The 57,671-nt window shown below is 72.4% G+C and carries 36 protein-coding genes and 1 pseudogene (2 of these 37 cut by a window edge); 19 read left to right on the plus strand and 18 right to left on the minus strand.

Annotated elements, in window-relative coordinates:
* The 5 genes from ACFYP4_RS17055 to ACFYP4_RS17075 form a co-directional block, all read right to left on the minus strand.
* Window positions 1–14,660 carry the 5' portion of a non-ribosomal peptide synthase/polyketide synthase gene (locus tag ACFYP4_RS17055; protein ID WP_388786031.1) on the minus strand. 4,114 nt of this gene lie to the left of the window's left edge, so only the first 14,660 of its 18,774 coding nucleotides appear in the window; the start codon lies at window positions 14,658–14,660; its stop codon lies beyond the left edge, outside the window.
* Window positions 14,661–14,795: 135 nt separating this feature from the next.
* Complete coding sequence (locus ACFYP4_RS17060) at window positions 14,796–16,145, minus strand: serine hydrolase domain-containing protein (protein ID WP_388786033.1); 1,350 nt, start codon at window positions 16,143–16,145, stop codon at window positions 14,796–14,798.
* A 97-nt stretch (window positions 16,146–16,242) separates the two neighbouring features.
* Complete coding sequence (locus ACFYP4_RS17065; RefSeq protein WP_358851207.1) at window positions 16,243–17,406, minus strand: cytochrome P450; 1,164 nt, start codon at window positions 17,404–17,406, stop codon at window positions 16,243–16,245.
* Window positions 17,407–18,667: 1,261 nt separating this feature from the next.
* Window positions 18,668–19,417: an alpha/beta fold hydrolase gene (locus ACFYP4_RS17070; protein WP_358851206.1), complete on the minus strand. Its 750-nt coding sequence runs from the start codon at window positions 19,415–19,417 to the stop codon at window positions 18,668–18,670.
* A gap of 346 nt (window positions 19,418–19,763) precedes the next feature.
* A complete protein-coding gene (locus ACFYP4_RS17075) occupies window positions 19,764–20,753 on the minus strand; it encodes a LacI family DNA-binding transcriptional regulator (protein WP_388786035.1) in 990 nt (329 codons plus the stop codon).
* A 282-nt stretch (window positions 20,754–21,035) separates the two neighbouring features.
* Here ACFYP4_RS17075 and ACFYP4_RS17080 point away from each other — a divergent pair, with 282 nt between their 5' ends.
* The 8 genes and pseudogenes from ACFYP4_RS17080 to ACFYP4_RS17115 all read left to right on the plus strand — a co-directional run bounded on the left by ACFYP4_RS17080 (window position 21,036) and on the right by ACFYP4_RS17115 (window position 31,217).
* On the plus strand, window positions 21,036–21,962 hold the full coding sequence (locus ACFYP4_RS17080) for a carbohydrate ABC transporter permease (RefSeq protein WP_388786037.1): 927 nt from the start codon (window positions 21,036–21,038) through the stop codon (window positions 21,960–21,962).
* 5 nt (window positions 21,963–21,967) lie between these two features.
* Window positions 21,968–22,924, plus strand: a complete 957-nt coding sequence (locus ACFYP4_RS17085; protein ID WP_358851203.1) for a carbohydrate ABC transporter permease — start codon at window positions 21,968–21,970, stop codon at window positions 22,922–22,924.
* A gap of 83 nt (window positions 22,925–23,007) precedes the next feature.
* On the plus strand, window positions 23,008–24,345 hold the full coding sequence (locus tag ACFYP4_RS17090; protein ID WP_388786039.1) for an ABC transporter substrate-binding protein: 1,338 nt from the start codon (window positions 23,008–23,010) through the stop codon (window positions 24,343–24,345).
* A gap of 50 nt (window positions 24,346–24,395) precedes the next feature.
* Window positions 24,396–26,456: a beta-galactosidase gene (locus ACFYP4_RS17095; protein ID WP_358851201.1), complete on the plus strand. Its 2,061-nt coding sequence runs from the start codon at window positions 24,396–24,398 to the stop codon at window positions 26,454–26,456.
* A 100-nt stretch (window positions 26,457–26,556) separates the two neighbouring features.
* Window positions 26,557–28,632, plus strand: a complete 2,076-nt coding sequence (locus ACFYP4_RS17100; protein WP_388786041.1) for an RICIN domain-containing protein — start codon at window positions 26,557–26,559, stop codon at window positions 28,630–28,632.
* 138 nt (window positions 28,633–28,770) lie between these two features.
* Entirely contained in the window at window positions 28,771–29,508 is a 738-nt protein-coding gene (locus ACFYP4_RS17105) for a class I SAM-dependent DNA methyltransferase (protein WP_388786043.1), read from the plus strand.
* Between the two features lie 120 nt (window positions 29,509–29,628).
* Window positions 29,629–30,738 (plus strand): annotated as a pseudogene (locus ACFYP4_RS17110) (RHS repeat-associated core domain-containing protein); the annotation flags it as partial.
* A gap of 32 nt (window positions 30,739–30,770) precedes the next feature.
* Complete coding sequence (locus ACFYP4_RS17115) at window positions 30,771–31,217, plus strand: hypothetical protein (protein ID WP_388786045.1); 447 nt, start codon at window positions 30,771–30,773, stop codon at window positions 31,215–31,217.
* 65 nt (window positions 31,218–31,282) lie between these two features.
* Here ACFYP4_RS17115 and ACFYP4_RS17120 read toward each other — a convergent pair whose 3' ends face one another.
* Window positions 31,283–31,705 carry a secondary thiamine-phosphate synthase enzyme YjbQ gene (locus ACFYP4_RS17120; protein ID WP_358851196.1) on the minus strand — a complete coding sequence of 141 codons (423 nt, stop codon included), beginning with the start codon at window positions 31,703–31,705 and terminating at the stop codon, window positions 31,283–31,285.
* Window positions 31,706–31,814: 109 nt separating this feature from the next.
* Here ACFYP4_RS17120 and ACFYP4_RS17125 point away from each other — a divergent pair, with 109 nt between their 5' ends.
* Window positions 31,815–32,963 carry an NAD(P)-binding domain-containing protein gene (locus tag ACFYP4_RS17125; protein WP_388786047.1) on the plus strand — a complete coding sequence of 383 codons (1,149 nt, stop codon included), beginning with the start codon at window positions 31,815–31,817 and terminating at the stop codon, window positions 32,961–32,963.
* A gap of 45 nt (window positions 32,964–33,008) precedes the next feature.
* On the opposite strand, the gene mltG is transcribed toward ACFYP4_RS17125, so the two are convergent.
* Together mltG and ACFYP4_RS17135 are read right to left on the minus strand one after the other, a co-directional pair.
* A complete protein-coding gene (gene mltG, locus ACFYP4_RS17130) occupies window positions 33,009–33,845 on the minus strand; it encodes an endolytic transglycosylase MltG (RefSeq protein WP_388786049.1) in 837 nt (278 codons plus the stop codon).
* Between the two features lie 43 nt (window positions 33,846–33,888).
* Complete coding sequence (locus ACFYP4_RS17135) at window positions 33,889–35,688, minus strand: ABC transporter ATP-binding protein (protein ID WP_358851193.1); 1,800 nt, start codon at window positions 35,686–35,688, stop codon at window positions 33,889–33,891.
* A 94-nt stretch (window positions 35,689–35,782) separates the two neighbouring features.
* Here ACFYP4_RS17135 and ACFYP4_RS17140 point away from each other — a divergent pair, with 94 nt between their 5' ends.
* Window positions 35,783–36,238 (plus strand): MarR family winged helix-turn-helix transcriptional regulator, encoded by a 456-nt coding sequence (locus ACFYP4_RS17140; RefSeq protein WP_388786051.1) that lies wholly within the window; start codon window positions 35,783–35,785, stop codon window positions 36,236–36,238.
* A gap of 72 nt (window positions 36,239–36,310) precedes the next feature.
* Here ACFYP4_RS17140 and ACFYP4_RS17145 read toward each other — a convergent pair whose 3' ends face one another.
* A complete protein-coding gene (locus ACFYP4_RS17145; protein ID WP_388786053.1) occupies window positions 36,311–37,063 on the minus strand; it encodes a hypothetical protein in 753 nt (250 codons plus the stop codon).
* A gap of 314 nt (window positions 37,064–37,377) precedes the next feature.
* Here ACFYP4_RS17145 and ACFYP4_RS17150 point away from each other — a divergent pair, with 314 nt between their 5' ends.
* From ACFYP4_RS17150 to ACFYP4_RS17165, 4 genes are all read left to right on the plus strand, one after another.
* Window positions 37,378–39,264 carry an ABC transporter transmembrane domain-containing protein gene (locus tag ACFYP4_RS17150; protein WP_388786055.1) on the plus strand — a complete coding sequence of 629 codons (1,887 nt, stop codon included), beginning with the start codon at window positions 37,378–37,380 and terminating at the stop codon, window positions 39,262–39,264.
* The gene (locus ACFYP4_RS17155; RefSeq protein ID WP_358851189.1) at window positions 39,261–41,042 is read left to right on the plus strand and encodes an ABC transporter ATP-binding protein; all 1,782 of its coding nucleotides are present in this window, start codon (window positions 39,261–39,263) and stop codon (window positions 41,040–41,042) included. The genes ACFYP4_RS17150 and ACFYP4_RS17155 overlap by 4 nt, the downstream gene beginning before the upstream one ends.
* 331 nt (window positions 41,043–41,373) lie before the next feature.
* Complete coding sequence (locus ACFYP4_RS17160) at window positions 41,374–41,844, plus strand: DUF5709 domain-containing protein (protein WP_358851188.1); 471 nt, start codon at window positions 41,374–41,376, stop codon at window positions 41,842–41,844.
* Between the two features lie 42 nt (window positions 41,845–41,886).
* Window positions 41,887–42,156 carry a type B 50S ribosomal protein L31 gene (locus tag ACFYP4_RS17165; RefSeq protein ID WP_358851187.1) on the plus strand — a complete coding sequence of 90 codons (270 nt, stop codon included), beginning with the start codon at window positions 41,887–41,889 and terminating at the stop codon, window positions 42,154–42,156.
* Between the two features lie 109 nt (window positions 42,157–42,265).
* Here ACFYP4_RS17165 and ACFYP4_RS17170 read toward each other — a convergent pair whose 3' ends face one another.
* Complete coding sequence (locus tag ACFYP4_RS17170) at window positions 42,266–43,060, minus strand: metal-dependent hydrolase (protein WP_358851186.1); 795 nt, start codon at window positions 43,058–43,060, stop codon at window positions 42,266–42,268.
* 145 nt (window positions 43,061–43,205) lie between these two features.
* Here ACFYP4_RS17170 and ACFYP4_RS17175 point away from each other — a divergent pair, with 145 nt between their 5' ends.
* Window positions 43,206–45,719 carry a DUF3516 domain-containing protein gene (locus tag ACFYP4_RS17175; protein ID WP_358851185.1) on the plus strand — a complete coding sequence of 838 codons (2,514 nt, stop codon included), beginning with the start codon at window positions 43,206–43,208 and terminating at the stop codon, window positions 45,717–45,719.
* Between the two features lie 19 nt (window positions 45,720–45,738).
* Window positions 45,739–46,605 carry an acyl-CoA thioesterase II gene (locus ACFYP4_RS17180; protein ID WP_358851184.1) on the plus strand — a complete coding sequence of 289 codons (867 nt, stop codon included), beginning with the start codon at window positions 45,739–45,741 and terminating at the stop codon, window positions 46,603–46,605.
* Between the two features lie 106 nt (window positions 46,606–46,711).
* On the opposite strand, the gene ACFYP4_RS17185 is transcribed toward ACFYP4_RS17180, so the two are convergent.
* The 7 genes from ACFYP4_RS17185 to ACFYP4_RS17215 form a co-directional block, all read right to left on the minus strand.
* Window positions 46,712–47,659, minus strand: coding sequence for a DUF6397 family protein (locus ACFYP4_RS17185; protein WP_388786059.1), 948 nt, complete (start codon window positions 47,657–47,659; stop codon window positions 46,712–46,714).
* Between the two features lie 123 nt (window positions 47,660–47,782).
* The gene (locus ACFYP4_RS17190; protein WP_358851182.1) at window positions 47,783–48,196 is read right to left on the minus strand and encodes a roadblock/LC7 domain-containing protein; all 414 of its coding nucleotides are present in this window, start codon (window positions 48,194–48,196) and stop codon (window positions 47,783–47,785) included.
* A 172-nt stretch (window positions 48,197–48,368) separates the two neighbouring features.
* Window positions 48,369–48,974: an ATP/GTP-binding protein gene (locus tag ACFYP4_RS17195; protein WP_358851181.1), complete on the minus strand. Its 606-nt coding sequence runs from the start codon at window positions 48,972–48,974 to the stop codon at window positions 48,369–48,371.
* A gap of 213 nt (window positions 48,975–49,187) precedes the next feature.
* Window positions 49,188–49,598: a DUF742 domain-containing protein gene (locus ACFYP4_RS17200; RefSeq protein WP_358851180.1), complete on the minus strand. Its 411-nt coding sequence runs from the start codon at window positions 49,596–49,598 to the stop codon at window positions 49,188–49,190.
* 18 nt (window positions 49,599–49,616) lie between these two features.
* A complete protein-coding gene (locus tag ACFYP4_RS17205; protein WP_358851179.1) occupies window positions 49,617–50,051 on the minus strand; it encodes a roadblock/LC7 domain-containing protein in 435 nt (144 codons plus the stop codon).
* Window positions 50,048–52,579 carry a nitrate- and nitrite sensing domain-containing protein gene (locus ACFYP4_RS17210; RefSeq protein WP_388786062.1) on the minus strand — a complete coding sequence of 844 codons (2,532 nt, stop codon included), beginning with the start codon at window positions 52,577–52,579 and terminating at the stop codon, window positions 50,048–50,050. Before ACFYP4_RS17210 ends, ACFYP4_RS17205 begins: the two co-directional genes overlap by 4 nt.
* 74 nt (window positions 52,580–52,653) lie before the next feature.
* Complete coding sequence (locus ACFYP4_RS17215; RefSeq protein ID WP_388786064.1) at window positions 52,654–53,427, minus strand: MHYT domain-containing protein; 774 nt, start codon at window positions 53,425–53,427, stop codon at window positions 52,654–52,656.
* Between the two features lie 152 nt (window positions 53,428–53,579).
* Here ACFYP4_RS17215 and ACFYP4_RS17220 point away from each other — a divergent pair, with 152 nt between their 5' ends.
* Window positions 53,580–54,179 carry a class I SAM-dependent methyltransferase gene (locus tag ACFYP4_RS17220; protein WP_388786066.1) on the plus strand — a complete coding sequence of 200 codons (600 nt, stop codon included), beginning with the start codon at window positions 53,580–53,582 and terminating at the stop codon, window positions 54,177–54,179.
* A 69-nt stretch (window positions 54,180–54,248) separates the two neighbouring features.
* Here the strand turns inward: ACFYP4_RS17220 and ACFYP4_RS17225 are convergent, their stop codons facing one another.
* A complete protein-coding gene (locus ACFYP4_RS17225) occupies window positions 54,249–55,154 on the minus strand; it encodes an oxygenase MpaB family protein (protein WP_388786068.1) in 906 nt (301 codons plus the stop codon).
* A 278-nt stretch (window positions 55,155–55,432) separates the two neighbouring features.
* On the opposite strand from ACFYP4_RS17225, the gene ACFYP4_RS17230 reads away from it, so the two are divergent.
* Entirely contained in the window at window positions 55,433–56,284 is an 852-nt protein-coding gene (locus tag ACFYP4_RS17230; protein WP_388786070.1) for a hypothetical protein, read from the plus strand.
* Window positions 56,285–56,488: 204 nt separating this feature from the next.
* Window positions 56,489–57,671 carry the 5' portion of a tannase/feruloyl esterase family alpha/beta hydrolase gene (locus ACFYP4_RS17235; RefSeq protein ID WP_358851173.1) on the plus strand. It continues 203 nt past the right edge of the window, so only the first 1,183 of its 1,386 coding nucleotides appear in the window; the start codon lies at window positions 56,489–56,491; its stop codon lies off the right edge, out of view.

A 57,671-nucleotide genomic window follows, 5' to 3' on the forward strand; every position in this document is an offset into this window, starting at 1 on the left:
ACCGCGTCCACCACGAGGTGGTGCGCGGCGAGCAGCAGGACCGGCCGCCGGCCTGCGCCGGGCCGGCACAGGGCGCCCCGGAGCAGCGGTCCGGCGCCCAGGTCGAAGCCTGCTCCCAGCAGGGCGGCCCGCTCGCGCAGTGCCGCCTCGGTGTCGGCGCCCGCGCCCTCGGGGAGGTCGTGCACCTCCAGGTGCGCCGGGTCGCCGGGCGCGGCGCCGTACTGCCGCCACCGCCCGTCGCCGGCCCGCTCGAACCGCAGGCGCAGGGCGTCGTGGTGCTCGACGACCGCGGTCAGGGCGGCGCGCAGGAGGGTCTCGTCGGCGTCGTCGGCGAGGTGGAAGGAGACGGTCTGGGTGAAGTGCGCCGGGTCGCCGGTGAGTGTGTCGAGCAGCCAGTGCTGGACCGGGGTGAGCGGCGCCTCGCCCACCACGGGACCCTGCTCGGCCGTGGTCGCCGTGGCCGGCAGGTCCTCGGCGGCGGCGGCCAGTTCGGCGACGGTCTGGTGGAGGAACAGGTGCCGCGGGGTCAGCGCGAGGCCGGCCCGGCGGGCGGCGGAGACGATCTGGATGCCGAGGATGGAGTCGCCGCCGAGGGCGAAGTAGTTGTCCAGCGCGCCGACTTCCGGCACGCCCAGCACCTCGGACCAGATCGCGGCGAGGGTCCGCTCGGTGCCGGTGCCCGGCGGGCGGGCGTCGGCGGAGGCCGGCGCGGCCCACACGGGTTCGGGCAGCGCCCTGCGGTCCAGCTTGCCGGTGGCCCCGAGCGGCAGCCGCTCCAGCGGCAGCACGGTCGCCGGGACCAGGTGGCCCGGGAGCGTGCGGGCGAGGAAGTCCCGCAGCGCGGCGGCCTCGGGGACCTCGGCGCCGCCGGGGACGACGTACCCCACGAGCCGCCGGTGGCCGTCCTGTTCGACCACCCGGGCGGCGGCCGCGGACACCAGCGGGTGCCGGGCCAGCGCGGCCTCGACCTCGCCCAGTTCGATGCGGAAGCCGCGCACCTTCACCTGGTCGTCGCTCCGGCCGAGGTACACCAGGTCGCCGTGCGCGGTCCACCGCACCAGGTCCCCGGTGCGGTACATGCGGCTGCCGGGCGGCCCGTAGGGATCGGGGAGGAAGCGGGACGCGGTCAGGCCGGGGCGGCCCAGGTAGCCGCGGGCCACGCCGGTCCCGGCGAGGTACAGCTCGCCGGGCGCTCCGGCGGGCACCGGCCGCAGCCGGGCGTCCAGGACGTAGGCGCGGGCGCCGCCCACCGGCCGGCCGATCGCCGGAACCCGGTCGGGTTCCGCCGGGTCGCAGGTCCAGGCCGTGGCGTACACGGTGGCCTCGGTGGGCCCGTAGATGTTCATCACCCGGCAGCCGGGCACCGCCTCCCGGACCTGCTGGACGGTCCGGACGGGCAGCGCCTCGCCGGCCAGGACGACGGTGTCCGCCGTGACGTCGACGGTGTCCTCGGCGAGCAGCCGGCCCAGGGCGGAGGGGACCGCGCTGAGCAGTCCCGCGGTCCACGGCCGGTCCCGTTCGGCGAGGGCCAGCAAGTCGCGGACCACCTCGACGCAGCCCCCGGCGAGCAGCGGGGAGAGGATCTCGAACACCGACACGTCGAAGTTGAGCGAGGTGGAGGCCACGACGTGGGCGAGGCCCCGGCCGGTGAACTCGGCGGCGGCCCAGTCGGTCAGCGCCACCACGGACTCGTGGGCGACGACGACGCCCTTGGGGCGGCCGGTCGAACCGGAGGTGTGGATGACGTACGCGGGGTGCCCGGGCAGCAGGGTCCCGTGCCGCTCGTCGTCGCCGACGTCGGCGGCTGACCGGGCGGCCAGCCGTGCGGCGCACGCGGGATCGTCCAGTGCGATGCGCGCGAACGGTCCGTCGGGCAGCCGCCCGGACGTCTGCGCGCCGGTCACCACGGCGTCGGGGCGCACGTCCTCGAAGAGGAACGCGATCCGCTCGGCCGGGTAACCGGGGTCGACCGGCAGGTAGGCGGCGCCGCTCTTCAGCACCGCGAGGAGGGCCACGATCAGGTCGGCCGTGCGGGGCAGTGCCAGCGCGACGAACCGTTCGGGTCCGGCGCCCGCGTCGATCAGCAGCCGGGCCAGCCGGTTGGCGCGCTCGTTGAGCTGCCGGTAGCTGAGGCACTCGGCGCCGGCCAGGACGGCCGGGGCGTCGGGGGTGCGTGCGGCCTGCTCCTGGAAGGCCTCGGGCAGGGTCCGCCGCGGCGCCCGGGTCACCGGGCCGCCCAGCCGGTCGACGAGACGGCGCCCCTGTTCCGGTGCGACCAGCGGCAGATCGTCCAGGCAGCGCTCGGGGTTGGTGGCCATCTCGGTGAGAAGGGTGCGCAGGCTCGCGCCGAGCCCCTCGACCGTCGCGGGGTCGAAGGCCTCCGGGTCGTAGTCGAGGGCGACCGCGAGGGTGTCACCCGGTGCGACCACCACGCTGAGCGGGTAGTTGGTCGGCTCCAGGTCGCGTTCCTGCTCCATGGCCAGTCCGTGCCGGGCCAGGGCGTTGGCGTCGAACGGATAGTTTTCGAAGACGACGATGCTGTCGAACAGCGTGGTGCCGCCCGGCACGTCGCTCCATGTCTGGAGCTGGGCGAGGGAGACGAAGTCGTGGCGCCGGGACTCCGACTGGGCGGCCTGCAGCTCGCGCAGCCACTCCAGCAGCCGACGCCGTCCGTCGATCCGCGCCCGGGTGGGCAGCGTGTTGATGAACACGCCGACCATGGAGGTCACTCCCGGCAGTTCGGCGGGACGCCCGGACACGGTCGTGCCGAACACCACGTCGTCACCGCCGCCGTACCGGGACAGCAGCAGGGCCCAGGCGCCCTGGAGCACCGTGTTGACGGTGAGCCCGGCGCGCTGCGCGGTCTCCCGCAGCCGCGCCGACACGGCGGCGTCGAGCGTCACCCGGACCGACCCCGACGAGGACGTGCCGTGGGCCTCGGCGGGCCGCCGGTCGCGCGGCAGTTCGGTGGGGACGGAGAAACCTGCCAGCGCCTCGCGCCAGTACCGTTCCGCGCGCCCGGTGTCCTGCCGGGCCAGCCAGCCCAGGTAGTCGCTGAAGGGTGAGCGGTCCGGGACCTGCGGCCGGCGCCCGGAGGTCAGGGCCGCGTACCGCTCGCACACCTCGTCGAACACTTGGGCGGCGCTCCATCCGTCGAGCAGGACGTGGTGGAAGGTCCACACCATCCGCACCCGCTCGGGCGACAGCCGGATCAGGGTCAGCCGCATCAGCGGCGCGGCGGACAGGTCGACGCCCGCCCGGCGGTCCTCGTCGAGCATCCGGTCGAGTTCCCGTTCGCGGCGCTCGGCCGGCCACTGGGACCAGTCGTGGTGCGTGACGGGCACCTCGGCCCGGTGCTGCACGACCTGGAGGGGCTCGGCCGTCTCCTGCCACACCAGCCGGGTGCGCAGCATCGGGTTGGCGTCCGCGGTGCGCTGCCACGCCTCGGCGAGGGCGTGCGCGTCCCGGACCCCGGAGAGCACCAGCTGCACCTGGTTGAGGTAGGTGGCGGCGTCCGTGTCCATCAGGCTGTGGAACAGCATGCCGGCCTGCATCGGCGTCAGCGGGTACAGGTCCGCGACCGCCTGGCCGTCGCCCACGACCCGGTCCACGGCCGCCTGGTCGACGCGCGCCAGCGGGAAGTCCGAGGGCGTGCGGCCGCCGGCGCCCGGGCGCGAGCAGTGGGTGACCAGGTTCCCGAGCGCCGCCAGCATGCCCTCGGCGAGGTCGGCCACCGTCTCCCGGCGGTGCAGTCCTGCGCTGTAGTACCAGGTGACCTCGAGGCGGCCGCCCTCCACCCGGGCCACCACGTCGAGCACGTGCGGGCGCTCCTGCCCGGGAGCCTCGGCGCCGTCCAGGCCGTCGGGCACGGAACGGACGAGTACGCCGTCGGCGGCGGACCAGTCGAACCGGCCCAGGTAGTTGAAGCTGACGCCGGGCGCCGGCGCTTCGGCGAGTCCGCCGTCCCCGGCGAGGTACCGCAGCGCGCCGTGGCCGAGGCCGCGCTCCGGCACGGCCCGCAGCTGCTCCTTGACGGACTTCAGGGCGGTGCCCCAGTCCCCCTCCCCCGCGTCGAGGGCGACCGGGAACAGGGTGGTGAACCAGCCGACCGTACGGGACAGGTCGACGTCCTCGAAGAGCTGGTCCTCGCGGCCGTGCCCCTCCAGGTCCACGGCGACGGTACGCCGGCCGGTCCAGTCGGCGAGCGTCCGGGCGAGCGCGGTCAGCAGGACGTCGTCGACGCGGGTGCGGTAGACGCCGGGCACCTTGCGCAGCAGGTCGTCGGTGCGCTCCTCGTCGAGCCGGACGGTCACCGCGCGCACGTCGGCCATGGTGTTGCCGCCGTCGGAGTCCACCGGGAGCGGGGCCGCGCAGTGCCGGGCCACCGCGTCCCAGTGGGCGCGCTCAGCGGCGAAGCCGCCTTCGCCGGTGTGGGCGCGCAGTCGCCGCGCCCACTCCTGGACGGAGGTGGTGCGGGCCGGCAGGCGGACCGGTTCCCCGGCCAGGGCCTGCCGGTAGGCGGTCTCCAGGTCCTCCAGGAGGACGCGCCAGGAGACACCGTCGACGACCAGGTGGTGCACTGCCAGCAGCAGCCGGGCGGGGCGGGTGCCGGAGTCCGCGGGAGACCCGGGGGCGCCGGTGAGGAGCCGGGCGGTGAGCAGCGGGCCGGTGTCGAGCCGGAAGGCGGCGTGCGCCTCGGCCGTGACGCGGGCCTCGGTCTCCCGCGCCGCCGCCGCGGTGCCCGCGTCGCTCAGGTCGCAGACCCGCAGCAGATCCGGTGCCGGCGCGTCCGCTGGGACGCAGGTCTGGCTCCAGGACCCGTCGTCCCGGCGGGCGAAGCGGGAGCGCAGGGCGTCGTGGTGCGCCCACAGGGCGGCGAGCGCGCGGCGCAGGGCGGCCGGGTCGACGTCGGCCGTCTCCACGACGACGGACTGGTTGAAGAACTCCGGGCGGTGCGGGCCGGCGTCCAGGAACCAGTGCTGGATGGGCGTGAGGGCGACCTCGCCGCTCACCGGGCCGGTCCCGGCGACGGGCGCGGCGGTGCCGGTGGCGGCGGCCAGCGCGGCGACGGTGGGGTGCCGGAACAGGTCCCGGGGCGTCAGGGCGAGGCCTGCGGCGCGGGCGCGGGAGACGACCTGGATGCTGAGGATCGAGTCGCCGCCCAGCATGAAGAAGTTGTCGTCGGCGCCGACCCGTTCGACGCCGAGCAGCTCGGCCCAGATCTCGCCGAGGATCCGCTCGGTCTCCGTGCGCGGCGCGCGGTACGCGGTGTCGCCGGCCGCCGACCAGTCCGGGGCCGGGAGGCGCCGCCGGTCCACCTTGCCGTTGCCCGTCAGGGGCAGCTCCGCCACGGTGACGAAAGCGGCGGGCAGCATGTAGTCGGGCAGGTCGGCCGACAGGTGGGAGCGCAGTTCGGCGGCCGGTGGTACGGCGGCGGCGGGGGCCGGCACGAGGTGGGCGGCCAGCCGCTTGCGCCCGCCCTCCTCGTACACGGAGACGACCGCCTCCACGACGGCCGGGTGGGCGGTGAGCCGGGCCTCGATCTCGGCGGGTTCCACCCGGAAGCCGCGGATCTTGATCTGGTCGTCCGCGCGTCCCACGAAGTGCAGTTCGCCGTCACCGCTCCAGCGCACGATGTCGCCGGTGCGGTACATGCGGGTGCCCGGCGGGCCGAACGGGTCGGCGAGGTAGCGGGCGGCGGTCGCGCCGGGGCGTCCGGCGTAGCCGCGGGCCACTCCGGCACCGGCGACGAACAACTCGCCGGGGATGCCCGGCGGCTGGGGCTGGAGCGCGTCGTCCAGGACGTACACCCGCGTGTTGTCCAGCGGACGGCCGATGGGCAGCACCGGGGGCAGCGGGTCACCGGCGCGGAAGACGCGCCGGGTGGCGAAGGTGGTGGTCTCGGTCGGGCCGTAGCCGTCGACGAGGGTCAGGCCGGGGCAGGCGTCCAGGACGCGGCGGACCACCGCGCCGGGCACGGCCTCGCCTCCGGTCCACACCTCCAGGGCGCCGCGCAGGCACGTGGGGTCCTCCTGGGCGAGGAGGCGGAACAGTCCCGCGGTCAGCCACAGGCACCGTACGCCCTGCTCGGTGACCGCGCGCCGGACGACGCCGGCGTCCAGGTCCGCCGGCGGGGCCAGCACGGCCGTCCCGCCGCGCAGCAGCGGGACCCACAGCTCGTAGGTGGAGGCGTCGAAGGCGTGCGGGGAGTGCACGAGGACGCGGTCGTGGCCGGCGAAGGCACGGTCGAGCGCGAGCGCGGCGACGTCCCGCTGGCGCACGGCGACGCCCTTGGGGACACCGGTGGAGCCGGAGGTGAACATGAGGTACTGGACGTTGTCCGGATGCACGGCGACACCGGCAGGACGCCGGGAACCGGACGCGTCGCCGTCGGCGCCCGCGGCTCCGTCCGGCGGTGCGGCCCCGGCAGCGTCGGCATTTGCGTCCAGCGGCACGGGCCCACCGTCGGCGGCGTTTTCGTCCGGCGGCACGGGCCCACCGTCGGCGGCTCCGTCCAGCCGTACGACCTCCCCCTCGGGATGCACGGCGCGGGCCGTCTCCTCGCAGGCCGCGTCGGTGAGCAGCAGGTGCGCGCCGGCCTCGGTGAGCATGCGGCGCAGTCGCTCGCCGGGCGCCCGGCCGTCCAGCGGGACGTAGATCCCGCCGGTGCGGACAAGGGCGAGCTGGGCGACGACGAGGGTGACCGAGCGGTCCATCAGCACGCCGACCGGGACCTCGGCCCGTACACCGAGCGCGGTCAGCCGGGCGGCGAGCCCCGCCGCCCGGGTGTCCAGTTCCCGGTAGGTGAGGTGCTCGGCGCCGGCCTCCAGGGCGACGGCGTCCGGGGTGCGCCGCACCTGGGCGGCGAACAGGTCCGCGACCGTGGCGTCGGGCGTGTCGGTGGCCGTGTCGTTCCAGCCGCACAGGACCTGGTCCCGGCGGGCGGGGGTCAGCAACGGCAGCCGCGCGGCGGGGCGTTGCGGTGCCGCGGCCATGCCCTCCAGCAGGACGGTGAGGTACTCGGCCATCCGCGCGACGGTGCCGGTGTCGAACAGCTCGGGGTCGTAGCCGAGGCGCAGCCCGAGTTCGGGGCCCGGGTAGGCCACCAGGCTCAGGGGGTAGTTGGTGGTCTCGATGCCGTCCAGGTCGCTCAGGCGCAGCCCGTGCGCGGCGGCGAGTCCGTCGTCGACCGGGTAGTTCTCGAAGACCACGATGCTGTCGAACAGGGCGACCCCGTCCGGGAGTTCGGTGAACCCCTTCATGCGGGTGAGCGGCATGTGGTCGAACCGCCGGTCCTCGCTCTGGTCCTGCTGGAGCCGGTCCAGCCAGGCGAGGAGGGTCTCGTCGCGCGGTGCGGTGACGCGGGTCGGCAGTGTCGTGATGAACAGGCCGGTCATGGCCTCGGCACCGGGTAGCTCGGGGGGACGCCCGGAGACGGTGGTGCCGAACACCACGTCGTCGCGGCCCGCCTGACGGCTCAGCAGCAGCGCCCAGGCGCCCTGGACGAGGGTGTTGAGGGTCAGGCCCGCCGTTCTGGCCAGCTCCTCCAGCGCCCGGCTGGCGGCGGCGGGAACCGTGACCCGGACCGCCTGGGTGGACTCGGCACGGTGGGTCTCGCGCGGTTCGCGGTCGTAGGGCAGCGGGGTGGATTCGGTGAGGCCGGACAGGCGGTCCCGCCAGTGCCGTTCGGCCTGTTCGCCGTCGCGGTCGCGCAGCCAGGCCACGTAGTCGCGGAACGGCCGGCGGTCGGGCAGGGCGTCGTCGGCCGCCGTGCCCGGCTCCCCGGCGGGCAGCGCATGGCAGGTGAAGACGTCCGACAGCACCTGGAACAGGCTCCAGCCGTCCAGGATCAGGTGGTGGAAGGACCACACCACCCGCACGCTGTCGTCGGAGAGCCGGGCGATCACCAGGCGTTGCAGCGGGGCCTGTCCGAGGTCGATGCCGCGTTCCCGGTCACGGTCCAGCAACTCCCGCAGTCTCGACTCCCGTTCGGGTGCCGGCACCTCCCGCCAGTCCGCGTGCGTGACCGGCACGGACGCGTGACGCCGGACCACCAGCAGCGGCTCGGGCATGTCCTGCCACGCGACGTGGCCGCGCAGCACGGGGGTGCGGTCGGTGACCCGCTGCCAGGCGGCCGCCAGCGCCGCGGGGTCGGGTATCCCGTCCAGGACGAAGGTCAGCTGCTGGAAGTAGGCGCTGCGGTCGTCCTGCGACAGCCCGTGGAAGAGCATGCCGGCCTGGGTGGGCGTGAGGGCGTGGACGTCCTCGACCGCGGCGGGGTCGTCCCCGACGATCCGGTCCACGGCCCGCTGGTCCAGCCGCGCCAGCGGGAAGTCCGAGGGGGTGCGCCCCGCGGCGCCCGGCCGGGCGGCGTGCCGGGCGAGGCCCGCCAGCGCGTCGGCGTACCTTCCGGCGAGTTCGGCGACGGTCGCCTCCCGGTGCAGCTCCCCGGAGTAGAACCAGGTGAACTCCAGCGCGTCTCCATCCAGTTGACCCACGACCTCCAGGGCGTGCGGGCGCTCGGCCAGCGGGTCGGCGTCCAGCTCCAGGGGGCGGCCCGGGGCCTGGTAGAGGCTGTCCGGCCGTCCGTCCGCGAGCCCGAACCGGCCCAGGTAGTTGAAGCTGATGTGTGCGGTCGGCGCCGAGGGCAGCGAACCGGGCCGGGCCAGGTAGCGCAGGGCGTCGTGGCCCAGACCGTGCCGGGGCACCGCGCGGAGCTGTTCCTTGACGCCCTTGAGCACCGTGTCCCAGTCCGCGTCCTGAGGGACGGTCAGGGCGACGGGGTGGCGGGTGGTGAACCAGCCGACGGTACGGCTGGTGTCGACGTCGGGGAACAGTTCCTCCCGGCCGTGCCCCTCGACGTCCACCACGACGCGGTCGTGTCCGGTCCAGCCGCACAGGGTCCGGCCCAGCGCGCTGAGCAGTACGTCGTTGGCCTGGGTGCGGTAGGTCTCCGGCAGGGTGCGCAGCAGGACGGCGGTGTCCTCGGGAGACAGGCGTACGGTCACCGAGCGCGCCGTGGCGTAGGTGTTGGCGCCCGGCAGGTCCGTGGGAAGCGCGGTGTCGGTCTCCGTGACCGGCTGCGACCAGTACGGCGTCTCGTCGTCGAAGCCGCCGTCGGCGGCGAGGGCGGCCAGGCGCCCGGCCCAGTCCCGCAGCGCCGACGACTTCGCCGGCAGGGCCGCCGTCCCGTCGCGGCCCTCGCGGCGGGCGGCGTAGGCCCGGTCCAGGTCTTCCAGCAGGACGCGCCAGGAGATCCCGTCGACGACCAGGTGGTGGACGGCCAGGTGCAGGACGGGGCGGCGGCCGTGCTCCCGGTCGTGGAGCACGGCGCGCAGCAGCGGCCCGCGGGACAGGTCGAAGGGGCCCGTGTGCGGGGCGTCGGCGTCGGGGCCGGTGTGGCGTGCCAGGTGCAGCCGGGGTGCCGCGTCGTCGATGTGCCACTGGACGCCGGCGTCGCCGTGACCGGTGCGGAAGCGGGAGCGCAGGGCGTCGTGATGGGTGAGCAGGTCGTTCAGGGCGTCCTCGAGGGCCGCGGCGTCGACGGTGTCGGGCAGTTCCACGGACAGCGTCTGGGCGAAGTGGCCCGCGCGTTCGGCGGCGCTCTCGAAGAGCCAGTGCTGAATGGGTGTCAGCGGCGCGGTTCCGGTGGCCGCGACGGGGGCGGGCGCGGCGGTCCTGCGGCTCCCGGCGGCGTCCGCGCACCGGGCGAGGGCGGCGACCGTCTGGTGCCGGTAGACGTCGCGCGAGGTCACCGTGAGGCCGGCCCGCCGGGCCTGCGCCACCACCTGGATGCTGAGGATGGAGTCGCCGCCGAGCGCGAAGAAGTTGTCGTCCGCCCCGACCCGCTCCACGTGCAGGACGTCCGCCCAGACGGCGGCGAGGGTCCGCTCGGTGGGAGTGCGGGGCGCGACGTGGCGCGTGGTGTGCGTGGCGGGTCCCGGGTCCGGCAGCGCGGCGCGGTCCACTTTGCCGTTGGGGTTGAGCGGCAGGGCGCTGAGCACCACAACGGCCGCGGGCACCATGTAGTCGGGCAGCGACGCGCCGAGTGTCCGGCGCACCGATTCCGGTTCGACGCGCGCTCCCGCGGCGGGTACGACATACCCGACCAGGCGCCGGTGCCCGTCGCTCTCCCGGGCGGTGGCGGCCGCCTCGGCCACTCCCCCGCACGTGCGCAGGGCCTCCTCCACCTCGCCGAGCTCGATGCGGAATCCCCGTACCTTGACCTGCTGGTCGGTCCGCCCGAGGTACTCCAGCTCGCCGTCGGCGGTCCAGCGCACCAGGTCCCCGGTGCGGTACATCCGGTCGCCGGGCGCGCCGTAGGGGTCGGCGATGAACCGGGCGGCGGTCAGGCCTGGGCGCCGCAGGTAGCCGCGGGCCAGGCCGCCGCCCCCGAGGTGGAGTTCCCCCGTGACTCCCGGAGGCTGCGGGCGCAGCAGGCGGTCCAGGACGTAGGCCCGGGTGCGGGCCACCGGTCTGCCGATGGGCGGGGCCTGGTCGGGCACGGCGTCCCCGGCGAACCACGCGGTGGCGTAGACGGTCGCCTCGGTCGGCCCGTAGATGTTGGCCACCTCGCCGCCGGGAATCGCGCGCCGCAGGTCCCGTACGGTCTGCGCGGGCAGCGCCTCGCCGGCCAGGACGACGGTGTCGGCCTCGACCGCGGTGGCGTCGCCGGTGAGCATCCGGGAGACCACCGACGGCACACCGCTGACCAGCCCGGCCCGCCGTGTCCCCGGAGCGTCGGCGAGCGCGGGCAGGTCGTCGACCAGCTCGACGCCGCCGCCCGCCATGAGGGGGCACAGCATCTCGAAGACCGAGACGTCGAAGTTGAGCGACGTGGAGGCGACGACGTGCGCCAGCCGGTCGGTGCCGAACTCCTCCTCCGCCCAGGTGGCCAGGGCGGCCACGCTGCGCTGGGCGACCACGACCCCCTTGGGGCGGCCGGTCGAGCCCGAGGTGTAGATGACGTACGCGGGATGGGCGGGGTCCAGCGGCTGCGGGCGCTCGGCGTCGGTCACGTTCGCGTCGGACGGGTCAGGGGCCCCGGCGCCGTCGACGGCGCAGTCCTCCAGGATCAGCGGTTCGCACCCCTCGGGCAGCACGCCGGCCGTGTCGCGGGCGGCGACGACCAGCGCGGGAGCGGCGTCGTCCAGCATGAAGCGGATGCGCTCGGCCGGGTAGGCGGGATCCACCGGCAGGTACCCGGCGCCCGACTTCAGGACGGCCCACAGCACCGGCAGCAGGTCGGCGGTGCGCGGCAGGCAGAGGGCGACCAGCGTCTCGGGGCCCGCGCCGCGGCCGATCAGCAGCCGGGCGAGGCGGTTGGCGCGCCGGTTCACCTCTGCGTAGTCGAGCCGTACGGGGCCGCAGACCACGGCGGTCCGGTCGGGGGTCCTGGCCACCTGGGCCTCGAACAGCGCGGCCAGCGTGCTGTCCCCGGTGTCCTGCCCGTCGAGCGCCGGCGGGTTCCAGGCGTCGAGCAGGGTGCGCCGCTCGTCGTCCGACAGCAGCGGCAGTTCGGCGACGGTCCGGTGCGGGCCGTCCGCCATGCCCTCCAGCAGGCGGTGCAGGTGACGGCTCATCCGGGCCACGGTGCGTGCCTCGAAGAGGTCCGTGTTGTACTCGACCGTCAGCTCGGATCCGCCGTCGGGACGCGGCGCGAACTCCAGGACCAGGTCGAAGCGGGCCGCCGGCCGGGGCAGCGGATGGTCCTCGATCCGCAGGCCGCCGGCCCGCGGCGGGTACGCCGGGGCGGTCTGCTGCACCACGAGCGCCTGCACCAGCGGGGTGCGGCTGGGGTCCCGGGGCGGGGCCAGCTCCTCCACCACCCGGTCGAAGGGCACCCCGTCGTGTGCGAAGGCGTCCAGCACGGTCGCGCGCATGCTCTCCACGAACCGGTCGACGGTGACCTTGTCGTCCACCTCGCCGCGCAGCACCACGGTGTTGGCGAAGAACCCGGTGACGTCCTCCAGGTCGCCGCGGCCCCGCCCGTTGGTGACGGTGCCGAACGCCACGTCCCGCTGCCCGGAGTACCGGGAGAACAGCACGGCGGCGGCGCCCGCGAAGAGGGTGAACAGGGTCGTGCCCCGGCCGCTCGCCAAGTGCCGGAGCCGGGCGACGAGTTCGGCGGGCAGCTCGTGGCGGTGCGCCGCTCCGGCGGTGGTGCGCACGGCGGGCCGGGGCCGGTCCGTGGGCAGTTCCAGCTGCTGCATGCCGGTCAGGTGCCGCTTCCAGTACGCGAGGCTCTCGGCGTCGCCGTCCGTGGACCGCCGCTGCCGTTCCCACACGGCGAAGTCCGGGTACTGCACGCCCGGCTCGGACAGTCCGTCGGGGGTACCGGACACCTCCGCGTGGTAGAGCGCGGCCAGGTCGCGGGTCAGGACGCCGACGGACCAGCCGTCGGTGACTATGTGGTGCTGGGCCAGCAGGAGCAGGTGGTCGTCGTCGGTGCGGCGGACGAGCAGGGCGCGGGTGAGCGGTCCCGTCGCCAGGTCGTAGGGGCGGCCCAGTTCCTCGGTCAACAGGCGCTCGGTGGCCTCGGCGCGGTCCTCGGCGGGGAGACGGCCGAGATCCGCCGTCCGCAGCGGCACGGCGGCGACGTCGCTCACGTGCTGCGCGTCCTGCCCGTCCACGGTGGTGAAGGTGGTGCGCAGGGAGTCGTGGCGGGCGGCGAGCCGGTCCAGGGCGCGGCGCAGTGCGCCGTCGTCGAGTGGTCCGCGCAGGCGCAGCGCGACACCGGTGTTGTATTCGGTGCCGCCCGCGGTGAGGTCGTCGAGGAACCACAGCCGTCGCTGGGCGCTGGACAGCGGAAGGGGCCGGTCCCGCGGGGCGGGCGGGATCGGGTCCGGCGGCGCGGTGGCGGCCGGGTCGCCGAGCAGCGGGGCCAGGTCGGCGACGGTCCGCGCGGTGAACACGTCCCGGACCGACAGGCGTACGCCGAGTTCGTCGCGTATCCGGGACAGCATGCGGGCGGCGAGGATCGAGTCGCCGCCCAGGTCGAAGAAGTCGTCCTCCACGCCGATGCCGTCGGCGCCCAGCACGTCCGCCCAGACGGCGGCCAGTGACCGCTCCTCGGGGGTGCGCGGCGGGACGCGGCCGGCGGTGGACGCGGGGCCGGGCGCGGGCAGGGCACGCCGGTCGACCTTGTGCTGCGGGGTGAGCGGCAGTGCGTCCAGGACGACGATCGCCGACGGGACCAGGTGCGCCGGCAGGGAGGCGGTGAGCGCCGCGCGCAACGCGGCCGGCTGGGGGGCGTGCCCGGGGTCGGCGGGCGTGACGTAGCCGACGAGCCGCTGCCGGCCCGGCTCGTCCTCGCGTACCACGACGACGGCTTCACGGACCTCGTTCTCGCGCGCGAGGGCCGCCTCGATCTCGCCGGGTTCGATGCGGAAGCCGCGCACCTTCACCTGCCGGTCGAGTCTGCCGAGGAACTCCAGCTCGCCGTCCGCCGTCCAGCGCGTCCGGTCGCCGGTGCGGTACAGCCGGGCGCCGGGCGGGCCGAAGGGGCTCGCGACGAAGCGGGCGGCGGTCAGGCCGGGCCTGCCGAGGTAGCCGCGGGCCAGTCCGTCGCCCCCCACGAACAGTTCGCCGTCGGCGCCGGGTGGCACGGGCCGCATCGCCTCGTCCAGGACGTGGGCCCGCAGGCCGGGCAGCGGGGCGCCGATCGTCGGAGTGCCGCCGCCGGCCGCGAGGGCGCCGGTCCAGGAGGTGACGATCGTGGCCTCGGTCGGCCCGTACGAGTTGATCATGCGGCGTCCGGGCGCCCAGCGGTCGACGAGGGCCGCGGGACAGGCTTCGGCTCCCACGATCAGCGTGCGCAGATGGCGTGCGCCGCCGTTCGACGCCGGGTCGGGCAGTGTGGCGAGCGCGGCCGGCGGGATGAGGGCGTGGGTGATGCGGTGCTCGTCCAGCACGGTGGCGAGTTCGTCGCCCAGCCACGGCCCGTCGGGCGGCACCACCATCGTCGCGCCCGTCAGGAGCGAGATGAACAGCTCCAGGACGGAGGCGTCGAAGCTCGGCGAGGAGAACTGCAGCACGCGGTCGCCGGGGCCCACGTCGTACCGGTCCGCGGCGGCCGCCGCGAAGCCGCCGATGCCCCGGTGGGTGACCGTCACGCCCTTGGGGGTCCCGGTGGAGCCGGAGGTGAAGATGACGTAGGCCGCGTGGTGGGCGTCCGCCTCCGGGAGCCGGACCGGGGCACCCTGGGCGGTGTTCTCGGCCATGACGGCACGGACCAGGTCCAGGTCGTCGAGGACCGCGGCGGGCCGGGCGTCGGCCAGCATCAGGGCACGCCGTTCGGCCGGGTAGTCGGGGTCCACCGGCAGGAAGGCGGCGCCCGCGCGGGCCACGGCCAGCTCCGCGGCGACCAGTTCCATCGAGCGGGGCAGGACCAGCGCGACGGACCGGTCCGGGCCGGCCCCGTTCCGCACGAGGTGGCCGGCCAGCCGGTCGGCGCGTGCCGCCAGTTCGCGGTAGGACCAGGTCCGCCGTCCGTCGGTCAGCGCGGGCGCCGACGGGGTGCGGGCGGCCTGGGCGGCGAACAGCTCACCGAGCGGCGCGTACGTCGCCGTACCGGTGGTGACGCCGTCGGCGGGCACGGGCGCGGGGTCGGCCTGCGGGGAGCGGGGCGCAGGGGTGGCCATGTCGTGCGGGTCCGTCATGGGGAGTCCTTATGGGCGGAGAACGGAGCGGTGCGCGCGGACCCGGACCGCCGGGGAGGCAGCCCGAAGGCCGCCGGGGCGGTGGGGACGGTTGTCCGCGCGTGCGGGGCGAGGACGGGGACGGCGGCTCGGACGTCAGGGGGTGGCGGTGCGGCGGGCCGTGCGTCCGGATATCTGCACGCGGTCGATCACGCCGGTGGCGGGGTCGCGGTGGAACCGCCCGCCGGGCTCGCGCCGGCCTGTGTCCGGGTCGATCAGGTCGCAGGCGAGGTCCGGATAGCAGGCCAGCGGTATGGGGCAGTCGCCGTCCACGGAGAGCGTCGGCACGCCGTCCCCGTCGAGCTTGATCCGGTACTCGGTGGCGCCGTTGCGGTAGGTGCCCGCGGCCTCGGGCAGCGGGACGGGCCGGTCGTGGCGCACGCGGGCGGGGGCGGCCGGCACGCGCATCCCGGTGATCCGGGTCAGATCGGCGGCCAGGTCCTGCCACATCGCGGTGGCACCCTTGGCGTTGCCGGTGAAGGCGATCACCACGCCGCTCTCGGGTTCGGCGCGCAGATGGCACGAGGTGCCCTGGGCGTTTCCGTCGTGCCCGCACCACCAGCGTCCGTCCTGCCGGAACAGCGCGGGGCCGAGGCCCCAGCCGCTCGCCAGCACTCCCGGGTCGGCCGCGGCCTCCCGGCGGCGCATCTGTGCGGCGGCGGCCGGCGGCAGCACGGCGGACCGGCCGACGAGCGCCTTGCCGAGCGCCGCCAGGTCCAGTGCACTCGCCTGCACGGCGCCGGCGGGTGCCTCCAGCGGGGCCAGGTTCTGGTGCGCCGCGCGCAACCGGCCCGAGGCCGTGTTGAGTGCGTGTCCCGCGGCGGCCGGGCGGTCGGAGTAGGTGTCGCCGAGGAAGCAGGGCTCGATGCCCAGGGGGTCCAGGAGCAGCGTCCCGACGGCTTCCTGCCAGCTCATCCCCGTCACGGCTTCCACCAGCCGTCCGGCGGCGACGTATCCGGCGTTGGAGTACGAGAACGCGGTCCCCGGCGCGAACAGCGCGTCCTCGGCCGTGCACACCGCCGACAGATAGTGCGCGGCGGTGGTGCCGGCGGCGGTGTCCGAGTCGGGTCCGGTGGGCAGGCCTGCGGTGTGACTGAGCAGGTGACGTACGGTCACCTCCGGTAATGCGCGTAGCTCCGGGAGGAACGTGGCGACCTCGTCGTCCGGGGAGAGGTCGCCGTCGTCGGCCAGGAGCATCACGGCGACGGCGGTGCAGACCTTGGTGACCGAGCCGATCGGGACGGCGGTCTCGGCGGTGAACGGGGCGCCCGTGCCGGCGTCGGCCGTGCCGGTGTGCAGGCTCAGGACGTGGGTCCCGAAGTCGACGACGAGCTGGGCGCCCGGTACCCGGTGCGTGCGGGCGAGGTGTTCCAGGCGGTGCTGCAGTGCTTCGCGCACGGGGGACGGTCGGCGGTCGGTGACCAGAGCGGCGGTGGGATACGGCATGAGAAAGGGACTCCTGATGACTGCGGCTCAGGGGGGATGACGGACCGGTCCGCGGGGTGAGCGGTGCGGGCGGGTCCGGGGGACGCCGGCGTTTCGGCTACGGGCGGCTGACTTCGACCGGCAGGTGGCGTACGCCGACGATGACGGCCGGGTTCTGGAAGACGACGTCGTCGTACGACGGGACGTCCAGGGCGCGGAAACGTTCAAGCAGCATGCGCAGCGCGATCCGCGCTTCCAGCCGGGCCAGCGGGGCGCCGAAGCAGAAGTGGATGCCGTGACCGAAAGTCAGATGGGGATTGGGACTTCGGCCGAGGTCGAGGACGTCCGGCGAGGCGAACCGGGCGGGATCGCGGTTCGCCGCGCCGAGGTTCACCATCACCAGCGAGTCTGCGGGGATCTCGTGGCCGCCGAGCACCACGGGCCTGGTGACGCGGCGTCCGAGCTCGGGGAAGGGCGGAAGCCAGCGCAGCACCTCCTCGATGGCGTCCGGGAGCCGGCCGGGGTCGGCGCGCAGCGCGGCAAGCGAACCGGGATGCCGGTCGAACGTGCCGACGGCGTTGCCCAGCAGGGCCGTTGTGGTGATGTGTCCGGCGACCAGCAGCAGGGCGACGAACCCGACGATCTCCTGGTCCTCCATGCGGACACCGTCGACCTCGGCGGTGATGAGCTTGCTGGTGAGGTCCTCGCCGGGCTGGGCACGGCGGTTGCGAATGTGCTCCAGGATGTAGCCGTTCATCTCCCGCACGGTGGGGGCGATGGCTTCCAGCGCGCGTTCCAGGTCGGCCATGTCGAGGCTCTCGCCGAGCTGGTCCCCGCTGAACAGGGTGCTCGCCCAGTCCTGGAAGAGCGTGTGGTCCTCGGGGGGTACGCCGAGCAGTTCGGCGATCACGATGATGGGGAGGGGGTAGGCCAGCGTGTCGACCAGATCGAACCGGTCACGGCCGTCCACGGTGTCCAGTAATCGGGTGCAGACGGCCTCGATGCGCGGTTCGAGTCCCTGCACGACGCGCGGGGTGAAGGCCTGGCTCACCAGGGCGCGGAGCTTGCGGTGCTCCGGCGGGTCCATCCCGACGAAGTTGCCCTGCCGGAAGGTGTCGAAGTCCGCCTGGGTGGGGGCGATCGGGGACATGTCCGAGGAGTACGTGGCCTGGTCGGCCAGCACGGTGGCGACCCCCTGGTGGTCGACGACCTGCCACAGGCCCTGACCCTCGTCGTACCGGACGGGACCGGCCTCCCGTAAGGTCCGCCACCGGTCGGTCACGACGTCCCAGACTAAAGGGGCCTCCGTTACTATCTTGCTGGTCACCTTTTCTCCCTCGGGTGTGGGCGTGCAGGCGCGGCGGGGGTCACCGTGGAGCGATGGCCGGCCGGCGGCGCGCCCGACTCGTCGGTGCGCGGACCGGCACGCGGTCATGGCGGACACGCCGACCGCGCGGGGGTTGCGACGAAAGCGCTGTGGCATGCGCTCCGCTCATCGGCCGTACGGCCGAACTCCCCCCGGTGGTCGGGCCGTTGCCCTGTCCGTCACGGACGGCGCGGCCGAAACCCCCCTTGCCCGGCAGTCTGACTGCCGAGCCGTACGGATGTCCTCCGTACGGTCAAAAAAGCCCGTCGGGCAGAGTCAACACGCCCTCCGCACCAGACGTCGTCCCTGTGCCTGTGCGTGAACGGACGATGGCACCTGCCTTGCGGACCTTGCCGACATCACAGCTCCCCCAGTGCATCTTCCCGCGCAGCTACTGCGCGGGCCCTTCCCAGCTCACACGAACGCGTGGCAGGCCCGCAGACACCGGTCGCCCGGGGCGGGATGGGTGGATGCGCACACCGACGGATTCTGTCCGCGCCGGACACGGTGCGCACCCCGGAACATCCCTGTCCCGGTCGAACTCGGCCCACAGTCTTCATGGCGAGTCATGTGATAGCAACCCCCAGAAGTTCAACGGAGAGTGCTGGTGACGGCCCGCCCGATGTGACCGCCGAGTAGATTCACGGGGCCTCATCCACGTGCACGACGGTCCGGCCGGACCGCCGCTTCCGGCGGGTGCCCAGCCGTCCCGATGTCAAACGTCCGACGGCCCCCTGCGCCCCTGCCCTTTCGCGGGGCGTACGCGCGGCGACGCTCCCACCAGCGGCGTAACCCCCATGTAGGCGCTACGAGTTGGGAGTCAATGCGGCCCGACGCGACGGCGGCCGTCCGACCGGACCACCCCGGTGGACACGTCAATCACCGCCGCGGGGCCGTCAGGTGATCGCCCGGAAGCGGTCGAGGACAGCGGACGCGGCGATTCCACTGCCCGGCGCACGGGGGCGCACGGTCACACCGTGTGCGCGGGCTCGTGCATCCGCCCGTGGCACGTGCTTCGCGCGCCGGACACCGTGCGGCCAAGACCCCATGCCACCCGACTCGCCGTCGCGGCCTCCCTCAATGCCCCCGGGCACGAGACGAGTCCGGCAGGATCCGTCCGGTATCCGTCTGCAGCACCGGCCGGATCAGCCGTTGCTCCCCGGCCCGCCGTGTGTTGTCATACGCCGGTGTCCCGGCCGTGGGGCCGCCGCGCGGACCGCGCGCAGTCGGCGACCAGCCGGGCCACGGCCTGCCGGTGGTCCGACAGGAAGAAGTGGCCTCCGGGGAAGGACATCTGCGAAAAGTCCTGTGACGTGTGCCGCTTCCAGGCGGCGGCGTCCTCCTGCGGAACGAGCCGGTCCTGCTCGCCGGTGAGACACAGGAGCGGCAGGTCCACCACGGTGTGCGCGGCGGGCCGGTACAGGCCGACGGCGCGGTAGTCGTTGCGGATGACCGGAAGCAGCAGCTCCATGAGGTCCGGGCTGCCCGCGATGCCGGAGTCGGTTCCGCCGAGCGCGGCGAGGTGGTCCAGGATCTCCTGGTCCGTGCCGCGGTGCACGTCGTCCCTCAGGTGCACGGACGGGGCGGCGCGCCCGGAGACGACCAGCCGGAGCGGCGCGGCCGGATGCTCGGCGGCCAGCCGGACGGCGGCCTCGAAGGCCACGGTCGCGCCCATGCTGTGGCCGAAGAACACCAGGGGTACGGGGTCGGCGGCGTACCGCCGGAGAGAGGGCACCACCCGGTCCGCGAGTTCCTCGATGGTGCGGACGAAGGGCTCACCCATGCGTTCCTGCCGCCCGGGGTACTGGACGGACGAGAGGTCGAACTCGTCCGGGAAGTGCGGTGCGAACGGCACGAAGAAGGTGGCGGCACCTCCGGCGTGCGGGAAGAACACCACGTGCGCCGCGGGCCGTTCGCCCCTCCGCACCTCCCGGACCCAAGGATCCCTGCCCGTCCTCACCGCGGCCCACCCCTCACTCGACCGAGAACCACCACTTCGCCGACGGCGGCCCGGCAGCACCGTTCGACCACCCGTCACCATCAGCCTACGACGCCCCCGGGACACCACACCCGGCCCGGGACAGTGGAGCCCGCTGCCCGGCGAAGGGGTCTTCGGCCGGGGGGGTGCGGGCGCGGTCCCGGACCGGAACGCACCGAGGCAGCGACACCTCCGTGCGCGACACGACCACCCCCCGGGCGATCCTGGCCCAGCAGTGGAGGGACGGCCCAGTGGTCCTCCACCGGCGACGCGGCAGCTACGGCCCACCGCTCCCCTACCCCTGACGGTACGGCGCCGTGCTGGCCCGCACGACCAGCTCGGTGGGCACGAGCGTGGTGCCGTGCTCCGTCCCCTCGTGGCGCATCCGGCGCAGGACTCCCTCGACGCACAGGCGTCCCACTTCCGCGAAGTCCTGGTGCACGGTGGTCAGGGGAGGCAGGAAGGAGCTCGCCTCGGGGATGTCGTCGAAGCCGATGACGCTGACGTCGTCGGGGATCCTGCGGCCGCGCTCGTGCAGGGCGCGCAACAGCCCCAGTGCCATCTGGTCGTTGGCGGCGAACACCGCTGTGCAGGCGTCCTCGTCGGCGAGCGCGAGCCCCGCACGGTAGCCGGACTCCGCCGACCAGTCACCCCGTACGACGGGTGGCACGAAACGGCCGGCTTCGGTGAGTTCGGCACGCCAGGCGTCGGCACGGCGCTGGGCCGCGTAGGACTCCTCGGGCCCCGCGAGGTGCCAGACCGAGCGATGCCCGAGGTCCAGCAGGTGCCGGACGGCCGCCCGCGCTCCCCCGGCCTGGTCGGTGTCGACCACGGAGTAGCGGTCACCGGCGTCCGAGTCGGCGACGACGACCTGCACATGGGGCGGCAGGGAGAGGGTCGCCGTGTCGAGCAGGTGCACCTCCATGATGGCGATGACCGCGTCGACGGCCAGCTCACCGAGGCGGGAGAAGGCGCCGCGCACCTCGTCCTGGGTGGGGACGGCGACGGGCAGCAGCGTGACGGCGTACCCCTTCTGCGCCGCGGAGGTGGCGATCGCCTCCAGCGTGCGCATGTTGCCGGTGGTGGAGAGGTTGAAGGTGATGACACCGATGGTGCGGAACTCGCCGCGTTTGAGGGCGCGGGCCGCACTGTTGGGCCGGTAGCCCAGCTCCTTCATGGCCGACAGCACCTGCCGCCGCGTCTCCTCGTTGACGCCCGCGTAGCCGTTGGCCACCCGGGAGACGGTCTGGGAGGAGACGCCGGCCAGCCGGGCGACGTCCGCCATGGAGGCGCTCTGGGAACGGCGTGCGGCCCGTTTCCCCCCGCGCTCGCGAGCCCGTTCCACCGGTGCCGAGGCGCTGTCCGCCGTGTCCACTCGTCTCCCTTGCTGCCCGGGCCGCCCGTTCGTGAGGCGACCCTTGACCACCGACCTGGGGGCAGTGTAGACATTCCGCCATCAGATGTTTACGTAAACATAACAGCCCGGAACTCCTTGCGGCGCCTCATGTTTGCGCAAACATCGCGGCGGTCCACGACGCCGGTTCCAGATGGACGAGCGAGGAACGACATGACGACGCTGCAACCTCCCGCGACGGCGCGCCGGCACCCGGAGCGGCCCCCGGCGAAACAGGACCGGCGCTCCTGGGCGGGGTGGGGGTTCATCGGCCCCTTCGCGGTGGTCTTCGCCTTCGTCTTCCTGGCGCCGATCGGCTACTCCATCCACCTGAGCCTCTTCCGGGACCAGCTCATCGGCGGCACGACCTTCGTGGGCCTGGACAACTACCAACAGGCGCTCCAGGACGGCCAGTTCTGGTCCGCGCTGGCACGGGTGTCGCTGTTCCTGCTGGTCCAGGTGCCGATCATGCTCGGTATCGCCCTGTTCGTGGCGCTGGCCCTGGACAGCGGGCGGCTCTACGGCAAGGACTTCTTCCGCATCTCGATCTTCCTGCCGTACGCGGTGCCCGCCGTCGTCGCCACCCTCATGTGGGGCTTCATGTACGGCACCCAGTACGGACTGGTGGGTGACATCGACGAGGCGTTCGGCGTCACCCTGCCCGACCCGCTCTCCAGCGGCCTGGTCCTGGCGTCCATCGGCAACATCGTCACCTGGGAGTTCGTCGGCTACAACATGCTGATCTTCTACTCCGCGCTGCGGGTCATCCCCGACTCGCTCTACGAGGCGGCGGAGATCGACGGCGCCGGACAGATCCGCGTCATCACCGCCATCAAGCTCCCCGCGATCCGCGGCGCCCTCGTCATCGCCACGATCTTCTCGATCATCGGCAGCTTCCAGCTCTTCAACGAGCCGAACATCCTGCGGCCGCTGGCGCGCAACGCGATCACGACGGACTACACCCCGAACTTCTTCACGTACTCGCTGTCCTTCAACGGCCAGCAGCACAACTACTCCGCGGCGGTCGCCATCATCATGGGCCTGATCACGATGGTCATCGCCTATGTCGTGCAGCTTCGCGGCATGCGCAAGGGAGCGTGACCTCGATGAGCAGCACGAGCAGCCCGGCCACCACCGTCTCCCCCGCCGCGTCCGCCCCGCCGGCCGGCACGGCCAGGAGCGTGCCCCGGCTGCGCAGGCGCGCGGCCCACGTCCCCGGGCGCCCCAGGCGCAGCCTCCTGCTGACCGGCCTCACCAGCCTGGTCCTCCTCTACACCGTGGTGCCCCTGGTGTGGCTGCTGATCAGCGCCACCAAGACGCAGGAGGGCCTCGCCGACTCCTCAGGGCTGTGGTTCGCCGACGACTTCGCGCTCTGGGACAACATCAGCCAGACGTTCACGTACCACGACGGCATCTTCGGGCGCTGGCTCCTCAACACCCTGCTGTACGTCGTGCTCGGGGCCGGCGGTGCCACCTTCCTGGCGATCCTCGGCGGCTACGCGCTGGCCAAGTTCGACTTTCCCGGCAAGCGCGGCGTCTTCGCCGTGGTCATCGGCGCCGTCGCCGTCCCTGGCACCGCCCTGGCGGTGCCGACCTTCCTGATGTTCAGCAAGATCGGCCTGACCGACACCCCGTGGGCGGTGATCATCCCCTCTCTGATCTCGCCCTTCGGCCTGTACCTGATGTGGGTGTTCGCCACCGAGGCCATCCCCGTCGAACTGCTGGAAGCGGCCCGCATCGACGGGGCGGGCGAGGTGCGCACCTTCTTCGGGGTCGCCCTGCCGCTGCTCGCCCCCGGCATCGTGACCGTGCTGCTGTTCACCACGGTCGCGACCTGGAACAACTACTTCCTCCCGCTGATCATGCTCAAGGATCCCGAGTGGTATCCCCTCACCCTCGGTCTGAGCGCCTGGAACTCCCAGGCCGAGACGATCGGCGGCGACGTGATCCGCAATCTCGTGATCACCGGGTCGCTGCTCACCATCGTGCCGCTGATCGCGGCGTTCCTGCTGCTGCAGAAGTACTGGCAGTCCGGCCTCGCCGCCGGAAGCGTCAAGGAATGACCCCCTCCCGAACCGTCACCCCCCTCAGTCCCGCCTCCCCCTTGTCCCGCCCGTCCCGCCCACGAAGAAGTGGAAGCACCTCCATGCGCAGAACGACCGGCCGCCTGATGCGCGGCCTCGCCGTCCTCTCCGTCCTCACCCTCGGCGCGACCGCCTGCGGCGGATCCGACGACGACGGCGCCGGCCAGAAGCCGGTCTCCGCCGGCGACGTCCGGGCCGCCCTGAAGAAGGGCGGCCCGGTCACGGTCTGGGCCTGGGAGCCCACGCTGAAGACGGTCGCCGCCGACTTCCAGAAGAAGTACCCCAAGGTCAAGATCAACCTGGTCGGCGAACGGTCGGGCGACAAGCACTACACCGCCCTGTCGAACGTGATCTCGGCCGAGAAGGGCGTCCCGGACGTCGCCCAGGTCGAGTACTTCGCGCTGGGCCAGTACTCCCTCACCAAGGGCCTCACCGATCTCGCCCCCTTCGGCGCCGACAAGCTCGCCGACAAGTACACCCCCGGCCCGTGGAACGCCGTGAGCGACGGGGACAAGGTCTACGGGCTGCCCATGGACTCCGGGCCCATGGCGCTCTACTACAACAAGAAGATCTTCGACAAGTACCGGATCGAGGTGCCGACCACCTGGGACGAGTACCTCGAGGCGGCCCGCAAGCTGCACAAGGCCGACCCGAAGGTCTACATCGCCAACGACGCCGGTGACGCGGGCTTCACCACCAGCATGCTGTGGCAGGCCGGTTCGCGCCCCTACAAGGTCGACGGCACCAAGGTGAAGGTCGACTTCTCCGACGCGGGCGCCAAGAAGTACACCGACACCTGGCAGAAGCTGATCGACGAGAAGCTCCTCGCGCCGATCAACGGCTGGACCGACGACTGGTACAAGGGCCTGGGCAATGGCACCATCGCCACCCTCGCCAGCGGTGCCTGGATGCCCGCCAACTTCGTCACCGGCGTCCCGAAGGCCTCCGGTGACTGGCGTGCCGCGCCCCTGCCGGCCTGGACCAAGGGTGACAAGGCGAGCGCGGAGAACGGCGGCAGCTCCCTGACCCTGCCCGCGCTGGGCAAGAACAAGGAACTCGCGTACGCCTTCGTCGAGTACGCGAACTCCGGCGCCGGTGTGCAGAGCCGTGTCAAGGAGGGCGCCTTCCCGGCGACCGAGGCCGAGCTGCGGTCCGAGGAGTTCCGCAACACCGAGTTCGCGTACTTCGGCGGCCAGAAGGCCAACCAGGTCTTCGCGGACTCCGCCGCCAACGTCGCGGACGACTGGTCGTACCTGCCGTTCCAGCAGTACGCCAACTCCATCTTCAACGACACCGTCGGCAAGGCCTACCTCGGCGGCACCAAGCTCTCCGACGGCCTGAAGTCCTGGCAGGACGCCTCCGTCAAGTACGGCAAGGAGCAGGGCTTCACCGTCGAATAGCCGACGCGAGCCCCCCACGCCGCTCCCAGTGAGACACCGGAAGGACCACCATGATCTCCACCCTCCTGTCCCGGCTTCAGCACGGGCCGGACGGTGACCCCACCCCACGCCTCGCGTACGGCGCCGACTACAACCCCGAGCAGTGGCCGCGCGAGGTGTGGGAGGACGACATCCGGCTGATGCGCGAGGCCGGCGTCAACCTCGTCTCCGTGGGGATCTTCTCCTGGGCCCGCATCCAGCCGGCCCGGGACGAATGGGACTTCACCTGGCTCGACGAGATCATGGACCTGCTGCACGCGGGCGGCATCGGGGTCGACCTCGCCACCGCCACCGCCTCCCCGCCGCCCTGGCTCACTACGGCACACCCGGAGATCCTCCCGGTGACCGCCTCGGGTGAGACGGTGTGGCCGGGGGCGCGGCAGCACTGGCGTCCCACCTCGCCGGTCTTCCGCGAGCACGCGCTGCGTCTGGTGCGCACGATGGCCGGCCGGTACGCGGACCATCCGGCGCTGGTGGCCTGGCACGTCTCCAACGAGCTGGGCTGCCACAACGTCTACGACTACTCGGACGACGCCGCGCGCGCCTTCCGCGACTGGCTGCGCGCCCGCTACACCACGCTGGACGCGCTCAACCACGCCTGGGGCACCGCCTTCTGGTCGCAGCGGTACAGCGACTGGGAGCAGATCCTGCCGCCCCGGCTGGCCGCCTCCCACCCCAACCCGACCCAGCAGCTGGACTTCAAGCGCTTCTCCTCCGACGCGCTGAAGGAGTACCTGCGCGCGGAGCGGGACGTGCTGCGCGAGCTGACCCCAAACGTGCCGGTCACCACGAACTTCATGGTGATGGGCGGCACCAAGGGCATGAACTACGCGGACTGGGCCGGTGAGATCGACTTCGTCTCCAACGACCACTACGTGGTGCCCGGCCCGCAGGACCGCGACGAACTTTCCTTCTCCGCCAACCTGGTCAGCGGTATCGCCAAGGGCCGCCCCTGGTTCCTGATGGAGCACTCCACCAGCGCGGTCAACTGGCAGCCCGTCAACGTGGCGAAGCGGCCGGGCGAGCTGGCCCGCGACTCGCTGGTGCACGTCGCGCACGGCGCCGACGCCGTCTGCTTCTTCCAGTGGCGGCAGTCGGCGGCGGGCGCCGAGAAGTACCACTCGGCGATGGTGCCCCACGCCGGACCCGACAGCGAGCTGTTCCGCGCGGTGACCGAACTCGGCCGCACCCTGCGGACGCTGGCGCCGGTCGCCGGCACCGAGCGCGAGCCCGCCCGGGTCGGGATCGTCTTCGACTGGGAGTCGTGGTGGGCCAGTGAGCAGGACTCCCACCCGACCTCCCGCCTCGACTACCGCCAGGAGGCCCTCGACTGGTACTCCGCGCTGCTCGCGCTCGGCGTCCGCGCCGACGTCGTCACCGCACAGGCCGACCTGGACCGGTACGAGCTGCTGATCGCGCCCGTGCTGCACATGGTCCCCGCCGCGCTGGCCAAGGACCTCACCCGGTACGTCGAGCAGGGCGGCCACCTGGTCACCACGTACTTCTCCGGTGTCGTCGACGAGAACGACCACGTCTGGCTCGGCGGCTACCCGGGCGCCCTGCGCGAGCTGCTCGGCATCCGGGTGGAGGAGTTCGGTCCGCTGCTGGACGGCGACACCGTCGACCTGGACCTGGACGGTGCTGCGACCGGCACCCTGTGGACCGACCGGATCACCGTCACCGAACCCGGCGTGGACGTGCTGGGCCACTACCGCAGCGGCCCGTACGCGGGTCTGCCCGCCGTCACCCGCCGCACGGTGAACCGGGGTTCCGCCGCGTACGTGTCCACCCGGCTGGGCGTGGACGGCCTGACCGGACTGCTGCCGAGGCTGCTCGCCGCGGCCTCGGTCACCACCGAACTCCCCGAGGGAGCACGGGGAGACGTCGAACTGATCGTGCGCCGCGACGCCGACAGCCGCTATCTGTTCCTGGTCAACAGGACCGACGAGGCGGTCCCGCTGGCCGGACTCGCCGGGGACCTCCTGATCGGCCGGAAGGACGCCGACGGCGCACTCCTCCTGCCGCCCCGGGACGTCGCCGTCCTGCGCCGGCCCGCCCATCGACACCCCTGAGTCGCGCCTGGTCCACGCCTGATTCGAGGGTCACACCGTCGTGCCCGTCACGGGGCACGACGGCCCACCGCAGCGACCGCAGACGAGTTGGGAGCACACGTTGGCACGCCGTACCCGCACACGACGGCTTCTGGGACCCCTCGGGGTCACCGCTCTGACCCTCGGGGCGACCCTGGTCACCGCACCACCGACGCACGCGGAGCCGGTGGCCTCGGCCGTCACCGTCTCCCCCGACCCCTCGTACAAGGCGCCGGGCTTCGAGGGCTGGGGCACCAGCCTGGTCTGGTTCGCCAACGCCACCGGCGACTACCCGCCGGAGATCCGCGAGAAGCTCGCCGCCCTGCTCTTCGGGGACGACGGCCTCGCCCTCAACATCGCCCGGTACAACATAGGCGGCGGCAACGCCCCCGACGTCGAGGACTACCTCCGCGCGGGAGGGGCCGTCGAGGGCTGGTGGAAGGCCCCGGCGGGCACCACCCGCGAGGACACCGACTGGTGGAGCGCCGAGGACGCGGCCGACTGGAACCCGGAGGCCGACGCCACCCAGCGCTGGTGGGTGGACCGCATCAAGAAGGACATCGACCACTGGGAGACGTTCAGCAACTCGCCGCCCTGGTTCATGACGGAGAGCGGCTATGTCTCCGGCGGATTCGACGCGAACGCGGACCAGCTCAAGGCCGACTCCGTCGACGACTTCGCGGCCTATCTGGCGGGCGCCACCAAGCGCCTGGAGAAGGCGCACGGCATCAAGGTCGACACCCTGGACCCGTTCAACGAACCCAACACGGGTTACTGGAGCACCCGCCTGGGAGCCGACGGACAGCCGGTCGGCGGCCGTCAGGAAGGCGCCCACATCGGCCCGGAACTCCAGCAGAAGGTGATCAAGGCGCTGGCCCCCGCCCTGAGTAAGGCGAGGACCGGCACGCGGATCTCCGCGATGGACGAGACCAACCCGAGCCTGTTCACGCAGAACTGGAACACCTACCCCGAGGACGTGCGCGACCTGGTCGGGCAGATGAACGTCCACACCTACGGAACCGGTGGCCGTACCGGCGTCCGCGACCTGGCGAAGGCGGCGGACAAGCCGCTGTGGATGAGCGAGGTCGAGGGCGACTGGGGCGACGGGCAGAGCTTCACGGACATGCGGCCCGGACTCGGCCTCGCCCAGCAGATGGTCGACGACCTGCGGGAACTGGAGCCCCGGGCCTGGGTGTTCTGGCAGCCCGTCGAGGACCACGACAACATGAAACCCGGCGGCGAGTCGGCCAGGGGCGGCAACTGGGGCAGCATCCAGCTCCCCTTCAGCTGCACGTCCGCCGACACCCTGGCCACCTGCCCGGTCCGCACGAACACGAAGTTCGACACCGCGCGCAACTTCACCCACTACATCAGGCCCGGAGACCGGCTGATCAAGACCGACGACACGTCGAGTGCCGCGGCGGTCGCCAGGAAGGGCGACGCTGCGACGGTCGTCCACGTCAACAGGACCGCCGACGCCCGCGCGGTGACGCTCGACCTCTCCAAGTTCGGCCGCGTCGCGCGGAACGCGACCGTGACACCCGTGGTGACGAGCGCCGGAGGCAAACTCGACCGACGAGCCCCCGTCAGGGTCACCGGCGGACGGGCCACCCTGACCGTACCCGCCCAGTCCGTGACGTCCTTCCTCGTCAAGGGCGTCTCCGGCGTCGCGAGGGACGCCGCACTCGCGCAGCCGGGTCACACCTACCGGCTGACCGGCGTGCAGAGCGGCAAGGCCCTCACGGTCGCGGAGGACGGCACCGGGCTCGTCATCAGGTCCGCGGGCACGGACACCGGCAGCGGCGGGCAGCAGTGGCAGCTGCGCCGCACCGGCCGCGAGACCGGCAGCCTCCAGCGGTACGTCCTCACCAGCCCCGCGGAGGGCAAGCGGCTGGCCGTGCGCGACGGTGCCCCGGTCCTGGAGGCGGACGGCCGCCGGAGCGACGACGCGAGCCGCTGGATCCTGTCGACGACCGGTGACGGCACCTGGACCCTGGTCAACGCCGCCACCGGCCGGCTGCTCGAAGTGGGCGGCCAGGCCACCTGGGAAGGCGCCGCCGTCACGGTCTGGACCCCGAACTCCGGCTCCAACCAGCGGTGGCGGATCTCCGACGTGACCGGCCGCACCGAATCCGTGACCGGCCGCACCGAATCGTAGGCCGGCGGAACCACCGCCCCGCATGCCTTCGCACCCTCCGCGAACAGGGGGCGGAGGCATGCGTGACAGCCCCACCGCCACCCGCGCGGCCCTTAATCGGTCGACAGGGGTGCGAGGCGCCGGGCAGGGTGGCTGATCGTGACGAGCAGCGAAGTGTGGAGCCGAGCGACCGCCGAACGCTACGACGCCGAGGAGGGCGAGCGGACCTCGGCCGACTTTCTCGCCCCTGCCCTCGACTTCCTCGCCGAACTGGCGGGCGGCGGACGCGCGCTGGAGTTCGCGATCGGAACCGGACGGGTGGGAGTCCCCCTCCGCGCACGCGGAATTCCGGTGGTGGGCATCGAGCTGTCCGAGCACATGACGGCGGTCCTGCGGCGCAAGGCCGACGAGGACACGCTCCCGGTCACCCTCGGGGACATGACCACGGCCCGCGTACCCGGCGAGTTCACCCTGGTCTATCTCGTCTACAACACCATCTCGAACCTGCTCACCCAGGACGAGCAGGTCGAGTGCTTCCAGAACGCCGCGCGCCACCTCGCCCCCGGCGGGCGTTTCGTCGTCGAACTGGGCGTACCGCCGCTGCGGTTCCTGCCGCCCGGGCAGACCGCGGTGCCCTTCGACGTCTCGGACGGCCACCTCGGATTCGACACCTTCGACCTGGTCGAGCAGATCCTCGTCTCGCACCACCTCACCCGGGACGGCGACGACGGCCGCTATCGCCGCGACGCGTCCCGGCACCGGTACGCCTGGCCCGCCGAACTCGACCTGATGGCCCGGATCGCGGGCCTCACGCCGGAACGCCGCGTCGCGGACTGGGACGGCTCGCCCTTCACCCAGGACTCACCGCGGCACATCTCGGTGTGGCGCAAGCCGTGAGTCCTTGCCGCGGCGGCACACCGTGCCGCACGGTCCGGCACCACCGACCCCTCCACTGACGGGAGCCGGACGCCGTACAGCAGCTCCCCGGCGTCCGGAGCGAGCACCCCCGGCAGATGTTCACATGATGCCGGTGGCCGTCCCGAGTGCCTGAGCACCGGGGGGTCCCCCGTCGCCTTCGCCCACGACGACGCGGGCCGTGAAACGGTGCGCGCTTCGCAGACTTCACCGACGTCCTCACCGTCACCTCGGCGTGGGACGATGCCGGGCGGCTCTCCGCCAGTCACCTGACCGCCGGGGGCCGGACCCTCAACAGCCGTACCTACTCCTACCGTCCGGACGGCCACCTCACCTCGGTCGGCGATCACCTGTCGGGCACGCGCACCTTCGACCTGGACGCGGTCGGCCACGTCACCGCCGTCCACCCGGAGGGCTGGACCGAGCGGTAAGCCTACGACGCGAGCGGCAACCTGACCGAGGCGTCCTGGCCCGCTTCCCACCCCCGGCATCGAAGCCACCGGGCCGCGGACCTACCACGGCACGGCGATCACCCGCGCCGGAGCCGGCATCCCTCTCTCGCAGACCGAGCGCATCCTCACGGCGGACGCCCGTCAGGACGAGGTGGACCGGCGTTTCTTCGCCATCGTCACCGATCTCGTCGGTGCCCCCACCGCACTGATCGGACAGGAAGGCGACATCGCCTGGCGCACCCGCGCCACCCTCTGGGGCACCACCGCCTGGAGCAGTTCCAGCACGGCCTGCACCCCGCTCCGCTTCCCCGGCCAGTACTTCGACCCGGAGACCGGTCTCCACTACAACCTGTTCCGGCACTACGATCCGGAACCCGCGCGGTATCTCACGCCCGACCCCCTCGGGCTCGGCCCATACCCGCGCGGCGAGAAGGGCAACCCGTTCGAGAACCGGACGGACGCGGAAAAAGCGGCGTACGAACTCGCCGGTGTGCGGTACGGCGAGGAACCCATCGCCGAGTGAGTGGTCACGGGGACAAACACCTGAAGCACACACCGGGTTACATTTATTCGCCCGACCCGGCGCACTGGGGGAATTTCCGGCAGTTCGAGACGGACAGCGGCTCACGTGTGGTCGTCGAGCACACCAATGATCCGGCAGGCCCGCACTTCCATGCCGTCGGCTGGGACAACGCGAGGGTGCAGCGGGCAGGATAAACAAACCGGTGGCGACCATCACCTGTTCTATGAAGGCAACTGAATGTCGCGGGAACCGATGAAGGGCCAGGGATCATGAAGGAGCGGGAGGCACCGCGTTGGCTGGATGTCCTCGAGCGCTGCGGGCTCGAAGTCACGGCGGAGACGGCGCCCGACGGCCCGCCCGTGAAGGCCGCCATCTACGCGGTCAGCGGCTTCGAGGTGGAGCCCGTCGTCTCGATCCCCGCCTCCGCCCCCCATGCCCTCGATGAACTGGACGGGGCATGGCATCACCATGCTGCGCAGGCTTCGCTCCACGGGGAGAGCGGTGAATTTCTCATTCTGCCGCCCGTACCCGGGGGGAGCGAGGTCGGTTGGATTCGCGTGAAGGACCCCGTCGGGAAGAATCTTCCGTCCCGCATTTCCGGAGCGACGGGTTCACCCGAATTCGTGGCCGTTTCGGTCGACGGACGCCACTTGTGTGCCGCCTCGGTCGAAGATTCCGACTACTGGGTGGTGGTGCATGAATTCCGAATCCCGTGAGCTCACCACGACCGTCCCGGAAGAATAAGGCCGGGGAATCACCCGGCCTACCCGAACTACGCGGCCTACCCGAGGAATGACAGCCGCACCTGCCGGTCGGTGTTGTCCTTGTTCGTGTCGACCAGGCACACCGACTGCCACGTCCCGAGCTCCAGCCGCCCGGCGATCACCGGCAGGGTGGCGTGCGGCGGGACGATGGCCGGGAGCACGTGGTCCCGGCCGTGGCCCGGGCTGCCGTGCCGGTGCTGCCAGCGGTCGTCGGCGGGCAGCAGCGTATGCAGGGCGGCGAGGAGGTCGTCGTCGCTGCCGGCCCCGGTCTCGATGACGGCGACGCCGGCGGTGGCGTGCGGGACGAAGACGTTCAGCAGGCCGTCACGGTCGGCCGCCACCTCGTTCAGGAAGGCCTCGCAGTCTCGGGTGAGATCGACGACGTTCTCGGACGAGCCGGAGGCGATGTTCAGGACACGCGTGGTGAAGGCATCGGGCATGACCCCATCCTGACCCATGGGCCGGCTTTCACACCCGCCCCGCCGCCCGCCGGGCAACACCGTCGGCCAGCCGGGGAAGATAACGGACCCCGGTCCGGTTGGCAGAGGCGTGAACAGCATCGGGGCAGCAGCACGCGAGGTCGACGTGGTCGTCGTAGGCGCTGGGCAGGCAGGCCTGTCCAGCGCCTATCACCTGCGGCGCACCGGATCCGAGCCGAAGCGCGACCTTCCGGAGCACGACCTCGCGGAGCACGACCTCCCGGAGCACCACCTCCGGGAGCACGACTTCGTGGTGCTGGACCACGCACCGCAGGCCGGTGGTGCCTGGCAGTTCCGCTGGCCGTCGCTGACGTACGGCAAGGTGCACGGAATGCACTCCCTGCCGGGCCTGGAGCTGACGGACGCGGACCCCGGGCGCCCGTCCTCCGAGGTCATCGCGGAGTATTTCGCCACCTACGAGCGCAGGTTCGATCTACGGGTACGGCGGCCGGTCGACGTCCACGCGGTCCACGAGGGCGCGGCCGGGCGGCTGCTCGTCGAGACCTCGGACGGTACGTGGTCGGCGCGGGCGCTGATCAACGCGACGGGGACCTGGGACCGGCCGTTCTGGCCGCGCCTTCCGGGCCAGGAGACCTTCCGGGGGCGCCAGCTGCACACCGCGCAGTACCCGGGCCCGGAGGAGTTCGCCGGACTGCGGGTCGTCGTCGTGGGCGGCGGAGCCTCCGGCACCCAGCACCTGATGGAGATCGCCCCGTACGCGGCCGGGACCACCTGGGTGACCCGGCGGCCCCCCGTCTTCCGGGAGGGCCCCTTCAGTGAGGACGTGGGCCGGGCCGCGGTCGCCCTGGTGGAGGATCGGGTCCGGCGAGGGCTGCCACCGCAGAGCGTGGTGTCGGTGACGGGACTGCCCCTGAACGACGCGATCCGGCAGGCTCGCGCGGACGGTGTCCTGGACCGGCTCCCCCTGTTCGACCGGATCACCCCGGACGGCGTGGCCTGGGACGACGGGCGGCACGTGGACGCGGACGTCATCCTGTGGGCCACCGGGTTCCGAGCGGCGATCGACCACCTGGCTCCGCTGCGACTGCGTGAGCCGGGCGGCGGCATCCGGTTGGAGGGCACCCGGGCGGCCGCCGATCCGCGTGTCCATTTGGTCGGCTACGGCCCTTCGGCCAGCACGATCGGCGCCAACCGGGCCGGCCGCTCGGCGGTACGGGACATCAGGAGGCTGCTGGCGGAGGTGCCGGCCACCGCGTGACGCCCCGTCGGCCCCTGATGCGGACGGGCGCGACGTGCCGGCCGGTCAGTGCGCGGGAGAGGCGCTCTTCCGGTTCCGGTTGAACTCGGCGACGTTCCTCCGGTGCTCCTCGTAGCCCGCCGTGAAGCGGGTGACGCCCGGCTTGACGGTGACGAAGTACAGCCAGTCGCCCGGGGTGGGGTTGATCGCCGCGCGCATTGCCTCCTCACCGGGGTTGGCGATCGGTGTCGGCGGCAGCCCCATGCGCTGGTACGAGTTGTACGGGTTGTCGAGCTTGGTGTCCTTCTCGGTGGTGGTCAGGGTGCTGCGGTTCAGCGCGTAGTTGATGGTGGAGTCCATCTGCAGCGGCATTCCGCGCTCCAGCCGGTTGAAGATGACCCGGGCCACCTTGCCCATGTCGTCCTTGGTGGCGGCCTCCGCCTGGATGATGCTCGCGATCGTGACCGCCTGATAGACGTTCATCGCGTTGCGCTGCGCTCCCGCCGTGATCTGACCGCCGTTGAACTTCTTGTTCGCGGTGGCGACCATGTACGACAGCAGCGACCCCGGGGTGGCCTTCTTGTCGAGCGGATACGTGGCCGGGAAGAGGTAACCCTCCGGGTTGCCCTCCGCGTCGTTCGGCAGTTTCAGGTCGGCCTTGGCCAAGGACTTCTTCGTACTGCCCGCCGGCAGTCGGAGGGCCTTGTCCACGGCGTCGTAGACCTGCCCCGCTCGCCAGCCCTCCGGGATCACCAGGGACGCGGGCCGCTCGCCCTCGTCCTCCGTGGTCAGCAGCGGCACCGCCACGGCGGTGGCCGCGACGACGGCTCCGGTCGCGATGAGGGCGATCCGGCCCCGGCGCGTCAGTCGAATCGTGCTCCGTGGCGGAGTGTTGGTCTGCATGGGGGCACGGTAACCCGCTAAAGCCTACAAACCCGACATATCTTTATCTTGTCGGCTCCAGTTGAGCGTCTCGGCGGACGAGGGCGGCATAGCGGCCGTCCCGCTTCAGCAGCTCTTCGTGCGTGCCCCGTTCGGCCGCGCGCCCGGAGTCCAGGACCACGATCTGGTCGGCGCCCCGGATGGTGGACAGCCGGTGCGCGATGGTGAGCGTCGTCCGGTTGGCCGACAGCGCGTCGATGGCTTCCTGGACGGCACGCTCGGTGCGGGTGTCCAGGGCGCTGGTCGCCTCGTCGAGGATGAGCACGGGCGGATCGCGCAGGATCGTGCGGGCGATGGCCAGGCGCTGCTTCTCACCACCGGAGAACCGGTGCCCGCGCTCCCCCACGACGGTGTCGTACCCGTCGGGCAGGGAGGCGATGTGCTCGTGGATCTGGGCTGCCCGGGCCGCCGCGTACAGCTCCTCGTCGGTGGCGTCCGGCTTGGCGAAGCGGAGGTTGTCGGCGACCGACGCGTGGAACAGGTACGTCTCCTGGGAGACGACGCCGACCGCGCGGGCGAGCGTGTCGAAGTCCAGGTCGCGCACGTCGACCCCGTCGAGGGTGACGCGCCCGCCCGTGACGTCGTACAGCCGCGGCACCAGATAACTGAGCGTGGACTTGCCGGACCCGGTGGGGCCGACGACCGCGAGACTGCCGCCCGCGGGGACGGTGATGTCGATGCCCTCGAGGACGGGGCCGCCCTTGCCGTCGTAGCGGAATTCGACGTCCTCGAAGCGGATCTCGCCCTTGACCTGGTCGAGGTGGACCGGCCGCTCGGGCTCCGTGATGTCGATGGGCAGGTCGAGGTACTCGAAGATGCGCTGGAACAGGGCGAGCGAGGTCTGGATCTGGACCCCCGTCGACAGCAGGCTCACCGTCGGCCGGAACAGGCCCTGCTGGAGCGAGACGAACGCGACGAGCGTGCCGATGGAAATGGCCGGGCCGCCGAACTGGAGGGCGATGCCCGCGGTCCAGTAGATGACGGCGGGCATGGCGGCCATGACGATCGTGATGACGGCCATGCGCCAGCGGCCCGCCATGTTCGACCTCACCTCGAGGTCGACCAGGCTTTCGGACTCGTCCGCGAAGGACCGCGTGAGCGAGTCGGCGCGGCCCATGGTGCGGCCGAGCAGGATGCCGCTGACGGACAGCGACTCGGTGACAGTGGCGGCCATCGTGGCCATCTGCTTCTGTCGCTGCGTCGCGATCTTCTTGCGCTCCCGGCCGACCCGGCGGCTGATCCAGACGAAGACCGGCAGCAGGAGCAGCGAGACGACGGTGAGCCGCCAGTCCAGCGCGAGCATCGCGACGATCGTGGCGACCACGCTCGTGAGATTGGAGACCAGCGAGGTGGCGGTGGAGGTGACCGTCGCCTGCATGCCGCCGATGTCGTTGGCGATGCGGGACTGGACCTCTCCGGTGCGGGTGCGGGTGAAGAACGCGAGCGACATGTGCTGCAGCCGCCCGTAGACGGCGGTGCGCAGGTCGTGCATGACGCGCTGGCCGACGGTCGTGGAGATCAGTGTCTGCAGCACGCCGAAGACGCTGGTCACGACCGCGCTGAGGATCATGCCGAGCGCGAGCAGGCTCAGCAGGCCGGTGCGGCCCTCGGGGATCGCGACGTCCAGGATCTCCCGCAGCAGGAACGGCGTGGCGACGGAGACCAGGGACGCGGCGCCGACCAGCAGGCCGACGACGGCAAGACGCCCGCGGTAGGGGCGGAAGAGCTTCAGGATGCGGCGCACCTGACGCGGCTGTGCGGCCTCGGCGGGTGGCGGGGTCCAGGTGGGCTGATCGGGACGCATGGGCTCCTACGGGAGGTGAGGCGACGACGATTGACGGAGCTTAGCTCATTGTTACCTATACTCACAATGAGCGGCATCCTGATATTGTTCCCGCATGACCACCCCCGATGCCGACGGCCTGCTCGCCGAGCAGCTGCTGCGGCTGACCCGCCGCGTGCACCGCATCCAGAAGCGCCATCTGGAGCAGCGCGCCCTGGGCATCACGCCGGCCCAGTCGCGGCTGCTGCGCACCCTGGCGCACTACGGCTCGCCGCCCCGCATGGCCGATCTGGCCGAGCGCCTGGAGGTGGTGCCCCGTGCTGTGACGACCCTGGTCGACGGCCTGGAGGCGAACGGCAAAGTGCGCCGGGTGCCCGATCCCACCAATCGCCGCGTGATCCGGATCGAGGTCACGGACGAGGGGCGCAAGGCGCTGCGGGAGCTGCGCGGCGCGCGCCGCTCGGCGGCGGAGGAGATCCTGGCCCCGCTGACGGACGGGCAGCGCGAGGTGCTCGGCGGACTGCTGGACACCCTGGTCGACGGCACGCCGATCCCGGAGCGGCCCTGCTGACCGCGCGCCGGACCTGGCTCCCGGACGCCCGTCCACCCGTGGGCGCCGGAACGCCCCGACCGGGTGCGGCCGTCAGGCCTTCAGCTCCGCCTTGTCCCCCATCACCACCACGGGATGCCGATCCGGGTCGAGCGTGCGCAACAGATAGTTCATTCCGGACTCGGAGAGGCTCACACAGGCCGACGTACCGCTGCCGTGGTCCATGTGGAGCCAGATGCTCCCGCCCTTGGACTGACCCTCGGGCCGGGTCGGGTCGTTCGGCGAGGTGCCCTTGACGCGGTTGTAGTCGATGGCGATGACGTAGTCGAAATCGTGCCAGTGCGACTTGGCCCAGTAGTGCGGCGCCTGGAAGGACGCGGACCGCGTGTACGGGAGCCGGGCCCCCGGGTCCGCGAGGACACCGCCCGCGTCGCTGAGGGTGAACACGCCGACAGGGCTGCGCTTGTCGCCCTCGTGATGGTCGGTCGTCCAGCCCTTCTTGCCGTTGTGGCCCTTCCACGTGCGGGTCCGGTCCCACGTGGCGCCGTGCTTCGTGTAGAGAACGACCGTCGAATCGGCGGAGTCCTTGCCCTCACCGTAGACCGCCACGACCTGGCGGGAGTTGGCGGGAATCTGCTTGTACAGCCGGTCGCCGACGTCCGGGATGCGCTTCAGATCGACGGTGCGCGCCTCGGCCCCGCCGGCCTTGCCGGCGGACCCGCCGTCGCCCTTCGATCCGCTTCCCCCGCCCGAACCGCCACAGGCCGACAGGGACAACAGAAGAACACCGCAGGCCGCCGCAGCGACCCCCTTGCGCACCGAACCGCTCGTACCGCCTGTTTGCATGCGGTCCATGGTCGCACCACGCGTCGGCCCTCTGTCCCCAGCCCCCGCGCTTCCCGGTCATAAGCGGGCAGTTCGGGCCGATTCTTTGCCCTGCGGTGAAAAACCGTTTGCCTCCGACCACGCTCCGACGCGAACCTTTCACGGTTTGCTGTCGGCTTTCACGACCGGGTCCCCGGCGGCCGTCCCGGCGGTCCGGTACTCGTCCGCGCGGCCCGGCCACCGGCCGCGGGCCGGTGCCCACCCGGCCTGAACGGGGCCGGTCCGCCGTCGGGCCTCGCGCCCCTCCACCCCCTGACACGAGCCACTGGGACACCATGCAGATCCAAGACCTTCCCTACCCCGACCCGGGAGTGCCGGACGCACGCTCGGGACCCCGATTCCTGTGGTGGCTCGGCCGCAATCAGCTGGGCGGACAGCTCAAGGCCCTCGCCTGGGGGCTGCTGCACTTCGTCGCCGTCTCCGGGCTGCCCTTCTGCGTGGGCCTGGCCGTCCAGGCCGTCGTCGACCGGTCCGGCACCCGACTCGCCCTCACCGGCGGGCTGATGGTGCTCTGCGGCGCGGCCATCGCGCTGGGCGAGACGATGCTGCACCGCACCGCCGTCACCAACTGGATCACCGCCGCCGCCCGCGTCCAGCAGCTGCTGGCCCGCAGGACGGCCCAACTGGGCTCGGCGCTGACCCGGCGGGTGGCGGCCGGGGAGGTCGTCGCCGTCTCCACGGGCGACGTCGAGAAGATCGGCTGGTTCGTCGAGGCCCTGTCCCGGTTCGTGGCGGCCGCGCTCACGGTCGTGCTGGTCTGCGTCGGTCTGGTCGTCTACCAGCCCGCCCTCGGTGTGGTCGTCGCCGTCGGCGTGCCCGTCCTGGCACTCGCCGTGCTGCCTCTCCTGCCGCCCGCCACCCGCCGCGCCGACCAGCAGCGCGAGAAGGCGGGACGCGCCACCGAACTGGCCTCCGACACGGTCGCGGGCCTGCGCGTGCTGCGCGGCATCGGCGGCGAGGAACTCTTCCTCGACCGCTACCGGCGGGCCTCCCAGGAGGTCCGCCGGGCCGCCGTGCGCAGCGCCCGGATGTGGGCGCTGATCTCGGCGATCCAGGTGCTGCTGCCCGGCCTGCTGCTCGTCGCCGTCGTCTGGCACGGGGTGCGGCTGGCCCGCGACGGGCGGATCACGGTCGGCGAGCTCGTCACGGTGTACAGCGCCGTCATGCTCCTCACGTATCCGCTGAGGCACTTCGAGGAGATCGCCATGGCGTACTCCTTCTCCCGGCCCTCCGCCAAGCGAGCCGCTCACGTGCTGTCCCTGGAACGGGTCACGGACACCGCCGGCTCACGGGACGCCGTCGTGCCGGCCGGCGACCTGTACGACCCCGCGACCGGGCTGCTGGCGCCCTCCGGCCTGTTCACCGCCGTGGTGTGCGGCGACCCGGACGCGGCGGGCGTACTTGCGGAACGGCTCGGCGGGCATGCGACGGGCGAGGAGACCACCGTCTCCGCGCTGCTGGGCGGGGTGCCGCTGGACGAGCTGCCGCTCGACTCCGCCCGGACGGCCGTCCTGGTCCAGGACAAGGACCCGGTGCTCCTGTCGGGCTCGCTGCGCGAGCTGCTCGACGTGCCGTCGTCCGGAGCGGTGAGCGCGGCCGAAGCCCTTGCCGCGGCGCAGTGCGGCGATGTCCTGGACGCGCTGACGCAGGGGTCACTGGACGCCGGCGATCCGATGGACGCGCGGATCACCGAGCGCGGCCGGTCGCTGTCGGGCGGCCAGCGCCAGCGGCTGGCCCTCGCCCGGTCCCTGATCACGGACCCGGAGGTGCTGGTCCTGGACGAGCCGACGTCCGCCGTCGACTCGCACACCGAGGCACGGATCGCCGACGGTGTCCGCTCCCTGCGGGCCGGCCGCACCACGGTCGTCCTCACCTCCTCGCCCCTGCTCCTGGACCGGGCGGACCGGGTCGTGCTGGTCGACGGAGGCGGGGTCGCCGCGGTCGGCGTGCACCGCGACCTGGTGCACAGCGAGCCCCGGTACCGCGCCGTGGTGACACGGGAGACCGACGACGAGCCCGCCTCCGGCACCGCCCGGCGGGACACGCACGCTCTGGACGACGCGCGCGGGGCACACGAGACCGACGCACCCGGCGGCCGGTCCGCCGGGCGCCGCGCTCCGGAAACGATCGACGCACTGGAAGAGATCGAGGAGACCGCATGATCGGCCTGGCGCCACCGGCGTACGACCCGGCGGCACCGACGACGGCTAACACCCTGCCCGTCGGAGCCCCCGAGACCGTCCGCGCCTACGTGAGCGAACTGTTCCGACGGCACCGCCGGGCCTTCCTGCTGCTCGTCACGGTCAACACGATCGCCGTCGTGGCCTCGATGGCCGGGCCCTACCTGCTCGGCTCGGTCGTCGAGGGCGTCTCGGACAACGCCCGTGACCTGCACATGGAACGCACGGCGGCCCTGTTCGTCCTGGCGCTCGTCGTCCAGGCCTTCTTCGTCCACCAGGTCCGGCTGCGGGGAGCCATGCTCGGTGAGCGGATGCTGGCCGACCTGCGCGAGGACTTCCTCGTACGGTCCGTGGGACTCCCGCCCGGAGTCCTGGAGCGGGCGGGCACCGGCGACCTGCTGTCCCGGATCACCACGGACATCGACCGGCTGGCCAACGCGATGCGCGAGGCCGTGCCGCAGCTGTCCATCGGTGTGGTGTGGGTGGCGCTGCTGCTCGGCGGACTCGCCGTGACCGCCCCGCCGCTCGCCCCCGCCGTACTGGTCGCCGTGCCGCTCCTGGTCATCGGCTGCCGCTGGTACTTCAGACGAGCGCCCGCCGCCTACCGCTCGGAGGCCGCCGGCTACGCCGCCGTCGCGGCCGTCCTCGCCGAGACCGTGGACGCCGGGCGCACCATCGAGGCCCACCGGCTCAGCGAGCGCCGCATCGACCTGTCGGACCGCCGGGTCAAGGAGTGGACGGCGTGGGAGCGCTACACCCTCTGGCTGCGCTCCGTGCTCTTCCCCGTCATCAACGTCACGCACGTCACGGTCCTCTGCTCGGTCCTGATGATCGGCGGTGTCTTCGTCCTCCAGGGGTGGATCGGCGTCGGCCAGCTGACGACGGGCGCACTCATCGCCCAGATGCTCGTCGATCCGGTGGGTCTGATCCTGCGCTGGTACGACGAGCTCCAGATCGCCCAGGTGTCGCTGGCCCGGCTGGTGGGCGTACGGGACATCGAGCCGGACGAGGGTGATCCGACGGTGGTCCCCGACGGACGCGACGTGCATGCGGACCGGGTCCACTTCGGCTACCGCGCCGGCGTCGACGTCCTGCGCAAGGTCTCGCTGGAGGTCGCCCCGGGCACCCGGCTCGCCCTGGTCGGTCCCTCCGGCGCGGGCAAGTCCACACTCGGCCGGCTCCTCGCCGGCATCTACGCGCCCCGGGACGGCCGGATCACCCTGGGCGGTGCGGAACTGTCCCGCATGCCCGCCGAGCAGGTGCGCTCCCACGTCGCCCTCGTCAACCAGGAACACCACGTCTTCGTGGGTTCCCTGCGCGACAACCTGCTGCTCGCCCGGACGGCCGCCGGTGACGCCGAGCTGTGGGCGGCGCTCGGCGCGGTCGACGCGGACGGATGGGCGCGGGCGCTGGACGACGGTCTGGACACCGAGGTCGGCTCCGGCGGGTTCGCGCTCACCCCGGCGCAGGCCCAGCAGATCGCGCTGGCCCGCCTGGTGCTCGCGGACCCGCACACCCTGGTCCTGGACGAGGCCACCTCGCTCCTCGACCCGCGCGCGGCCCGCCACCTGGAACGCTCCCTGGCCCGCGTCCTCGACGGCCGCACCGTCGTCGCCATCGCGCACCGGCTGCACACCGCCCACGACGCCGACGTCATCGCCGTGGTCGAGAACGGCCGCATCAGCGAGCTGGGCAGCCACGACGAGCTGGTCACCGCGGACGGCGCGTACGCGGCCCTGTGGCGGTCGTGGCACGGGTGAGCGACGGCGGCCGGCACAGGAAGTCCGGCGGGCGCCCGGACCGCCACCGGCGGCCGGCACCGGTACTCCCGTGGGGGCGGGCCAACCGCAGTGCCGGTGCACCCGCCCCCACCGGCTCCGGTCGCCCCGGGGCCCGGTGGCGGTGACGTCCCGTCTGACACCACGTCCCGTTGCGCGCTGTCGATGTTGGGTGGAAGGCTGGAAACCGGCACCGGCTCGTGGAGTGCCCCTGAACCGTCCGGTTCGCGAGGGGCGCGGCATGTGCCACGCGGTCCCGGCTCCGCCGTGCGGTACGGCGGGACCGGATCCGCCCCACCACCTGGAGGTACCCGTGGACAGCGCCGACGGATGGGGAGACGACGTCTACCAGCCCGACGGCTCCGAGGTGCAGGACGACGCGGGGCTGCTCGACGCCGAGGACACCCTGGAGACCGACGGCGTCGACGACCCTCTGGACCGGGGCTGGTCTCCGCCCGAGCGGCCCTGGGCGGTGGAACACACCGGCGTGACCGCCGAGGAACGCCGGCACGGCGAGACCCTCGACCAGCGCCTCGCCGAGGAGCTGCCCGACCTCGTGGTGGGTGACGGAGACGGCATCGGAGACTCCGACGACACCGACGGTGAGCCGCTGGACAACGAGGTGGGCGCCGCCCGCTCCGGCCGTCTGGTGGCACCCGACGAGGGTGCGCACGAGGACGAGGAGAGCGGGCTGATCGCCACCGACGTGGGCATCGACGGGGCCGCGGCCTCGGCCGAGGAGGCCGCGATGCACGTGGTCGACGAGGACACTCTCCCGGGCTGAGACCGCCACCCCTGCCTCACCCGCCCCACCCGAGGAGCTGCCATGCAGCAGGACAAGCACCCCGACTACCACCTGGTCGTGTTCCGCGACCGCTCCGCCGGCTACGCCTTCCTCACCCGGTCGACGGCGGACAGCAGCCAGACGATCGACTGGGACGACGGGAACACGTACCCGGTCGTTGACGTGGAGATCTCCTCGGAGAGCCACCCCTTCTACACCGGCAAGGCACGCACGGTGGACTCGGAGGGCCGTGTGGCCGCGTTCGAGCGGCGGTACGGGGGCGCCGCCTCCGCGCCCGGCGACGCCGGCTGACCCCGCCCGCGGCCGGACCGGCGTGACAGTCCGCGTCGCCCACGGGTCCGGGCCGGGCGCGGTCCGGTGCGGCCGGTTCCGCCTCGGGGCCGGTGCGGGCGGCCGCGGCTCAGATGAAGTTCAGCGCCGCCGCGCAGCCCACCCCGCCCAGCAGCATGAACGCCGGCATGAGCACCTTCAGCTCGACCCAGCTGCCGGCCCGGAACCGCATGACCTTCGGCGGACCGATCGGGTACCACCGCTTCCGTCCGATGGGTATGGGCCACAGGATCGGACAGCCCGACACCGTCAGCGCGTCCCCGATGTCGTGCACGAGGGCCCCCAGCAGGATCGGCAGCCCGAGCCACAGGTACTCCTGGCCCGGTTCGGTGAACAGCCAGTCCGCGCCGTTGCCCGGCTTGTCCAGGATCCCCGCCAGGATCCAGGCGCTGGTCGCGGCCAGCAACCAGACCAGCACGTCGCTGCTCGACCCGCGGGTGGCGCGCCACAGCAGGCCCTCGATGGCAAGCACCAGATGGACGAACAGGATCGTCAGGACCGCCCACCGTCCTCCGGTGACCGCGGCCGCCGAGCTGCCCGCGCCCATCAGCACCGCCCAGAGCCAGGTGTGCGTCAGCGTGCGGTGTCCGCCGGAACGACGCGGGTCGCCCTGCTTGCGAGTCGACTTGTAGACGGCGTAGGAGAGCTTGTCGACGATCTCGCACAGGCCTCGCGAGAGAGGTCCGAAGGCCCGCGAGATGGTCGCCGCCTTGTGGTCCAGGTCGGGCGCGAGCGCGCCACCGGCGCAGACCAGGGCACCGACCAGGAGGACCGGCCAGGGCATGGTGTGACCGGTCGCTGCCGCCGCCGCGCCGACGCCCAGCCAGGCCGCGGTCCCCGACAGTGAGTGTGCTGGTCCCATCATGGCCCTGCCCCGCCCTATTCCCGCTGTACCGTCGTCGAGTTGCCCACGCGCGCTGACGCTTCGTCGGCGCCACAGCGTAACGTTCGCGATCTTCGTATGGGCATCCGATTCCCTCATCGCGTCCGATGCCAGGCAAGATGGGGGCGTGACCCTCATCGATCAGCTGCCGAAGACCGCCGACCCGGACGCCCTCTACGAAGCCTTCGAGTCGTGGGCCGGGGAACGCGGCCTCACGCTCTATCCCCACCAGGAGGAGGCGCTGATCGAGGTGGTCTCGGGGGCGAACGTGATCGTCTCGACGCCCACCGGTTCGGGCAAGAGCATGATCGCGGCGGCGGCACACTTCGCGGCGCTCGCCCGCGACGAGGTCACCTTCTACACCGCTCCGATCAAGGCGCTCGTCTCGGAGAAGTTCTTCGAGCTGTGCAAGATCTTCGGCACCGAGAACGTCGGCATGCTCACCGGTGACGCGTCCGTGAACGCGGACGCCCCCGTCATCTGCTGCACCGCCGAGGTGCTGGCCTCCATCGCGCTGCGTGACGGCAAGCACGCCGATGTCGGCCAGGTCGTGATGGACGAGTTCCACTTCTACGCGGAGGGCGACCGCGGCTGGGCCTGGCAGATCCCCATCCTGGAACTGCCCCAGGCCCAGTTCATCCTGATGTCGGCGACCCTCGGTGACGTCTCGATGTTCGAGAAGGACCTCACCCGGCGCACCGGCCGACCCACGGCGGTGGTCCGCTCGGCGACGCGTCCCGTGCCGCTGTCCTACGAGTACATGCTGACTCCGCTGACGGAGACGCTCACGGAGCTGCTGGCGACGAAGCAGGCACCCGTCTACATCGTGCACTTCACCCAGGCGCAGGCCGTGGAGCGGGCGCAGGCGCTGATGAGCATCAACATGTGCACGCGGGAGGAGAAGGACCGGATCGCCGAGCTGATCGGCAACTTCCGCTTCACCACCAAGTTCGGCCGCAACCTCTCCCGTTACGTGCGGCACGGAATCGGCGTGCACCACGCCGGCATGCTGCCCAAGTACCGCCGGCTGGTCGAGAAGCTCGCCCAGGCCGGTCTGCTGAAGGTCATCTGCGGCACGGACACGCTCGGGGTCGGCGTCAACGTCCCCATCCGGACCGTCCTGTTCACCGCCCTCGCCAAGTACGACGGCACCCGCGTGCGGACCCTGCGGGCCCGCGAGTTCCACCAGATCGCCGGACGGGCCGGACGGGCCGGATTCGACACGGCGGGTTTCGTGGTGGCGCAGGCACCCGAGCACGTCATCGAGAACGAGAAGGCTCTCTCGAAGGCGGGCGACGACCCGAAGAAGCGCCGCAAGGTCGTCCGCAAGAAGGCGCCCGAGGGGTTCGTCGGGTGGACGGAGAACACCTTCGAGAAGCTCATCACCTCCGAGCCCGAGCCCCTCACCTCCCGTTTCCGCGTGACGCACACGATGCTGCTGTCGGTGATCGCCCGCCCCGGGAACGCCTTCGAGGCGATGCGGCATCTGCTGGAGGACAACCACGAACCCCGCAAGCAGCAGCTCCGGCACATCCGGCGGGCCATCGCCATCTACCGCTCGCTCCTCGACGGCGGTGTCGTGGAGAAACTGGACGAGCCGGACGCCCAGGGGCGCATCGTGCGCCTCACCGTCGATCTGCAGCAGGACTTCGCCCTCAACCAGCCCCTGTCGACCTTCGCCCTCGCCTCCTTCGAGCTGCTGGACCCGGAGTCCCCGTCGTACGCCCTCGACATGGTGTCCGTCGTCGAGTCCACTCTGGACGATCCGCGGCAGATCCTCGCGGCCCAGCAGAACAAGGCCCGTGGTGAGGCCGTGGCGGCGATGAAGTCGGACGGGGTCGAGTACGAGGAGCGCATGGAGCGGCTCCAGGACGTCTCGTACCCGAAGCCGCTGGAGGAGCTGCTCTTCCACGCGTACGACACCTACCGCAAGAGTCACCCGTGGGTCGGCGACCATCCGCTGTCGCCGAAGTCCGTCATCCGTGACATGTACGAACGGGCGATGTCCTTCACCGAGTTCGTCTCCTTCTACGAGCTCGCGCGCACCGAGGGCATCGTGCTCCGATACCTCGCCAGTGCCTACAAGGCCCTCGACCACACCGTCCCGGACGACCTCAAGTCCGAGGACCTGGAGGACCTGATCGCCTGGCTCGGCGAGATGGTGCGCCAAGTGGACTCCAGCCTGCTGGACGAGTGGGAGCAGCTCGCCAATCCTGAGGTGATGACCGCCGAGGAGGCGCAGGAGAGGGCCGACCAGGTCAAACCGGTCACCTCGAACGCGCGCGCCTTCCGCGTCCTCGTCCGCAACGCCATGTTCCGCCGGGTCGAGCTGGCCGCCCTCGACCAGGTCAGGGAACTCGGCGAGATGGACGCGGACTCCGGGTGGGACGCCGACGCCTGGGGCGAGGCCATGGACAAGTACTGGGACGAGTACGAGGACCTCGGCACCGGACCCGACGCCCGCGGCCCCAAGCTGCTGCAGATCCAGGAGGAGCCGCAGCACGGCCTGTGGCGCGTCCGTCAGACCTTCGCCGATCCGAACGGCGACCATGACTGGGGTATCAGCGCCGAGGTGGACCTCGCGGCCTCCGACGCGGAGGGCCGGGCCATCGTCCGGGTCACCGACGTCGGTCAGCTCTGAACACAGGAGGATGCCACCCATGACGAACCCAGCCGAGAGCCTCGTCGCTCTGCTCGACCTCGAACAGATCGAGGTGAACATCTTCCGTGGCCGCAGCCCGCAGGAGTCCCTGCAGCGCGTCTTCGGCGGCCAGGTGGCGGGGCAGGCACTGGTCGCCGCCGGGCGCACCACGGAGGGCGACCGCCCGGTGCACTCGCTGCACGCGTACTTCCTGCGTCCGGGCCGGCCGGGCGTACCGATCGTGTACCAGGTCGAGCGGGTCCGCGACGGCCGGTCGTTCACCACCCGGCGGGTCACGGCCGTGCAGCAGGGCCGCACGATCTTCAATCTGACCGCCTCCTTTCACAAGCCTGAGGAAGGGAGCTTCGAGCACCAGCTGCCGCCGGCGCGCAAGGTGCCGGACCCCGAATCGCTGCCGACGGTGACGCAGGAGATCAGGGAGCATCTGGGAGAGCTGCCCGAGGCGTTGGAGCGCATGGCCCGGCGCCAGCCGTTCGACATCCGGTATGCGGACCGGCTGCGGTGGACCGCCGAGGAGATCAAGGACGCGGAGCCCCGCAGCGCGGTGTGGATGCGTGCGGTCGGTCCCCTGGGGGACGACCCGCTCGTGCACACGTGCGCGCTGACCTACGCGAGCGACATGACTCTCCTGGACGCGGTGCGTATCCCGGTAGAACCGTTGTGGGGCCCCCGCGGATTCGACATGGCCTCCCTGGACCACGCCATGTGGTTCCACCGGCCCTTCCGCGCCGACGAGTGGTTCCTGTACGACCAGGAGTCGCCGATCGCGACGGGCGGACGCGGGCTGGCCCGCGGGCGCATCTACGACGTGGAGGGTCGCCTGCTCGTCTCCGTCGTGCAGGAGGGACTCTTCCGGGCGCTGTAGACGCGGCAGGCCCTGCAAGCGCTGAAGAAGCGGATCCGCCCCTCCCGGAGGGGGCACTGCCCCGCGTCGGTGGCGTGCGCCGTCGGCGAGGGGCCGGCGTGGCTCGTCACGGGTTTCTGCGCCGCAGCCACCTGAACAGACTGTGTGACCGCGGCGTTTTTCCGCTCGGCCGAGGGTTTTCGACGACGGTCGGCTGGGTCGGCGCCGGTGGCACGGGCGGTGGGGTCGTCAGGGCGGGCCGTGGAGCCGGGCGGATTTCCCGGGCGTGGGCGACCGCCTGGGCCAGGTCGGCCCGGAGCCAGCCGATTTCATCGGAGTCTCCGGCGGTCATGATCCTCGCGATGACCTGGGCGGCAGGTGAGTCGGGCGCCGTCCGCGCGGCCTGTTCGGGCCGGAAGCGGTTCAGGTGGGCGCGCTCGTAGGGGTCCCGTACGACTTCCGCGACCTGGACCGGGTCGAGCAGCGAGGCCACGATCGCGGCCTGCGCCCAGGGATCCTCGGTCCGGCGCAGCAGGAATCCCCGATGCCTCCCCCGCCAGTTGCGGGGACGCAGGTCCAGTCCCTCGTCCAGCTGGTCACGCAGGCCCTCGGGGATGCGGCCGCTCAGCAGCGGGACGTTCTCCTCCTTGGCGGCGAACTGCCGCAGTTCGTCGGCCAGATAGAGCCAGACGACGGCTCGGTAGCGGTTCAGGTAGAACCGCACCGGGACCACGAGGCCCAGGCGGGCGAGTCGCGTGAACCGGCCGGTCGTGACGCCCATGAGGGCGGCGCCCTCCTTGGTGCCCACGGTCCTCACCCGCTCGCGCAGGGCATCGGCTGAGCCGTCCGTCGCGCGAACCCGGTCGATCTCCGCCCGGGCCACCCGGCGTGTTCCCCCTCCCCCGTCGTCCGGGACCGTACGGACGCAGCCGAGATGGACGGCGAGCTCGAACTCGCTGCGTTTGAGTCCCAGTTCCCGTGCGGCACGGCTCGGTGTCAACGACCGAGACCGCGCTCCCGCGTCGGCGGGGGCGGCGGTGGACGTGACGGGCTGTGTGATGGTGGTGCCGGACATGCGGTTCTCCCCCGTGCGGTGCTCGCGCCGATCTGCGCTCGCTTCGGGAAAAACCGTAGCCGGATCGCCGGATCGAGCGGGGAGCCTGTGGATAACTCCCCTTCGGCAGGGCAGACACGCAGGTCAGAGGTCCGAGCTCGAGTTCTGTTCCGGCTGCCGGGCGGCCACGCGCAGGTGCTCGCCGACGCGGTTCACCAGCAACGTCATCTCGTAGGCGACCTGGCCGATGTCGGCCTCGGCGCCACTGAGCACGCACAGACAACTGCCGTCGCCCGCCGCGGTGACGAAGAGCACCGCGTCGTCGAATTCGATCATCGTCTGACGTACCCGGCCCGCGCCGAAGTGACGCCCCGACCCCTTGGCCAGGCTGTGCAGGCCGGACGCGACGGCTGCGAGATGTTCGGCGTCCTCCCGTCGCAGCCCCGTGCTCGCGCTCGTCACGAGTCCGTCGTTCGACAGGACCAGTGCGTGCCGGACGTGGTCGACGCGCTCGGTCAGATCGTCCAGCAGCCAGTCGAGTCCCGTGTTCTGCCCCATGGTCCGTACTCCCCGTGTCGTCTCTCCTCCCGGCGGAGGATCCGACAAACCAGCCTTCCCCACAGCCGTCGCGTGGGCAAGCGGGAAGGGCGGCCGGCCACCGAAGATGACCGGCTACCGCTTCGTGGCCGACCGATACACCGGCCGGCCCGGCCCTGACGGCCCGTCCACCTCATCCGACCGAGTCGAGCAGCCGGGCGGTGTGCACCCGGCCGGCGTACTCGACGAGCCGGATCAGCACCTCCTTCCCGGAGTCGCGGTCCCGGGCGTCGCACAGCACCACCGGAGTGCCCTGGTCGAGGTCCAGCGCACGGCACACGTCCTGGGCGCCGTAGGAGCGTGCTCCCGTGAAGCAGTTGACTGCCACCACGAAGGGGATGTGCCGGTGCTCGAAATAGTCCACGGCGGGGAAACAGTCCTCCAGCCGCCGGGTGTCCGCAAGGACGACGGCGCCGAGGGCGCCCTGCGACAACTCGTCCCAGAGGAACCAGAAGCGGTCCTGCCCCGGCGTGCCGAAGAGGTAGAGCGAGAGGCCGGAATGGATGGTGATGCGCCCGAAGTCCATGGCGACCGTCGTCGTGACCTTGTGGTCGACGCCGTCGGTGTCGTCCACCGACCGGCCCGCCTCGCTCAGCAGTTCCTCGGTGCGCAGCGGCCTGATCTCGCTGACCGCGCCCACCAGAGTGGTCTTGCCCACGCCGAACCCGCCGGCGACCAGGATCTTCAACGCCAGGGCGGCCGTGTCGCCTTCGGTGGCGTCGGAGTGCTCGGAGACCATCGATCACTTCTCTCGGGAGTGCCGGCAACGGTCGACTTGAGTTCTTCGGTGCGGAGTCAGCATTCGGTGCGGAGTCAGCATCATGACAATCGCGCGTCCCGTGCGAGGCGGTGGACCGCAAGGGGACGGATCCGACCGACTCGGGTCCATTCGGTGTCGGGATGGACGCGCAAGCGTGTGCCCGACCGGTCGGCAGGGTTTCCGGTTCATGGTCTAGAGCGCTCGCAGTCCCTCGATGACCTCGCGCAGAATGCGCTCGTCCGGCAGTTGCGCGGGCGGAACCGGGCGGCTGACGGTGACGCAGCCCAGTTCCAGCAGGTCCCCCAGGAGTACCCTCACCACGCCCACCGGCAGGTCGGCTCCCGCGGAGAGTTCGGCGACGGACTGCGTCTCGGGGCGGCACAGTTCGATGAGGGTCCGGTGTTCCGGACCGAGCGCGGTGTCGTCGACATGACGCGCGCCCGCTTCGAGGGTGACGAGTGCGATCAGGTCGAAGCGCACTCCGGCGGGGCCGGACCGGGTCCGGCCGCCCGTCATCGCGTACGGGCGGACGAGGGGTCCCGCCTCTCCGTCGTACCACTGGCTGCCCGGCTGGAGCGGGGTGCCTGGCATGTCCTCGGTCATCTGTGCGGGCCGCCTCGGTCATCCGCCGACGGGCGGTCGTGCGGCGACGCGGGGTGCCGTGCGGAGATGCTCCCCGACGCGTTTGACCAACCGTGCCACCTCGTACGCCACCAGCCCGATGTCCGCCGTGGCGGCGGTGAGGAGGGCGAGGCAGGAGCCGTCCCCCGCGGCGGCCACGAACAGGAAGCCGTCGTCCATCTCGACCATGGTCTGGCGCACGCCGCCGGCCCCGAAATGGCGGCCCGTGCCCTTGGCCAGGCTGTGGAATCCGGAGGCGACGGCGGCCAGATGTTCCGCGTCCTCGCGCCCGAGGCCGGCGGACGATCCCACCGCGAGTCCGTCGTTGGACAGCACCACGGCGTGTCGCACTTCTACGACGCGGAGCACCAGGTCGTCCAGCAGCCAGTCGAGTTCGCCCGTGCGCCGGGCTCTCATGGACGGATCCTGAATCATGCGGAGTCTCCTTCGCTGTCGCTGCCGGCCAGGTCAGCGGAGCGGCTGCCGAGGCCGGAAGGTCTGCCACCGCCGCGAGCCCAGCCGTCGCGGTAGGCGGCCATTCGGTCCCGGACCTGTTCGGGTGTGCGTTCGTCGTCGCGCGTCCGGACCGGCGCGCGCACCGGCTCCTCCTGGCGCTGTTCGCGCAGTTGCGGGGCGAGGTTCGCCTGCCGTACGCGCCGTGGCAGGCCGTCGGAGGTTTCGGACCCGTCCGGGGGCCGGTGCAGGGGCAAGGTGGTGACTCCGTGGGGCGGGTTGTCGGGTGATGCGTTCGCCGGACTTTCGGCGGCGGCCCGCACCGGGGCCATGAGAGCGGGGATCTCGGTCGTCGCATGGACGGAGTCCTCCTCGGGGCCGGCCGGCACACGCGCGTACTCGTGCCCTGCCGCCCGTCCACGGCCGGCGGCCTCGGGGGAACGTTCCGCCGCACCGCCTTGCAGGAGAGCCGTGGGCAACAGGACGACCGCGGTGGTACCGCCGTAGGGCGACGTACGCAGGTGCACCTTAATGTCGTGCCGTGCCGCGAGTCTGCTGACCACGAAGAGACCGAGTCGGTCGCTGTCGAAGAGGTCGAGGGCCTCCGACTGCTCGATACGGCGATTGGCCTCGGCGAGGGTGTCCTTGCCCATGCCGAGGCCGCGGTCCTCGACCTCCACCGCATAACCGTTGCCGACCGGTTCGCCGGTGATCCGCACCCGGGTGTGGGGCGGTGAGAACTGCGCCGCGTTCTCCACGAGCTCGGCCAGGAGGTGGGTGAGGTCCGCGACCGCGGCACCGGCGATCGACGTCTCGGCCAACCGGCGCACCTCCACGCGCGCGTAGTCCTCCACTTCCGACACGGCGGCGCGGACCACGTTGGTCAGCGAGACCGGCATCCGCCAGGCCCGGCCCGGTGCGGCGCCGGAGAGGATGATCAGGCTCTCCGCGTGCCGCCGCATGCGTGTGGTGAGGTGATCGAGCCGGAACAAGTCGCTCAGTTCACCGGGGTCGTCCGATCTGCGCTCCATGCTGTCGAGCAGGTTCAGTTGGCGGTGGACGAGGACCTGACTGCGACGGGCGAGATTGACGAAGACGCCGGAGATGCCGCTGGCGAGCTCGGCGCGTTCGACGGCGGCGCGCAGAGCGGCGCGGTGCACGATGCCCAGTGCCTCGGCGACCTGTCCGGTCTCGTCCTCGGACGGTGGCCCGGGCGGGGCCTCCGCGCGGACATCGATCTCCTCGCCCGCACGCAGCCTGCCCATGGCCTGCGGCAGTTTGCGGCGGGCGATCTCGAGAGCGTCGTTGCGCAGGCCGACGAGTTCGACGACCAGGCCACGCCCGATGCGCACGGAGATGACGAGCGAGGCGGCGACGGCGACGAGGCCCAGCAGAACCGCCGCGCCGGCCGGGGTGAGCAGTCCGCGCCGGAACGGGTCCGCGCGGTCCGCGACCCCGCGTCCGGCGGCCGACGCGATCGACCGCACGGCGTCCTGCACGCGCGCGTGCGCCGCGTTCCAGGTGGCTTCGGGGGCGGCGTCGATCCCCCTGTCGCCGGGCCGGGCGAGCAGCACCTTGTCCTCGACGGCGCGTACCTCGGCGTACGCGCTGCCGTCCGCGAGGTCGTGCCAGGCCGCGCGTTCGGCGCCGCTGAGGTCGGCGACGGCGGAGTCGGTGAGCGCCCGGCGGATCTGCAAGGCGCCTGTGAACAGCCGCAGCCGTTCACCCGTCAGCGTGCCCGTCGGCCGGACACTCGACAGCACGGCGTCCTCCTGGGCCAGTGCCTCTCCCGCCCGAGAGAATTCGAGCAGCACGCGCGCGTCGGATCCGAGGCCCGCGTCCTGTACCCCGGTGAGAGCGCCGCCCACGGCGAAGGCGGTCGAGATGGTCTTCGTGTAACGCCCGTACGTCTCGTTCCAGCCGGTACGGCGCTCCAGCAGCGCGCCACGGAGCGACCGCAGGTCCTCGGCTCCGGCGACGAACGCCTCGAGCCGTCCGGCCACTCCGGCAGGCAGGTCGGCTCCGTCGGCGACGGTGTTGCGGTCACCGAGTCGCAGTCTGGCCACGGCCCGGTCGGTGCGTGCCGCCAGCTCTTTGAATGCTCCGGGCTGTTCTGCTGACGGGTCTGTCGCGTAGCGGACGGCGGCCGTCCGCTCGGCCTGCAGCGCGGCGACGGCCGCGTCGACGGGGGCCCGGACCGTCGCGTCCACACGCTGCAACTGCCGCAGGCGCGCGACGTCCTGAGCCGTGGTCACGGTGGCGTAGGCCCACAGCGCGAGCAGGGACATGACCGGCACCATGAGCAGGCACACGATCTTCGCCCGTACGGTGCGGGGGCGCACGTGCCAGCGGCTCGCGCGTGCGGGTGCCGCCGACGGAGTGCCTGCGGGGGCTTCGTCGGGGTCGGAGCGTTCGTCGGCCGGCGGGCCCGCGTGTGCGCGGCGACCGCGTACCGGCGGTTGCGGCGGCGGCTCAGCGCCGGCCCTGGGCGTCCTGCGGGGTGTACGCATGGCCTCCTCGCTCGGAGTGGTTCGGGGCTCGGTGTCCGGGGCGGGTTCGGGGCGTTCCAGTTCGTCAACCGCCCTCAGGGGGTGACGTTCTCGACGGGTCGCTGGGCGGACGCGGACGCCTCCCGCTCGTCGGCCGTGGGCGACAGGGCGACGAACGCCGACGTCAGAAAGAGGTAGGAGCCGAGGCCGACGGCGAGGGGGAAGATGAACTGCATCACCGTGGCCCCGGGCAGGACCTCGCCGGAGGGGGCGACACGCACACCGACCGCGATCATCCCGGTGTAGTGCATGCTGCTCACCGCCCCTCCCATCACGAGGGAGGACGCGGCGACCGCCGCGGGCGACTTGATGTTGAGGGCCGCCCACAGGGCCGCGGTCGCCGCGACCACGGCGATCACCACGGAGAGCCCGACGAGCACGGGGTCGTAGGTCACGCTGCCGTGCAGCCGGAGCGCCGCCATGCCCAGGTAGTGCATGCTCGCCACCCCGACTCCGGTGGTGAGGCCGCCGAGGACGAGCGCGCGGCCCCGGTCGCGGCCGTAGCCGACGGCGAAGACCCCCGCCCCCACGACGACCATCGCGACGACGAGGCTGAGGATCGTGAGCGGTACGTCGTAGCGGATCTCGGTTCCGCCGACGCCGAAGCCGAGCATGGCGACGAAGTGCATCGTCCAGATGCCGGTGCCGATGGCGGACGCGGCGGTGAGCAGCCAGTTTCGGCGCGATCGTCCTGTGGCGCCCGGCGCACGGACGGTGCAGCGCAGCCCCAGGGCAGCGCCGATGCAGGCCATCACGTACGACAGCACGGGGGTCAGCCAGCCGAAGGTGGCGTGGTCCAGGTGTCCCATGGCCCGGGGACGCTAGTCCTGCCGCGGGCGCACGAAGGGGGCCCATTCCGAAAGGTGTTGCAATATGACACAGAGAGGTACCTGAACGATCGCGTGACGCTCGTACGTGTGCGCCGTGCCCTCCTTCGTGTCGGTGAGAGACCATGCGGAACATGAACGACGACCACACACACGTCCAGGAGTTCTTCACGGCACGGGCGGCGGACTGGGACGCCCGGTTCCCCGACGACGGGCCCGCCTACGCGGCCGCGGTCGCCGAGCTCGGGCTGCGCGAAGGGGACCGCGTGCTCGACGCGGGCTGCGGCACCGGGCGTGCCCTGCCCCCGCTCCGGGCGGCCGTGGGGACCTCCGGCGTCGTCATCGGAGCCGATCTGACCTCTGCCATGCTCGAAGCCGCCGTACGGGCCGGTCGGGACCGGGACGGGCGGCTGCTGCGCGCCGACGTCGCCGCTCTGCCGGTCCGGACCGGGTCCCTGGACGCCGTGTTCGGCGCCGGCCTGATCGCGCACCTCCCCCACCCCGGCGAAGACCTGCGGGAACTGGCACGGGTGGTGCGACCCGGCGGGGTCCTCGCGCTGTTCCACCCCATCGGGAGGGCGGCGCTCGCGGCGCGGCAGGGGCGCCGCATCACCCCGGACGACCTGCGCGCCGAAGGCAGTCTCCGTTCCCTGCTGGAGGGCGCCGGCTGGCGCATGACGTCCTACGTCGACGAGGACGCCCGCTTCCTCGCGCTTGCCGTACGCCTGGCCTGACACTCACTCCCTGCCAACCGCCCGGGCCGCGGTCCCGCCTTCCCGGAAGCGCCCACGGGCGACGCCTGCTCACTCGGGGGAGGCGGCCTCCGACGTCCCGGCGCGGCGGACGGGGCAGCCGCGCAGCCCGGGGGTCGGTCGGGTGCCGAGCTCCGCGACACGGTAGCCGTCCGGGTAGCTCTTGATCTCCCAGTTCTGCCGTGCGTAGTGGGGAGCACGGCGCGGGGGCAGCAGGCGGACCAGACGTCCACGCGCGCGGACCGCGCGACGCACCCACGCGCGCGTGGTCTTGCCCGGCAGCTCGTACCGGAAGGCGCGCAGCAGCGGGTCGTCGAGCAGTGCGAGCGTCGAGGTGCGCAGGAGGGGTGCCAGGGGGCGCGGGTACCAGGACGCCATCAGGTCCAGCGTCGCGTCGGAGACCCGGCGGGCACCTTCGTCCCATCCGAAATGTGCCTGTTCGTAGGCGTCGAGGCAGGACTCGAACTCCTCGTAGGTCGCGGGGAGGTCCTTGATGCCCATGTGCCGCCCCAGGGTGCGGTAGTGGACGGTGGAGGCGACGATCTCGTGGCGCGACATCCTGCGCCACCCGTAGGCGTCGATCCACCGTTTTGGCACCACCACGAACGTGCAGAGCACGTAGCGCATGTCCTCGTTGCTGATGTCGTAGCTGCCGTGCATCTGATTGATGCGGCGGATCGCCGTACGCCCCTCTTCACCGTCGAAGCCGTGTTCGACGACGGCGTCCAGGAGCAGGGCCGTGTCGTCGTAGCGCCGCTGTGTGCGGTCCGTGAGCTCCGCGGTCTCGGCGAGCAGGCGCCCGATGCTGGGGACGGCGTACGTGCGGTAGAGGGCGAGCTCCAGCGCCCGCGTGAAGTCCCACGGGAACTCGTAGACCGCGGTGAGGCGATAGATCTCCAGCGAGTCCTTGTACGGATCCATCCGCCGGATCTGCTCCAGCCGTTCGAAGCGCTTCACGCGGCCTCCCCCTTCTGTCGCCGGGCCGCCAACTCTACGTGGAGTAGCGGCAGATGGACGATCAGCTACGTCGCCCTCGGCCGGGAGCGCGTGGTGTCACCGCCGGCGGCGGCGGGGTGGCCGCCGGGGCTGCCGGCCGTCCGGTCCCGGTGGGCCGGCGGTCGATTCGCCCCTGTCCAGCCGGATAACTGCAGCTCCGCGTGTTGCTTTCTCCTCGTGACAACCGGTCGGCCGTCGCATTAAGGTGCGCCGACGGACGAAGCGATGGGGAGGCTGGGATGGCCGGGACGGGCGAGGACGCCGTCGCCGCCGAGGACGACGACGCGCTCTACGTGCTGACAGCGGTGCTGCTGACGCCCGCGCAGTTCCCCAGTGTGCTGGGCGACGACTATCCGGAGGCCTGCGCGGCACTCGATCTCGCGCCGCTCGCCGACGGGTACGGCCTTGTGCTGGGGCAGGACGGTGACGGCGCGCGGTGGACGGTCGTGGTCGACGACGTCTCACTGGTGGCGGTGGCCATCGCCTCGTGGGACTGCGGCATCGAGTACGAACTGTCGCCCGACGAGCGCTCGGTCGTCGCCGCGCTGCCCGGCTGGCCGCTCGCGGTGGCCGTGGCGGCCCCCGGTGTGCCCGCCCCGCACGACCCCGCGGCGGAGATCGCGGAGCGGCCTGCCCTGACGCCTCCGGACACCAGTACCTGGGGTCCCGCCCAGCGGCGTCTCGGCGCCGACGAGATCGCTCTGCAGTGGGCGGCCTGGCGCGAACAGATTCCTGAGGGGCAGTTCGTGGACCCGGACGGCGCGGAGGCGTCCGGTGAGGCTCCCGAGGCGGAGGTGGCTGACGACGGAGCGGAGAGCGGAGCCCGCAAGGGCATCCGGCGCGTCCTTGCCGAGGCGCACGCGTACGTGGAGACGCCGCCGCCGCTCGGCCGGGTCCGTTCCTCCTTCGCTCCGGGTGACGCCCGCACGCTGCGGGCCGACGGCCCCGGCTGGTCCATGGTGGCGAGGACCGATGACATCGCGTTCGTCCTTCTCGACGAGGAACCCGGAGAGGTGCTGCCGGTCGGCCGCGGCGCGCAGCTGCCCGGGCTTCTGGAGGCCCTGGACAAGATGGCGGTACGCCCGGCCTGAGCGCGGCGCCGGGAGCCAGGTGCGGGGCCGGGCGGGCGGCGCCCGCGTGCGGTGCGACCCGTCGTGGACGCCGCAGGAGTCTCGTGAGCTGCGTCCTGAGCCACCACACTCAGCGCGCAACCCATGTGGTCCCCGCCCATGGTCGGCCGTCGGGCGGGATCGCAGCATGGGGCAGCCCCAGCTCGCGTCCCCAGGAGGCCGGTCATGCGCCCGTCCCGTCGTGTTCCCCTGTTCGCCGCCGCCGCGATGGCGCTGGCCCTCTCCGGTCCCGCGCCGGCGGATGCCGCGTCGGCCGGCGCGCGCTGCGAGCGGCACGCGCCGGTACGCGTACCCACAGCCGCGTACCAGCAGCGCGCGTGCCTGGCGGACCTGACCACCGCCGGGCTCGCCGGAACCCCTTACACGGACCTGGCGGACCAGGCGGGGCTCACGGCCAAAGGCACCAAGAACCCCACGCGGGTGCCCGGAATACAGATCGACGGCTACTTCCCGGACGGCTCGCGGTTCAACGCCACCCACGGCTGGCATCACGACGCGCAGTTCGTGATCCGCCTTCCGGACCGCTGGAACGGCGGCCTCGTCGTCACGGGCGCCCCGGGCACGCGCAGGCAGTACGCCACGGACACGGCCATCTCCGACCAGGTACTGGCTCAGGGATACGCGTACGCGGCCACCGACAAGGGGAACAGCGGGCCTGACTTCTACCGTGACGGCAGCCGACCGGGGGACGCCGTCGCGGAGTGGAACCGGCGGACCACCCAGCTCACACGCGCCGCCCGAAAGGCGGTGGCCCAGCGCTACGGCCACGCCCCTCGCCGTACGTACATGACCGGGATCTCCAACGGCGGTTATCTCACGCGATGGCAGCTGGAGAACCACCCGGAGCTGTACGACGGCGGAGTCGACTGGGAGGGGGCGCTGTGGACGGCCGAGGGCCCCAGCCTCCTCACATCGCTGCCGACCGCGGTGGCCAGAACGCTCGGCGCCGCGGATGACGACGACATGGAGGCGGCGGGCTTCGCGCCGGGCTCCGCCTTCCTGTGGCCGTACCACGAGAAGGCCTACTGGGGTGTGACGCAGAAGATCTACCGCGCGGAGTTCGACCCTTCGTACGACGCCGGGTGCCCGGGCGCGTCCGCGGGATCCACCGCCGAGCAGATCCTGGCGCCCTGCCCCTCGGACGCCACGTACGACTACGCGTCGCGCCCGGCGTCCGTGCACCGGGCCGTCGCGCGGGTGGCCCTGTCCGGGCGGATCGGCCGACCGCTGATCACCCTGCACGGTGATCTCGACGCGCTGCTGCCCCGGACCGCGGACTCGGACGTGTACGCGCGCATGATCGACGACAGCGACCGGGGCGACCGGCACCGCTACTACGCAGTGGAGG

It is taken from the genome of Streptomyces sp. NPDC005551 (genome assembly GCF_042871785.1).
Classification (GTDB): Bacteria; Actinomycetota; Actinomycetes; order Streptomycetales; family Streptomycetaceae; genus Streptomyces.

What these genes read in the sequence shown, in the direction of transcription:
- ACFYP4_RS17135 (WP_358851193.1), bottom strand. Translation starts at nt 35,688, where the DNA reads ATGCGTCCCGATCAGCCCACCTGGACCCCGCCACCCGCCGAGGCCGCA.
- ACFYP4_RS17120 (WP_358851196.1), bottom strand. Translation starts at nt 31,705, where the DNA reads ATGCCCGATGCCTTCACCACGCGTGTCCTGAACATCGCCTCCGGCTCG.
- mltG (WP_388786049.1), bottom strand. Translation starts at nt 33,845, where the DNA reads ATGCAGACCAACACTCCGCCACGGAGCACGATTCGACTGACGCGCCGG.
- ACFYP4_RS17185 (WP_388786059.1), bottom strand. Translation starts at nt 47,659, where the DNA reads ATGTCCGGCACCACCATCACACAGCCCGTCACGTCCACCGCCGCCCCC.
- ACFYP4_RS17210 (WP_388786062.1), bottom strand. Translation starts at nt 52,579, where the DNA reads ATGCGTACACCCCGCAGGACGCCCAGGGCCGGCGCTGAGCCGCCGCCG.
- ACFYP4_RS17155 (WP_358851189.1), top strand. Translation starts at nt 39,261, where the DNA reads ATGATCGGCCTGGCGCCACCGGCGTACGACCCGGCGGCACCGACGACG.
- ACFYP4_RS17200 (WP_358851180.1), bottom strand. Translation starts at nt 49,598, where the DNA reads ATGACCGAGGACATGCCAGGCACCCCGCTCCAGCCGGGCAGCCAGTGG.
- ACFYP4_RS17195 (WP_358851181.1), bottom strand. Translation starts at nt 48,974, where the DNA reads ATGGTCTCCGAGCACTCCGACGCCACCGAAGGCGACACGGCCGCCCTG.
- ACFYP4_RS17215 (WP_388786064.1), bottom strand. Translation starts at nt 53,427, where the DNA reads ATGGGACACCTGGACCACGCCACCTTCGGCTGGCTGACCCCCGTGCTG.
- ACFYP4_RS17115 (WP_388786045.1), top strand. Translation starts at nt 30,771, where the DNA reads ATGAAGGAGCGGGAGGCACCGCGTTGGCTGGATGTCCTCGAGCGCTGC.
- ACFYP4_RS17190 (WP_358851182.1), bottom strand. Translation starts at nt 48,196, where the DNA reads ATGGGGCAGAACACGGGACTCGACTGGCTGCTGGACGATCTGACCGAG.
- ACFYP4_RS17085 (WP_358851203.1), top strand. Translation starts at nt 21,968, where the DNA reads ATGAGCAGCACGAGCAGCCCGGCCACCACCGTCTCCCCCGCCGCGTCC.
- ACFYP4_RS17150 (WP_388786055.1), top strand. Translation starts at nt 37,378, where the DNA reads ATGCAGATCCAAGACCTTCCCTACCCCGACCCGGGAGTGCCGGACGCA.
- ACFYP4_RS17080 (WP_388786037.1), top strand. Translation starts at nt 21,036, where the DNA reads ATGACGACGCTGCAACCTCCCGCGACGGCGCGCCGGCACCCGGAGCGG.
- ACFYP4_RS17205 (WP_358851179.1), bottom strand. Translation starts at nt 50,051, where the DNA reads ATGATTCAGGATCCGTCCATGAGAGCCCGGCGCACGGGCGAACTCGAC.
- ACFYP4_RS17140 (WP_388786051.1), top strand. Translation starts at nt 35,783, where the DNA reads ATGACCACCCCCGATGCCGACGGCCTGCTCGCCGAGCAGCTGCTGCGG.
- ACFYP4_RS17095 (WP_358851201.1), top strand. Translation starts at nt 24,396, where the DNA reads ATGATCTCCACCCTCCTGTCCCGGCTTCAGCACGGGCCGGACGGTGAC.
- ACFYP4_RS17180 (WP_358851184.1), top strand. Translation starts at nt 45,739, where the DNA reads ATGACGAACCCAGCCGAGAGCCTCGTCGCTCTGCTCGACCTCGAACAG.
- ACFYP4_RS17145 (WP_388786053.1), bottom strand. Translation starts at nt 37,063, where the DNA reads ATGCAAACAGGCGGTACGAGCGGTTCGGTGCGCAAGGGGGTCGCTGCG.
- ACFYP4_RS17075 (WP_388786035.1), bottom strand. Translation starts at nt 20,753, where the DNA reads ATGGCGGACGTCGCCCGGCTGGCCGGCGTCTCCTCCCAGACCGTCTCC.
- ACFYP4_RS17220 (WP_388786066.1), top strand. Translation starts at nt 53,580, where the DNA reads ATGAACGACGACCACACACACGTCCAGGAGTTCTTCACGGCACGGGCG.
- ACFYP4_RS17060 (WP_388786033.1), bottom strand. Translation starts at nt 16,145, where the DNA reads ATGCCGTATCCCACCGCCGCTCTGGTCACCGACCGCCGACCGTCCCCC.
- ACFYP4_RS17230 (WP_388786070.1), top strand. Translation starts at nt 55,433, where the DNA reads ATGGCCGGGACGGGCGAGGACGCCGTCGCCGCCGAGGACGACGACGCG.
- ACFYP4_RS17165 (WP_358851187.1), top strand. Translation starts at nt 41,887, where the DNA reads ATGCAGCAGGACAAGCACCCCGACTACCACCTGGTCGTGTTCCGCGAC.
- ACFYP4_RS17170 (WP_358851186.1), bottom strand. Translation starts at nt 43,060, where the DNA reads ATGATGGGACCAGCACACTCACTGTCGGGGACCGCGGCCTGGCTGGGC.
- ACFYP4_RS17090 (WP_388786039.1), top strand. Translation starts at nt 23,008, where the DNA reads ATGCGCAGAACGACCGGCCGCCTGATGCGCGGCCTCGCCGTCCTCTCC.